Source organism: Enterobacter sp. RHBSTW-00994 (assembly GCF_013782625.1).
Lineage (GTDB): Bacteria > Pseudomonadota > Gammaproteobacteria > Enterobacterales > Enterobacteriaceae > Enterobacter.
Genome location: NZ_CP056199.1, coordinates 4,714,909 through 4,772,579 on the forward strand (window position 1 = coordinate 4,714,909; position 57,671 = coordinate 4,772,579).

General features: G+C 52.7%; 46 protein-coding genes, 3 tRNA genes, 3 rRNA genes and 1 riboswitch (2 of these 53 only partly in view). Of the genes, 24 read left to right on the forward strand and 28 right to left on the reverse strand.

All coding sequences use genetic code 11. From position 1 onward, the window contains the following. Window positions 1–84, forward strand: the end of a protein-coding gene (locus tag HV346_RS22495; RefSeq protein WP_181621438.1) for a YifB family Mg chelatase-like AAA ATPase. 1,437 nt of this gene lie to the left of the window's left edge; 84 of the gene's 1,521 nt are visible here — the last part of the coding sequence; its start codon lies beyond the left edge, outside the window; its stop codon occupies window positions 82–84. A gap of 39 nt (window positions 85–123) precedes the next feature. Here HV346_RS22495 and HV346_RS22500 read toward each other — a convergent pair whose 3' ends face one another. Next, complete coding sequence (locus HV346_RS22500; protein ID WP_181621439.1) at window positions 124–462, reverse strand: DUF413 domain-containing protein; 339 nt, start codon at window positions 460–462, stop codon at window positions 124–126. Between the two features lie 118 nt (window positions 463–580). On the opposite strand from HV346_RS22500, the gene hdfR reads away from it, so the two are divergent. Beyond that, window positions 581–1,402 (forward strand): HTH-type transcriptional regulator HdfR, encoded by an 822-nt coding sequence (gene hdfR / locus HV346_RS22505; protein ID WP_181621440.1) that lies wholly within the window; start codon window positions 581–583, stop codon window positions 1,400–1,402. Window positions 1,403–1,503: 101 nt separating this feature from the next. Here hdfR and HV346_RS22510 read toward each other — a convergent pair. The 8 genes from HV346_RS22510 to btuB form a co-directional block, all read right to left on the reverse strand. Further along, window positions 1,504–1,579 (reverse strand) — tRNA-Trp (locus HV346_RS22510). A 51-nt stretch (window positions 1,580–1,630) separates the two neighbouring features. Beyond that, window positions 1,631–1,707 (reverse strand) — tRNA-Asp (locus HV346_RS22515). Between the two features lie 55 nt (window positions 1,708–1,762). Continuing rightward, a 5S ribosomal RNA gene (rrf, locus tag HV346_RS22520) occupies window positions 1,763–1,878 on the reverse strand. 93 nt (window positions 1,879–1,971) lie between these two features. Next, window positions 1,972–4,875, reverse strand: a 23S ribosomal RNA gene (locus HV346_RS22525). A gap of 231 nt (window positions 4,876–5,106) precedes the next feature. After that, window positions 5,107–5,182, reverse strand: a tRNA-Glu gene (locus tag HV346_RS22530). Between the two features lie 85 nt (window positions 5,183–5,267). Then, window positions 5,268–6,807: ribosomal RNA gene (locus tag HV346_RS22535) — 16S ribosomal RNA — on the reverse strand. Together the 16S, 23S and 5S rRNA genes with 3 tRNA genes alongside form the textbook arrangement of a ribosomal RNA operon. Before the next feature lie 381 nt (window positions 6,808–7,188). After that, window positions 7,189–8,040, reverse strand: coding sequence for a glutamate racemase (murI, locus tag HV346_RS22540; protein ID WP_181621441.1), 852 nt, complete (start codon window positions 8,038–8,040; stop codon window positions 7,189–7,191). Next, on the reverse strand, window positions 7,985–9,817 hold the full coding sequence (btuB, locus tag HV346_RS22545; RefSeq protein WP_181621442.1) for a TonB-dependent vitamin B12 receptor BtuB: 1,833 nt from the start codon (window positions 9,815–9,817) through the stop codon (window positions 7,985–7,987). Before btuB ends, murI begins: the two co-directional genes overlap by 56 nt. Before the next feature lie 65 nt (window positions 9,818–9,882). Next, window positions 9,883–10,138: riboswitch (cobalamin riboswitch) on the reverse strand. 104 nt (window positions 10,139–10,242) lie between these two features. Here btuB and trmA point away from each other — a divergent pair. After that, entirely contained in the window at window positions 10,243–11,343 is a 1,101-nt protein-coding gene (gene trmA / locus HV346_RS22550; protein WP_181621443.1) for a tRNA (uridine(54)-C5)-methyltransferase TrmA, read from the forward strand. Window positions 11,344–11,394: 51 nt separating this feature from the next. Here the strand turns inward: trmA and HV346_RS22555 are convergent, their stop codons facing one another. Then, window positions 11,395–11,754, reverse strand: a complete 360-nt coding sequence (locus HV346_RS22555) for a YijD family membrane protein (protein ID WP_181621445.1) — start codon at window positions 11,752–11,754, stop codon at window positions 11,395–11,397. Between the two features lie 10 nt (window positions 11,755–11,764). Then, window positions 11,765–12,403 (reverse strand): HTH-type transcriptional repressor FabR, encoded by a 639-nt coding sequence (gene fabR / locus HV346_RS22560; RefSeq protein ID WP_181621446.1) that lies wholly within the window; start codon window positions 12,401–12,403, stop codon window positions 11,765–11,767. Between the two features lie 196 nt (window positions 12,404–12,599). Between fabR and sthA the strand changes: the two genes are divergently transcribed. Continuing rightward, window positions 12,600–14,000 carry a Si-specific NAD(P)(+) transhydrogenase gene (gene sthA, locus HV346_RS22565; protein ID WP_181621447.1) on the forward strand — a complete coding sequence of 467 codons (1,401 nt, stop codon included), beginning with the start codon at window positions 12,600–12,602 and terminating at the stop codon, window positions 13,998–14,000. On the opposite strand, the gene oxyR is transcribed toward sthA, so the two are convergent. The 4 genes from oxyR to argC form a co-directional block, all read right to left on the reverse strand. Then, window positions 13,974–14,900, reverse strand: a complete 927-nt coding sequence (gene oxyR / locus HV346_RS22570; protein WP_181621448.1) for a DNA-binding transcriptional regulator OxyR — start codon at window positions 14,898–14,900, stop codon at window positions 13,974–13,976. The two genes, sthA and oxyR, sit on opposite strands and share 27 nt — an antisense overlap. A gap of 322 nt (window positions 14,901–15,222) precedes the next feature. Further along, window positions 15,223–16,596 carry an argininosuccinate lyase gene (argH, locus tag HV346_RS22575; protein ID WP_181621449.1) on the reverse strand — a complete coding sequence of 458 codons (1,374 nt, stop codon included), beginning with the start codon at window positions 16,594–16,596 and terminating at the stop codon, window positions 15,223–15,225. A 77-nt stretch (window positions 16,597–16,673) separates the two neighbouring features. Then, on the reverse strand, window positions 16,674–17,450 hold the full coding sequence (gene argB / locus HV346_RS22580) for an acetylglutamate kinase (RefSeq protein ID WP_181621450.1): 777 nt from the start codon (window positions 17,448–17,450) through the stop codon (window positions 16,674–16,676). A gap of 6 nt (window positions 17,451–17,456) precedes the next feature. After that, entirely contained in the window at window positions 17,457–18,461 is a 1,005-nt protein-coding gene (gene argC, locus HV346_RS22585) for an N-acetyl-gamma-glutamyl-phosphate reductase (RefSeq protein WP_181621452.1), read from the reverse strand. 88 nt (window positions 18,462–18,549) lie between these two features. Here argC and argE point away from each other — a divergent pair, with 88 nt between their 5' ends. The 3 genes from argE (at window position 18,550) to HV346_RS22600 (ending at window position 23,557) form a co-directional block, all read left to right on the forward strand. After that, entirely contained in the window at window positions 18,550–19,701 is a 1,152-nt protein-coding gene (gene argE, locus HV346_RS22590; RefSeq protein WP_181621453.1) for an acetylornithine deacetylase, read from the forward strand. A 262-nt stretch (window positions 19,702–19,963) separates the two neighbouring features. Next, window positions 19,964–22,615 (forward strand): phosphoenolpyruvate carboxylase, encoded by a 2,652-nt coding sequence (gene ppc / locus HV346_RS22595; RefSeq protein WP_181621456.1) that lies wholly within the window; start codon window positions 19,964–19,966, stop codon window positions 22,613–22,615. A gap of 93 nt (window positions 22,616–22,708) precedes the next feature. Beyond that, window positions 22,709–23,557: an AraC family transcriptional regulator gene (locus HV346_RS22600; protein WP_181621458.1), complete on the forward strand. Its 849-nt coding sequence runs from the start codon at window positions 22,709–22,711 to the stop codon at window positions 23,555–23,557. Here HV346_RS22600 and HV346_RS22605 read toward each other — a convergent pair. The 5 genes from HV346_RS22605 to HV346_RS22625 are packed head-to-tail and all read right to left on the reverse strand — an operon-like array spanning window position 23,544 to window position 28,503. Continuing rightward, window positions 23,544–23,900, reverse strand: coding sequence for a PTS fructose-like transporter subunit IIB (locus HV346_RS22605; protein WP_181621459.1), 357 nt, complete (start codon window positions 23,898–23,900; stop codon window positions 23,544–23,546). The two genes, HV346_RS22600 and HV346_RS22605, sit on opposite strands and share 14 nt — an antisense overlap. Window positions 23,901–23,902: 2 nt before the next feature. Continuing rightward, entirely contained in the window at window positions 23,903–24,778 is an 876-nt protein-coding gene (locus HV346_RS22610) for a [formate-C-acetyltransferase]-activating enzyme (RefSeq protein WP_181621461.1), read from the reverse strand. Beyond that, window positions 24,744–27,038, reverse strand: a complete 2,295-nt coding sequence (locus tag HV346_RS22615) for a formate C-acetyltransferase (protein ID WP_181621462.1) — start codon at window positions 27,036–27,038, stop codon at window positions 24,744–24,746. Before HV346_RS22615 ends, HV346_RS22610 begins: the two co-directional genes overlap by 35 nt. 50 nt (window positions 27,039–27,088) lie before the next feature. Further along, entirely contained in the window at window positions 27,089–27,409 is a 321-nt protein-coding gene (locus HV346_RS22620) for a PTS fructose-like transporter subunit IIB (RefSeq protein ID WP_181621464.1), read from the reverse strand. 14 nt (window positions 27,410–27,423) lie between these two features. Continuing rightward, the gene (locus tag HV346_RS22625; RefSeq protein ID WP_181621465.1) at window positions 27,424–28,503 is read right to left on the reverse strand and encodes a PTS fructose transporter subunit EIIC; all 1,080 of its coding nucleotides are present in this window, start codon (window positions 28,501–28,503) and stop codon (window positions 27,424–27,426) included. Between the two features lie 304 nt (window positions 28,504–28,807). On the opposite strand from HV346_RS22625, the gene ptsP reads away from it, so the two are divergent. Genes ptsP through HV346_RS22640 form a run of 3 tightly spaced genes read left to right on the forward strand, consistent with a single transcriptional unit; the run spans window position 28,808 to window position 33,102 of the window. Continuing rightward, window positions 28,808–31,309 (forward strand): phosphoenolpyruvate--protein phosphotransferase, encoded by a 2,502-nt coding sequence (gene ptsP / locus HV346_RS22630; protein WP_181621466.1) that lies wholly within the window; start codon window positions 28,808–28,810, stop codon window positions 31,307–31,309. Between the two features lie 14 nt (window positions 31,310–31,323). Continuing rightward, window positions 31,324–31,986 carry a fructose-6-phosphate aldolase gene (fsa, locus tag HV346_RS22635; RefSeq protein WP_181621467.1) on the forward strand — a complete coding sequence of 221 codons (663 nt, stop codon included), beginning with the start codon at window positions 31,324–31,326 and terminating at the stop codon, window positions 31,984–31,986. A 12-nt stretch (window positions 31,987–31,998) separates the two neighbouring features. Further along, window positions 31,999–33,102 carry a glycerol dehydrogenase gene (locus HV346_RS22640; protein ID WP_181621468.1) on the forward strand — a complete coding sequence of 368 codons (1,104 nt, stop codon included), beginning with the start codon at window positions 31,999–32,001 and terminating at the stop codon, window positions 33,100–33,102. 52 nt (window positions 33,103–33,154) lie between these two features. On the opposite strand, the gene katG is transcribed toward HV346_RS22640, so the two are convergent. From katG to metB, 4 genes are all read right to left on the reverse strand, one after another. Further along, entirely contained in the window at window positions 33,155–35,329 is a 2,175-nt protein-coding gene (gene katG, locus HV346_RS22645; protein WP_181621469.1) for a catalase/peroxidase HPI, read from the reverse strand. 208 nt (window positions 35,330–35,537) lie between these two features. Continuing rightward, complete coding sequence (metF, locus tag HV346_RS22650; protein ID WP_181621470.1) at window positions 35,538–36,428, reverse strand: methylenetetrahydrofolate reductase; 891 nt, start codon at window positions 36,426–36,428, stop codon at window positions 35,538–35,540. 259 nt (window positions 36,429–36,687) lie between these two features. Further along, entirely contained in the window at window positions 36,688–39,120 is a 2,433-nt protein-coding gene (locus HV346_RS22655) for a bifunctional aspartate kinase/homoserine dehydrogenase II (protein ID WP_181621471.1), read from the reverse strand. 2 nt (window positions 39,121–39,122) lie between these two features. After that, the gene (metB, locus tag HV346_RS22660) at window positions 39,123–40,283 is read right to left on the reverse strand and encodes a cystathionine gamma-synthase (RefSeq protein ID WP_181621473.1); all 1,161 of its coding nucleotides are present in this window, start codon (window positions 40,281–40,283) and stop codon (window positions 39,123–39,125) included. A 279-nt stretch (window positions 40,284–40,562) separates the two neighbouring features. Between metB and metJ the strand changes: the two genes are divergently transcribed. Beyond that, window positions 40,563–40,880 (forward strand): met regulon transcriptional regulator MetJ, encoded by a 318-nt coding sequence (gene metJ, locus HV346_RS22665; RefSeq protein ID WP_007369220.1) that lies wholly within the window; start codon window positions 40,563–40,565, stop codon window positions 40,878–40,880. 48 nt (window positions 40,881–40,928) lie between these two features. Here metJ and rpmE read toward each other — a convergent pair whose 3' ends face one another. Further along, the gene (rpmE, locus tag HV346_RS22670; protein ID WP_181621474.1) at window positions 40,929–41,141 is read right to left on the reverse strand and encodes a 50S ribosomal protein L31; all 213 of its coding nucleotides are present in this window, start codon (window positions 41,139–41,141) and stop codon (window positions 40,929–40,931) included. Window positions 41,142–41,347: 206 nt separating this feature from the next. Between rpmE and priA the strand changes: the two genes are divergently transcribed. From priA to rraA, 7 genes are all read left to right on the forward strand, one after another. After that, entirely contained in the window at window positions 41,348–43,543 is a 2,196-nt protein-coding gene (gene priA, locus HV346_RS22675; protein WP_181621475.1) for a primosomal protein N', read from the forward strand. 131 nt (window positions 43,544–43,674) lie between these two features. Beyond that, window positions 43,675–44,700: a DNA-binding transcriptional regulator CytR gene (cytR, locus tag HV346_RS22680; protein WP_181621476.1), complete on the forward strand. Its 1,026-nt coding sequence runs from the start codon at window positions 43,675–43,677 to the stop codon at window positions 44,698–44,700. Between the two features lie 93 nt (window positions 44,701–44,793). After that, a complete protein-coding gene (ftsN, locus tag HV346_RS22685; protein WP_181621477.1) occupies window positions 44,794–45,798 on the forward strand; it encodes a cell division protein FtsN in 1,005 nt (334 codons plus the stop codon). A 92-nt stretch (window positions 45,799–45,890) separates the two neighbouring features. After that, window positions 45,891–46,421, forward strand: a complete 531-nt coding sequence (gene hslV, locus HV346_RS22690) for an ATP-dependent protease subunit HslV (protein ID WP_014072345.1) — start codon at window positions 45,891–45,893, stop codon at window positions 46,419–46,421. A 9-nt stretch (window positions 46,422–46,430) separates the two neighbouring features. Continuing rightward, a complete protein-coding gene (gene hslU / locus HV346_RS22695; protein ID WP_181621478.1) occupies window positions 46,431–47,762 on the forward strand; it encodes an HslU--HslV peptidase ATPase subunit in 1,332 nt (443 codons plus the stop codon). Window positions 47,763–47,824: 62 nt separating this feature from the next. Next, window positions 47,825–48,751, forward strand: coding sequence for a 1,4-dihydroxy-2-naphthoate polyprenyltransferase (gene menA / locus HV346_RS22700; RefSeq protein WP_181623859.1), 927 nt, complete (start codon window positions 47,825–47,827; stop codon window positions 48,749–48,751). A 92-nt stretch (window positions 48,752–48,843) separates the two neighbouring features. Beyond that, complete coding sequence (gene rraA, locus HV346_RS22705; RefSeq protein WP_181621479.1) at window positions 48,844–49,329, forward strand: ribonuclease E activity regulator RraA; 486 nt, start codon at window positions 48,844–48,846, stop codon at window positions 49,327–49,329. A gap of 96 nt (window positions 49,330–49,425) precedes the next feature. Here the strand turns inward: rraA and zapB are convergent, their stop codons facing one another. Further along, window positions 49,426–49,665 (reverse strand): septal ring assembly protein ZapB, encoded by a 240-nt coding sequence (zapB, locus tag HV346_RS22710; protein WP_181621481.1) that lies wholly within the window; start codon window positions 49,663–49,665, stop codon window positions 49,426–49,428. A 398-nt stretch (window positions 49,666–50,063) separates the two neighbouring features. On the opposite strand from zapB, the gene HV346_RS22715 reads away from it, so the two are divergent. The 4 genes from HV346_RS22715 to fpr all read left to right on the forward strand — a co-directional run bounded on the left by HV346_RS22715 (window position 50,064) and on the right by fpr (window position 54,402). Beyond that, a complete protein-coding gene (locus HV346_RS22715) occupies window positions 50,064–50,909 on the forward strand; it encodes an MIP/aquaporin family protein (RefSeq protein WP_181621482.1) in 846 nt (281 codons plus the stop codon). Window positions 50,910–50,930: 21 nt separating this feature from the next. Beyond that, window positions 50,931–52,439 (forward strand): glycerol kinase GlpK, encoded by a 1,509-nt coding sequence (glpK, locus tag HV346_RS22720; protein ID WP_181621484.1) that lies wholly within the window; start codon window positions 50,931–50,933, stop codon window positions 52,437–52,439. A gap of 109 nt (window positions 52,440–52,548) precedes the next feature. Then, the gene (gene glpX, locus HV346_RS22725; RefSeq protein WP_181621486.1) at window positions 52,549–53,559 is read left to right on the forward strand and encodes a class II fructose-bisphosphatase; all 1,011 of its coding nucleotides are present in this window, start codon (window positions 52,549–52,551) and stop codon (window positions 53,557–53,559) included. Window positions 53,560–53,655: 96 nt separating this feature from the next. Further along, a complete protein-coding gene (gene fpr / locus HV346_RS22730; RefSeq protein ID WP_181621488.1) occupies window positions 53,656–54,402 on the forward strand; it encodes a ferredoxin--NADP(+) reductase in 747 nt (248 codons plus the stop codon). On the opposite strand, the gene HV346_RS22735 is transcribed toward fpr, so the two are convergent. After that, complete coding sequence (locus HV346_RS22735) at window positions 54,403–54,822, reverse strand: DUF805 domain-containing protein (RefSeq protein ID WP_181621489.1); 420 nt, start codon at window positions 54,820–54,822, stop codon at window positions 54,403–54,405. It lies immediately after the preceding gene. 112 nt (window positions 54,823–54,934) lie between these two features. Between HV346_RS22735 and HV346_RS22740 the strand changes: the two genes are divergently transcribed. Next, window positions 54,935–55,531: a DUF1454 family protein gene (locus HV346_RS22740; RefSeq protein WP_181621491.1), complete on the forward strand. Its 597-nt coding sequence runs from the start codon at window positions 54,935–54,937 to the stop codon at window positions 55,529–55,531. A 111-nt stretch (window positions 55,532–55,642) separates the two neighbouring features. Continuing rightward, window positions 55,643–56,410 (forward strand): triose-phosphate isomerase, encoded by a 768-nt coding sequence (tpiA, locus tag HV346_RS22745; protein WP_010436926.1) that lies wholly within the window; start codon window positions 55,643–55,645, stop codon window positions 56,408–56,410. Between the two features lie 80 nt (window positions 56,411–56,490). On the opposite strand, the gene HV346_RS22750 is transcribed toward tpiA, so the two are convergent. Further along, window positions 56,491–57,671, reverse strand: the 3' portion of a protein-coding gene (locus HV346_RS22750) for an SLC13 family permease (protein WP_181621492.1). The gene runs 124 nt beyond the window's last position; the window shows 1,181 of its 1,305 coding nt (coding positions 125–1,305); its start codon lies off the right edge, out of view — the gene reads right to left on this strand; its stop codon occupies window positions 56,491–56,493.

A 57,671-nucleotide genomic window follows, 5' to 3' on the forward strand; every position in this document is an offset into this window, starting at 1 on the left:
ATTAAAAGACAGCATCTTCAGGAAGCATTGAGCTATAGAGCAATTGATCGTTTACTGCTGCATCTGCAAAAGATACTGGCGTAAAAAAGGGGCCGTAGCCCCTCTTTTCATTTCATCGCAGCATTAATCATCTGACTCGGTATAATCTTCAGCACCTTCCATCTGCGGCTTACCACCAGACAGGGTATGGAAGCGCTTAGGACGCTTGATACGTGCCATGTATTTGATCCACACACGTTCCGCTTCAGATTCCGGCTCGCGTTCGCCACGGCAAACGGCAACAAACTGTTTTTCGTCTTCCGTTTCAGGTTCGCGTTTTCCCAGATCTAACTCGTTAAAGGCATAACCATGACGCTCAAGCAGTTGTGCCTCTTTGATGGTGAAATCACCATGGCGAGAGAACCCGCGCGGATAATTTTTATTGTCGAAAAAACGATTAATTGTCGTAAAGCTTTCCGCCATCCTACACGCTCCTAATTCTTTGGCCGAGCTATTTATGGCGCGGAGTATTAGTTACGCTTGACAGAGCGTCAAACAAAACATTTAAATCATAACGACAAATAATTTTGCGGAGAAAGATGTGGATACGGAATTGCTAAAAACTTTCCTGGAAGTGAGCAGAACACGTCACTTTGGACGAGCAGCTGAAGCACTCTACCTGACACAGTCAGCGGTCAGTTTTCGTATTCGCCAGTTGGAAAATCAACTGGGGGTGAATCTTTTTACCCGCCATCGCAACAATATCCGCCTAACACCTGCGGGTGAGAAACTCTTGCCTTATGCAGAAACGTTGATGAACACCTGGCAAGCGGCACGAAAAGAGGTTGCACATACCTCACAGCACAATGAGTTTTCGATTGGGGCGAGTGCCTCACTATGGGAATGCATGCTCAGTCAATGGCTTACACGATTATATCAAACGCACAATCATCTACAGTTTGAGGCTCGAATTGCCCAGCGTCAGTCCCTTGTTAAACAATTGCATGAGCGTCAGCTGGATCTTCTGATCACTACAGAAGCCCCCAAAATGGACGAATTTAGTAGCCAAATTGCTGGTCAATTTAGCCTGGCGCTTTATGCCTCTGAGCCCTCAACGATGAAGGCAGATCGCAATTATCTACGCATGGAATGGGGGCCAGATTTCCAGCAACATGAGACTGGATTGATTGCCAGCGATGATGTGCCAAAACTGACAACCAGTTCTGCTGAGATAGCTTGTCAGCAACTTGGTCTGCTGAACGGTTGCACCTGGTTGCCGACGCGTTGGGCCGAAAAGAAACCTGAGTTGCATGCTGTCATCGATTCCTCGACACTTTCAAGACCGCTTTATGCGGTATGGCTACAGAACAGTGACAAGCAATCTCAGATAAAAGATCTGCTAAAAATCAACATACTGGATTAATGTCACGGAGCTGCAAGGACGCAGACAGTAAATAAGGAAAGGGTAGCTTTCATCATTTTTTAGGCAAAAAAAATCCTTTGCCTAAGCAAAGGATTATTATGTGGCAGGGGCGGAGAGACTCGAACTCGCGACACCCGGTTTTGGAGACCGGTGCTCTACCAACTGAGCTACGCCCCTAAATCTTCTTACCATTAAGCCTGCTATTCAGCAGGCTTAATTTTTAATAAGTGGCGGAACGGACGGGACTCGAACCCGCGACCCCCTGCGTGACAGGCAGGTATTCTAACCGACTGAACTACCGCTCCACCGAAGACTTCTGTAACCACCGGTTTAGTGCACCGGCTTACTACTTAATTTGATGCCTGGCAGTTCCCTACTCTCACATGGGGAGACCCCACACTACCATCGGCGCTACGGCGTTTCACTTCTGAGTTCGGCATGGGGTCAGGTGGGACCACCGCGCTAAAGCCGCCAGGCAAATTCTGTTCATTAACCCGCTTTCGCCGGCTAATATTATCTGTATCAGGCTGATTATCATGTCTCTTTCGCCAAAACATCTTCGGCGTTGTAAGGTTAAGCCTCACGGTTCATTAGTATCGGTTAGCTCAACGTATCGCTACGCTTACACACCCGACCTATCAACGTCGTAGTCTTCAACGTTCCTTCAGGACCCTTAAAGGGTCAGGGAGAACTCATCTCGGGGCAAGTTTCGTGCTTAGATGCTTTCAGCACTTATCTCTTCCGCATTTAGCTACCGGGCAATGCCATTGGCATGACAACCCGAACACCAGTGATGCGTCCACTCCGGTCCTCTCGTACTAGGAGCAGCCCCCCTCAATTCTCCAGCGCCCACGGCAGATAGGGACCGAACTGTCTCACGACGTTCTAAACCCAGCTCGCGTACCACTTTAAACGGCGAACAGCCGTACCCTTGGGACCTACTTCAGCCCCAGGATGTGATGAGCCGACATCGAGGTGCCAAACACCGCCGTCGATATGAACTCTTGGGCGGTATCAGCCTGTTATCCCCGGAGTACCTTTTATCCGTTGAGCGATGGCCCTTCCATTCAGAACCACCGGATCACTATGACCTGCTTTCGCACCTGCTCGAGCCGTCACTCTCGCAGTCAAGCTAGCTTATGCCATTGCACTAACCTCCTGATGTCCGACCAGGATTAGCTAACCTTCGTGCTCCTCCGTTACTCTTTGGGAGGAGACCGCCCCAGTCAAACTACCCACCAGACACTGTCCGCAACCCGGATCACGGGTCCACGTTAGAACACCAGCCATTAAAGGGTGGTATTTCAAGGGCGGCTCCACGCAGACTGGCGTCCACGCTTCAAAGCCTCCCACCTATCCTACACATCAAGGACCAGTGTTCAGTGTCAAGCTATAGTAAAGGTTCACGGGGTCTTTCCGTCTTGCCGCGGGTACACTGCATCTTCACAGCGAGTTCAATTTCACTGAGTCTCGGGTGGAGACAGCCTGGCCATCATTACGCCATTCGTGCAGGTCGGAACTTACCCGACAAGGAATTTCGCTACCTTAGGACCGTTATAGTTACGGCCGCCGTTTACCGGGGCTTCGATCAAGAGCTTCGCGTTGCCGCTGACCCCATCAATTAACCTTCCGGCACCGGGCAGGCGTCACACCGTATACGTCCACTTTCGTGTTTGCACAGTGCTGTGTTTTTAATAAACAGTTGCAGCCAGCTGGTATCTTCGACTGATTTCAGCTCCACCCGCAGGGGCTTCACCTACATATCAGCGTGCCTTCTCCCGAAGTTACGGCACCATTTTGCCTAGTTCCTTCACCCGAGTTCTCTCAAGCGCCTTGGTATTCTCTACCTGACCACCTGTGTCGGTTTGGGGTACGATTTCGTGTTACCTGATGCTTAGAGGCTTTTCCTGGAAGCAGGGCATTTGTTACTTCAGCACCGTAGTGCCTCGTCATCACACCTCAGCGTTAAAAGAGTCCGGATTTACCTAAACTCTCCGCCTACATGCTTAAACCGGGACAACCGTCGCCCGGCTAACATAGCCTTCTCCGTCCCCCCTTCGCAGTAACACCAAGTACAGGAATATTAACCTGTTTCCCATCGACTACGCCTTTCGGCCTCGCCTTAGGGGTCGACTCACCCTGCCCCGATTAACGTTGGACAGGAACCCTTGGTCTTCCGGCGTGCGGGCTTTTCACCCGCATTATCGTTACTTATGTCAGCATTCGCACTTCTGATACCTCCAGCATCCCTCACAGGACACCTTCAACGGCTTACAGAACGCTCCCCTACCCAACAACACATAGTGTCGCTGCCGCAGCTTCGGTGCATGGTTTAGCCCCGTTACATCTTCCGCGCAGGCCGACTCGACCAGTGAGCTATTACGCTTTCTTTAAATGATGGCTGCTTCTAAGCCAACATCCTGGCTGTCTGTGCCTTCCCACATCGTTTCCCACTTAACCATGACTTTGGGACCTTAGCTGGCGGTCTGGGTTGTTTCCCTCTTCACGACGGACGTTAGCACCCGCCGTGTGTCTCCCGTGATAACATTCTTCGGTATTCGTAGTTTGCATCGGGTTGGTAAGCCGGGATGGCCCCCTAGCCGAAACAGTGCTCTACCCCCGAAGATGAGTTCACGAGGCGCTACCTAAATAGCTTTCGGGGAGAACCAGCTATCTCCCGGTTTGATTGGCCTTTCACCCCCAGCCACAAGTCATCCGCTAATTTTTCAACATTAGTCGGTTCGGTCCTCCAGTTAGTGTTACCCAACCTTCAACCTGCCCATGGCTAGATCACCGGGTTTCGGGTCTATACCCTGCAACTTAACGCCCAGTTAAGACTCGGTTTCCCTTCGGCTCCCCTATTCGGTTAACCTTGCTACAGAATATAAGTCGCTGACCCATTATACAAAAGGTACGCAGTCACCCCATAAAGAGGCTCCCACTGCTTGTACGTACACGGTTTCAGGTTCTTTTTCACTCCCCTCGCCGGGGTTCTTTTCGCCTTTCCCTCACGGTACTGGTTCACTATCGGTCAGTCAGGAGTATTTAGCCTTGGAGGATGGTCCCCCCATATTCAGACAGGATACCACGTGTCCCGCCCTACTCTTCGAGTTCACACCAGATGCGTTTTTGTGTACGGGACTATCACCCTGTACCGCCGGACTTTCCAGACCGTTCCACTAACACACCTGCTGATTCAGACTCTGGGCTGCTCCCCGTTCGCTCGCCGCTACTGGGGGAATCTCGGTTGATTTCTTTTCCTCGGGGTACTTAGATGTTTCAGTTCCCCCGGTTCGCCTCGTTAACCTATGTATTCAGTTAACGATAGTGCAACGAATTGCACTGGGTTTCCCCATTCGGACATCGCCGGGTCAAAGGTTCATATCACCTCGCCGACGCTTTTCGCAGATTAGCACGTCCTTCATCGCCTCTGACTGCCAGGGCATCCACCGTGTACGCTTAGTCGCTTAACCTCACAACCCGAAGATGTTTCTTTCGATTCATCATCAAATTGCGAAAATTTGAGAGACTCGAACACACCTTCATCTGTTCTTATTACGGAGAACAGACACAGTGTGTCGTTTCAATTTTCAGCTTGATCCAGATTTTTAAAGAGCAAATATCTCAAACGTGACTCGCTGCTCACGCAACGGAATCAGTTTTGAGATATATCGGCAGGTGACTTTCACTCACAAACCAGCAAGTGGCGTCCCCTAGGGGATTCGAACCCCTGTTACCGCCGTGAAAGGGCGGTGTCCTGGGCCTCTAGACGAAGGGGACACTGAAGTCTCAATCGCAAGACGCCTTGCTATTTACTTTTCATCAGACAATCTGTGTGGACACTACAAAGGCAGGTTCTTTAAGGTAAGGAGGTGATCCAACCGCAGGTTCCCCTACGGTTACCTTGTTACGACTTCACCCCAGTCATGAATCACAAAGTGGTAAGCGCCCTCCCGAAGGTTAAGCTACCTACTTCTTTTGCAACCCACTCCCATGGTGTGACGGGCGGTGTGTACAAGGCCCGGGAACGTATTCACCGTAGCATTCTGATCTACGATTACTAGCGATTCCGACTTCATGGAGTCGAGTTGCAGACTCCAATCCGGACTACGACATACTTTATGAGGTCCGCTTGCTCTCGCGAGGTCGCTTCTCTTTGTATATGCCATTGTAGCACGTGTGTAGCCCTACTCGTAAGGGCCATGATGACTTGACGTCATCCCCACCTTCCTCCAGTTTATCACTGGCAGTCTCCTTTGAGTTCCCGGCCTAGCCGCTGGCAACAAAGGATAAGGGTTGCGCTCGTTGCGGGACTTAACCCAACATTTCACAACACGAGCTGACGACAGCCATGCAGCACCTGTCTCACGGTTCCCGAAGGCACTAAAGCATCTCTGCTAAATTCCGTGGATGTCAAGAGTAGGTAAGGTTCTTCGCGTTGCATCGAATTAAACCACATGCTCCACCGCTTGTGCGGGCCCCCGTCAATTCATTTGAGTTTTAACCTTGCGGCCGTACTCCCCAGGCGGTCGACTTAACGCGTTAGCTCCGGAAGCCACTCCTCAAGGGAACAACCTCCAAGTCGACATCGTTTACGGCGTGGACTACCAGGGTATCTAATCCTGTTTGCTCCCCACGCTTTCGCACCTGAGCGTCAGTCTTTGTCCAGGGGGCCGCCTTCGCCACCGGTATTCCTCCAGATCTCTACGCATTTCACCGCTACACCTGGAATTCTACCCCCCTCTACAAGACTCTAGCCTGCCAGTTTCGAATGCAGTTCCCAGGTTGAGCCCGGGGATTTCACATCCGACTTGACAGACCGCCTGCGTGCGCTTTACGCCCAGTAATTCCGATTAACGCTTGCACCCTCCGTATTACCGCGGCTGCTGGCACGGAGTTAGCCGGTGCTTCTTCTGCGGGTAACGTCAATCGCTGTGGTTATTAACCACAACGCCTTCCTCCCCGCTGAAAGTACTTTACAACCCGAAGGCCTTCTTCATACACGCGGCATGGCTGCATCAGGCTTGCGCCCATTGTGCAATATTCCCCACTGCTGCCTCCCGTAGGAGTCTGGACCGTGTCTCAGTTCCAGTGTGGCTGGTCATCCTCTCAGACCAGCTAGGGATCGTCGCCTAGGTGAGCCATTACCCCACCTACTAGCTAATCCCATCTGGGCACATCTGATGGCAAGAGGCCCGAAGGTCCCCCTCTTTGGTCTTGCGACATTATGCGGTATTAGCTACCGTTTCCAGTAGTTATCCCCCTCCATCAGGCAGTTTCCCAGACATTACTCACCCGTCCGCCGCTCGTCACCCGGGAGCAAGCTCCCTGTGTTACCGCCCGACTTGCATGTGTTAGGCCTGCCGCCAGCGTTCAATCTGAGCCATGATCAAACTCTTCAATTTAAGTTTGATGCTCGTGAATTAAACTTCGTAATGAATTACGTATGTTCACTCAGAGACTTGGTATTCATTTTTCGTCTTGCGACGTCAAGAATCCATGTCACTTTGAGTGCCCACACAGATTGTCTGATAAATTGTTAAAGAGCAGTGCAACGCGGCTTTCGCTCACCGTTGCGAGGTCCCGTATAATACGTTTTCCTCATTCAGAGTCAAGCGTTTATTTTCGCTTTTCTCTGCCGGCGTTCATCTCTGAACCCCGCTAACCCGGCGGCCTGTAAGCCGTTGTTCCGTGTCAGTGGAGGCGCATTATAGGGAGTTCTCAGACGTTGACAACCCCTCTTTGAAAAAAAACGTTCAACCGTCTCTTTTTTGCTCAAAACCGTGCTATAGCGCGAGTTTTTCGAGCGTTTCGAAGCCGTAGCGACGCAAAACGGGTAAAAGTTGTTCAGTCTCTTTCGTCAGCGCCATAGCAAAAGCAATGTTCGCATCGGAAGACTTAGCATCTGGCGCTTCGTGTTCAAGCAACCAGGAAGTTCGCCGCGCAATGGCCGCGCCAGAATCCACCAGCCGAGTCCCTTCTGGCAGAACCTGTAAAAGCTCTTCCTGTAATAGAGGGAAATGCGTGCATCCCAGCACAACGGTATCCGGTGGTTCCGGCATACGCAGCCAGGGGCGAAGGATACGACGCAGCTCTTCCAGGGGAACGACGTGTCCATGGAGTTTCGCTTCAGCCATCTCAACCAGCTCAGCCGAACCCAGCATCGCAATCTGGCATTCATTAGCAAAACGGTCGATCAGTTCACGCGTATAAGGCCGTTTTACTGTTCCACGTGTCGCCAGTAAACCGACGATACCGTTCGCCGTCAAACGAGCCGCAGGCTTAATCGCAGGGACGACGCCCACGACCGGAAACTGGAACTTTTCACGTAATGCTGGAAGGGATACCGTACTCGCCGTGTTACAGGCTATAACTGCCAGCGCCAGGGGATAACGCTTTTGCACAGCAGTCACAATTTCAACCACACGCTCGACAATAAAGTCTTCGCTCTTTTCCCCATAAGGAAACGCGACGTTATCGAAAGCGTAGATATAGTGGAGATTCGGCAGGAGATGCCGAATCTCATCATAGACCGAAAGCCCACCGACGCCGGAATCAAACACCAGCACGGTGGGACGCGGATCAGAAGGTGTAGCTGCCAGACAAGGTGTATTCCCGTCCTGCAGTTTGGTAGCCATAAACTGTCTCGTAATCTTTATCGAACAGGTTGGCTATTTTACCACGAACTGTAAGGTGTGAGGTGACAGGATATGAAACTGCGACATCCCACAGGCTGACTCCCCCCAGTTTAACTTCACGAGACGGGTATGAACTGAAGTCGTCGTCATAGCGAGTCCCCAGATAGCGGTATGCGAGATCCCAGTCAAGATCCCAAACCTGCCAGTCCAGTTGGTACTTCACCTGCTGTTTAGAGCGACGCTTAAGCACTTCGTTGGTTTTCGCATTACGCGGATCAACATAATCGTAAGAGATCTGGTGCGCCAATGGGCCTGTATCGAATTGAGCAGTAGCTTCAATCCCTTCAATGCGCGCTTTATCGACGTTGTAGTAGCGATAATTGGCATCATATCCAATCAGGTTATCGACATCATTACGATACGCGGAGACACGCCAGTTTACGGGTCCCGTCAGGCCCTCAAAGCCTCCTTCCCACTGTTTACTCTCTTCTGGTTTAAGATCCGGGTTACCATAGGTTGCGCTGTGGATCTGGCTCATTGTGGGTGCTTTGTACGCCGTTCCGTAAGAACCGACGATGCGATAACCCTCAACGAATTCCCAGGCGGCGCTGGTTTGCCAGGTACTATGGTCACCGAAGTTAGAGTTATCATCATGACGGGCGGCCGCTTCCAGCGTGACGCTATCAAACTGTTGCATCGCCGATAAGAAAACACCGGTGTTACGCTGTTCGTAGCCCTGGTCCAGGTAACCTGTACCTGCCTGTGTTTTTTGTTTCTGCCAGTCGATACCCGCACCGATATTACCGTGGCCTACCTCGAAGTTGTTCAGCCACTGCGTGGTATATTGCTTCACATCATCCATCGTTGCAGATGCTGCGTAGCGGCCTTTGCTTGGGTCGTAGTTGATATCCTTACTGCGGCCATAACCAGCTACCAGTTGAGACTGATAAATACCCTGCTTAAATCGCAGCCCGGTATCCCAGTTTTGGCTATAAAGCTGGCGCGTATCCGGCGTACCATCCGCAGTAAATGAAGCATAACCGTCATAGGCTGTGCGGTTATCATAGCCAAACCCACGCACAAAGCCGCTCAGGCTATCAGTCAGTTGCTGCTCAACGGAACCAAACAGCGACTTACTCATAAAACCATCGCGATCCGGTTGACGCGGAGCATCATTTGCCCCGATATCAAAACCTCGGGTGTAGGTATAGTTCCCGCCCATCGTGATTTTGGTTTTATCCAAGACCTGCTGGAAGGAGCCGTCATAAGACTGGTAGCCTTTGGAGCCAACGCCCGCAGAAATTTCCGCCCCTGGCTTATCACGTCCGGTAATAATGTTAATTACACCGCCGATAGCGTCAGAGCCATACAGCGCCGAACGCGGCCCACGAATGTATTCAATACGCTGAATAAGAGAGGTCGGAATCTGGCTGAGATCGGCGGCATTACTGATACCGGCATTGTTTAACGGGATGCCATCAATCAGAACCAAAACATGCCGAGATTCAGTGCCGCGAATAAAGGTAGACGCGTTCGCCCCCATACCACCGCTTTGCGCGATATCCACACCCGGTAAACGAGACATCACCTCAACAACACTTTTTGCCTGCCAGCGTTCAATATCTTCACGCGTCACAACGGACGTTGGGGCCAGAACGGTGTTGATTGGTTGTTCAAAACGGTTTGCTGTCACCACCATCGAGTCCGCGCTATCCTGCGCCCAGCCCGAAAATGCTGTGACGGAAAGCGCCGTCAGCAGCGATACTTTTTTAATCATTGTTAAAGCATCCACAATATAAGAAGGATGCCGCAGGCCTCATCTATAGCACGCGATGATGAAACCAAGTGCGACGTGATCCCGGCAGGTCTTCGGGCTAGGTGGCGTATTGTGGATGAAGACTTCCCGCTCACGTCACCCTTCAAGCTGCTTCTGCGGCGGCTGAACTCGCTGGCCACCTTGATGCAACTTGAATAATGTTGTGTATACAAAGCAGTGTCTACAACTCTCATCCCGCCAGTCTTTACCGCTGCGCGTCAGCTCCAGATTTACACTGGATTCCCTTTTCACTCACAGGAGACCGGAAACAGAATGCTACAATTAGAAACGTATGGATGTCCAGACAGCTAAGCATCATTAAATGTGGACATCCCCTGTACAGTGCTTACAATCCCCGCGAAATTCTTTATTACTCAGGACGCATCATGACCCCCGAACACCTCCCGACAGAACAATACGACGCGCAGCTGGCAGAGAAAGTTGTCCGCCTGCAAAGTATGATGACGCCTTTCAACGCGCCCGTTCCCGAGGTGTTCCGCTCACCGGTCAGCCATTACCGTATGCGTGCCGAGTTCCGTATCTGGCATGATGGTGACGACCTGTATCACATCATCTTTGATCAACAGACGAAATCACGAATTCGTGTAGACAGCTTCCCTGCCGCCAGCGAATTAATTAATCAGTTGATGACGTTGATGATCGACGGAGTCCGCAACAACCCGGTGTTGCGACACAAGCTGTTCCAGATTGATTACCTGACGACCCAAAGCAACCAGGCCATTGTGTCGCTGCTGTATCACAAAAAGCTGGACGATGAGTGGCGTGCACAAGCAGAAACCCTGCGTGATGCCCTGCGAGCACAGAACATCAATGTCCACCTGATTGGCCGCGCCACAAAAACCAAAATCATGCTGGATCAGGACTATATCGACGAGCGCCTGCCGGTGGCCGGAAAAGAGATGATCTACCGCCAGGTAGAAAACAGCTTTACCCAGCCAAACGCCGCCATGAACGTACAGATGCTGGAGTGGGCGCTGAGTGCCACCGAGGGCTCAACGGGTGATTTGCTGGAGCTTTACTGTGGTAACGGCAACTTCTCGCTGGCGCTGGCGCGCAATTTTGAACGCGTGCTGGCAACGGAAATCGCCAAACCATCCGTTGCCGCTGCACAATACAATATTGCAGCCAACCACATCGACAACGTCCAGATTATTCGTATGGCGGCAGAAGAGTTTACTCAGGCGATGAACGGTGTACGTGAATTCAATCGATTGCAGGGAATTGACCTGAAGAGCTACCAGTGCGAGACGATTTTTGTCGATCCACCGCGTAGTGGGCTCGACAGTGAAACCGAGAAAATGGTGCAGGCGTACCCGCGTATTTTGTACATCTCCTGTAACCCGGAGACATTGTGTAAAAATCTGGAAACCTTGAGCCAGACGCATAAGGTTGAACGCCTGGCCCTGTTCGATCAGTTCCCGTACACGCACCACATGGAGTGCGGCGTACTGCTCACGGCGAAGTAATCTGTTTGCCGGATGGCGTTTCGCTGATCCGGCAAACAACATCCATCCACGTTATTCCGTCAATTGATTCTTGCGGCTACGTATGCGCGAGCCAATCCAGAACACCAGCGCCACAGACAGGACCGCAGGCAGGAAATTAGAGCCAATATCCGGATACTCTGCGCGCACAACAGTGCTATACAACAACACGCCCAAAATAAAGCAGGCGGCGGCAAGCCCCGGCAGCCCCACTGGCATTGTTCGATTCTGGTAACGTTGATGCAGGCAATAAACCGTCAGCACCAGCGCGATTAGCGGGAAAATAGAGAATGGTACGATAGAGCTGAAAATAGCCGAAAACGTGCCATTAATTGATAAGCCAGCGATCAATGCCAGCAACAACGTACCTTTATCCTGACCTGACTGTTTCATTACTCACCCTTCACTCATCGGTTTGATGTGCCATCTTTTCTTGTTCACGGCGATACCAGTAATACGCACCTTTGGAAATCATCCGCAGTTGTAATACCAGTCTCTCTTCAAGCTGTTTCCGTTGTTCAATGCCAACATCCAGTGCCTCCGCGCCTGCACTGAAAACAATGGTCACCATCGCTTCGGCCTGTGCTTCTGTGAAGGCTCGCGGCATATGGTTTTCGAGTTCAAGATAGTCGGCAAGTTCCGCAATAAAATGCTGAATCTCGCGCGCGACAGCGGCACGAAACGCGGAGGATGTTCCGGAACGCTCACGCAATAACAGACGAAACGCGTTCGGATTATTACCAATAAACTCCATAAAGGTGGAGACAGAGGTGCGGATCACGCTGCCACCTTTAGCAATACGCTGGCGCGCCTGACGCATCAGTTGGCGCAGCATCAGACCACTCTCGTCCACCATCGTCAGACCCAGTTCATCAACATCACGAAAATGACGATAGAAGGACGTTGGCGCAATCCCTGCCTCACGCGCCACTTCGCGCAGGCTCAGGCTGGCAAAACTTCGCTCAGCACTCAATTGACTGAATGCGGCTTCCACCAGCGAACGCCGGGTTTTCTCTTTTTGTTGTGCTCTTACGCCCATCACAATAGTTGAATCCTTCCAAAGGCCTGATGGCACTATACCAGAGAATAAAATTAATCTGTTTGCCCTGCTTTGTGAAAGATTGTTTACGTGAGGTTTGTGCTCCACTGCGCGAAAAGAGCACAACGATAATTGGGTTATCCGCGCATTGATGTTATGATTCTGTTGCTTTTATGTATAAGAACAGGTAAGCCTTACCATGCCACACACCTACGATTACGATGCAATAGTTATTGGTTCCGGCCCAGGCGGCGAAGGTGCTGCTATGGGGCTGGTGAAGCAGGGAGCCAGGGTAGCGGTAATAGAGCGCTACCATAATGTTGGTGGCGGTTGTACCCACTGGGGCACAATCCCTTCTAAAGCCCTCCGCCACGCCGTCAGCCGCATTATCGAATTTAACCAAAACCCCCTTTACAGCGATCACTCCCGACTTCTGCGTTCCTCATTTGCCGACATACTGAATCATGCTGACACAGTAATTAACCAGCAAACACGGATGCGTCAGGGATTTTATGAGCGTAACCATTGTGAAATCCTGCAAGGTAACGCCCATTTCGTCGACGAACACACGCTGGCGCTGGAGTGTCACGACGGCTCTGTAGAGACAATTACCGCAGAGAAATTCGTTATTGCCTGTGGTTCACGCCCTTATCACCCGGCAGATGTTGATTTCTCTCACCCACGCATTTACGACAGCGATTCCATTTTGAGCCTGCACCATGAACCCCGCCATGTACTCATCTATGGTGCAGGGGTTATCGGCTGTGAATACGCGTCGATTTTCCGTGGAATGGAGGTGAAAGTTGACCTTATCAACACCCGCGACCGTCTGCTGGCATTTCTCGATCAGGAGATGTCAGATTCTCTCTCCTATCACTTCTGGAACAGTGGCGTCGTCATTCGCCATAACGAAGAATATGAGAAAATCGAAGGCTGTGATGACGGCGTAATCATGCACCTGAAGTCCGGCAAGAAACTCAAAGCCGACTGCCTGCTGTATGCCAATGGACGTACGGGTAACACCGATTCGCTGGCGCTGGAAAACATCGGCCTCGAAACCGATAGCCGTGGGCAACTGAAGGTCAACAGCATGTACCAGACGGCGCTGCCAAATATCTATGCTGTGGGTGACGTCATTGGTTATCCGAGTCTGGCATCTGCTGCTTACGATCAAGGACGCATTGCCGCACAGGCGCTGGTGAAAGGTGAGGCAACCGCCCATCTTATCGAAGATATTCCGACCGGGATTTACACCATTCCGGAAATTAGCTCCGTCGGAAAAACAGAGCAGCAACTGACGGCAATGAAAGTGCCTTACGAGGTAGGTCGTGCGCAGTTTAAGCATCTGGCTCGCGCACAAATCGTGGGGATGAGTGTGGGAACACTGAAGATTTTGTTCCATCGCGAAACGAAAGAGATCCTCGGTATTCACTGTTTCGGTGAACGCGCCGCGGAGATCATTCATATCGGCCAGGCGATAATGGAGCAAAAAGGTGGTGGTAACACGATTGAGTACTTTGTTAACACCACCTTTAACTACCCGACAATGGCGGAAGCCTATCGGGTAGCGGCATTAAACGGTCTGAACCGCCTGTTTTAACGCGCTGTCAAAGTGGCCATCCATTGAACTACGGATGGCCTCTGCCAGCTGTTCATAGCGGCTACGCAGCGGCGAACCAGGGCGATAGACCAGCCCGATGGTACGGCGTGGTTCCGGTTTAATACACGGCAGATACACCACACCATCTCGCTTGCGTTCATGCGGAACGGCCAGCGCAGGCAACAATGTGATACCACTTCCTGCCGCGACCATATTACGCAGCGTTTCCAGGCTGGTTGCACGGAAATGGGTATCTTCATCCGCACCCGCTTCAAAGCAGAAGCCCATTGCCTGATCGCGCAAGCAGTGACCATCTTCCAGCATCAGCAGTTTTTCGCCCGCCAGATCGGCCATTGGAACCCGCTCACGATTCGCCCACGGGTGATCCTCATAGATCGCCAGCATCATCGGCTCATCAAACAGCGGCACTTCGATGAAGGCCTCACTCTCTTTGACCAGCGCCAGAATCGCACAATCGAGCTTACCGCTGTCTAACTGCGCCAGCAGCTGATGGGTTTGCGCTTCATGCAGGTACATTTCGAGTTTCGGGAAGGTCTGGTGCAACATCGGAATGATGTGCGGTAACAGGTACGGGCCAACGGTTGGGATCAGGCCAATATGCAGTGGGCCAGACATCGCCTCCCCCTGCTGGCTTGCCATTTCCTTGAGCACTTTGACCTCGCGCAGCACAGTGCGCGCCTGATCCACCAGCAACAAACCGGCCTGGGTGAACAGCACTTTACGACTGGTGCGCTCCAGCAGCATTACGCCCAGTTCATCCTCCAGCTTACGGATTTGACCGCTAAGCGTAGGCTGACTGACGTGGCAGGAATCTGCCGCGCGGCGAAAATGACGATGCTCGGCTAACGCTACCAGGTATTCAAGATCACGAATATTCATTATTCATCCTCCGTCGCCACGATAGTTCATGGCGATAGATAGCATAGCAACGAACGATTATCCCTATCAAGCATTCTGTTGAATAATACGCCACATAGACAAGACGGCACGTGTTTGACCCTTGGCGTGCCGAACTGTCAAACGAGTTTCTCTCAAAACTCGAACAACTAAAGCCAACGTGAACTTTTGCGGACCCCGTGGTCCGCATTTTTTTGCGTAAAAATCCGGGGTAAACGCAAAATGGCAACCGAAGTTGCCATTTTTAGTGTTTGCCTCCTCTCCCGCCGGGAGAGGTCGGGGTGAGGGCATCAACCCACACGGATCAAACTAACCGGTTTTTCGCATCCGCAATGGCCTGTGCAACCTGCTTAGGCGACACCCCACCTTTCGCGGCGCGCTTATCCAGGCACGACTGCAACGCCAGAATCGGATAAACATCATCCCCAATAACCGCACTAAATTTCTGCAGATCGGCCAGCGTTAACTCTTCCAGCGGCTTCGCCTGGCGAATGGCCTCAACCACCGCCTCACCCACAATATGGTGTGCTTCACGGAACGGCACGCCTTTGGCTACCAGGTAATCCGCCAACTCAGTAGAATTCGCGTACCCCTGCTGCGCCGCTTCCTGACAACGTGGACGTTTCACCTGAATACCATCCAACACCAGCGCGCCCATGTGCAGACAATCCAGCCAGGTGTCGAGTGCGTCGAATAACCCTTCTTTGTCTTCCTGCATGTCTTTGTTGTACGCCAGTGGCAAGCCTTTCAGGGTCATCATCATGCCCGTCAGCGCGCCCTGCACACGACCACACTTACCGCGGATCAGCTCCAGCGCATCCGGGTTTTTCTTCTGTGGCATCAGGGAAGAACCTGATGTCACGCGATCTGACAACTCAACAAAACCTGCTTCACCAGAGTTGAAGAAGATCAGGTCTTCAGCGAAACGCGACAAGTGCACCATACCGATGGAAGCATTCGAGAGCAGCTCCAGAACATGGTCACGGTCGGATACGCTGTCCAGACTGTTGCGTGTAGCGGATGCAAAACCCAGCCAGCCTGCCAGCTGTTCACGGTCGATCTCATACGCCGTACCCGCCAGCGCACCGCTGCCCAATGGACTAACGTCCAGACGTTTCAGGGTATCCTGCAAACGGCTTTCATCACGTGCCAGCATCTCAACATATGCCAGGCTCCAGTGAGCAAACGTCACCGGCTGAGCACGCTGCAGGTGGGTATACCCTGGCATCACCGCATCCTGATTGTTCTGCGCGGTCTCGACCAGAGCACTCTGTAATTGACGATTCGCTGCCAGCAGCTCCACCACCGTATCTTTACACCACAGTTTCAGGTCGGTCGCGACCTGATCGTTACGGCTACGCCCGGTGTGCAGTTTCTTACCCAGTTGGCCGACTTTGTCGATCAGTTTGCCTTCCACCCAGCTGTGAATGTCTTCGGCATCACTTTTCAGGATCTGCTGCGGGTCCAGACGCACCTCTTCCAGCAGGTTGTTCAGCGCCTCTTCCAGCTGCAGTTGTTCATCCGCAGTCAAGACGCCCACAGTGACCAGCGCTTTGGACCAGGCCACAGAGCCGACGATATCCTGTTCGGCCAGGCGGTAGTCGAAGCGCAAAGAGTCGTTGAACTGTTTGAACCGCTGATCCGCTGCCTGTGTAAAACGCCCACCCCAAAGTGCCATAACATGCTTCCTTAATATCTTTGAATGACTTTGCCCGGTGGCACTGCGCTTACCGGGCCTACAAAACAATAAATCGATTACGCCAGAATACGCGTGCCAATCGGCGTGCCGTTAAACAACGCCGGAAGTTGCTCCGCATGACGCCACGAGGCGATATCCACCGGACGGCCGAGCGTACGCGCAGCATCCAACGCCGCATTCACTTTTACAATCATGCCATCGGTAATAATGCCCTGAGCAATCAGTTGCTCTGCTTTTGCGGCAGTCATTTCCGCAATACGCTGGCCTTTGCCGTCCAGAATGCCGCTCACATCGGAGAGCAGGATCAGGTCTGCACCCAGCGTCGCCGCCAGTGCCGTAGCAGCCTGATCGGCATTCACGTTCATCAGTTGACCTTCTTCTGTCACACCGATGGAGCTAACCACTGGCAAGAAACCGCCTTCCAGTAAGGTGTTAATCAGATTAGGCGAACCCGGCTGCGCCAGTCCAACGTGGCCGAGGTCTTCGTCGAGCTGGGTCACTTTTACGCTATCGCCATCGCCCAGATAGAGGCCGACAGAAGCGATATGGTGTTTCTTCGCCCACGCCAGCAACGTTTTGTTTGCCGTCCCTGCCAGTGCACCGGTAATGATGTCAATCTGATCGGCTGGCGTTACACGCAGGCCATTTTTCTTTTTCACTGGCAGGTTAAGCCCTTTCATCAGCTCATCCACCACACAACCGCCGCCATGAACAATCACCAGAGGACGTTGGTGTGATTCGCGATAGTTAACCAGCGCGGTAAACAGACGCTCCAGCGCTTCTTCGCTGTCCAGCAGTACACCACCGAGTTTGATAATTAATGGGTTCATCATCACACCTTAAATAAGAGCCTGCGTTTCAGCGAAGCCAAAACGAATATTTGCACACTGCATTGCCTGTGCGGCAGCGCCTTTGAGTAAGTTATCTTCTGCGGCGACCACAATCAGGTGCTCGCCCTGAACAGCAAAGCCGATATCACAGAATGGCAGACCGACCACATTTTTCAGGGCTGGCACACCTTTGTCATACAGACGCACCAGCGGTTTATCCGCATACGCCTGAGTAAAGACGTCACTCACCTGTTCTTTTGTCACACCCGGTTTCAGGCGGCAGGTAATGGTTTCCAGAATCCCACGCGGGAAATTACCCAGATGCGGTGTGAAAATAACCTCTGCACCCAGGTGGGTCGTGATTTCAGGGTGATGGCGATGGTTGAACACCCCATACGGCTGAAGGCTGACTTCACAGAAACTGTTTGATATTGCCGCCTTACGGCCCGCACCGCTCACACCACTGGTGGCGTTGATCACTGGCCACTGGTTCAGATCCAGCAGGCCTGCATCGATCAACGGCTTCAGGGAAAGCTGTGCCGCCGTCGGGTAGCAACCCGGTACGGCAATCAGGTTCGCCTCTTTCAGTTTGTCTGCGCTCCACTCCGCCAGCCCGTACACCGCTTTCTCAAGCAAATCGGGATACTGATGGGTGAAACCATAATATTTTTCATAGAACGCACCGTCGTTTACACGGAACGCACCAGAGAGGTCGAACACCACACAACCTGCCGCCAGAAACTGCGGAGCCAGGTCATGGCTGACTTCGTGAGCAGTGGCTAAAAACACCACGTCCACGCCATCTGTGAACTCGCTGATATCGGACATCGGCTGCAACGGCAGGTCGACGATCCCCTTAAGTTGTGGATGCAAATCGGAAATTAACTTTCCTGCATCATTGCTTTGCGCTGACACGGTCAAAGCGGTTATGGTCATATGAGGATGGCGATTCACGTAGCTTACAAGCTCTGCGCCCGCATAACCGCTAGCGCCTACAATCAGCGTATTCAACATCAGGTTCCTTTACGCTCAACGTTAATGTATTTTTATTCACATTTATTGCATGAATATTGATACTATCACGACCTAAGGTGTGTCAACAATGAAAATGAACTTACCGCCATTTATCGAGATTTACCGCGCCCTGATTGCCACGCCGTCCATCAGCGCAACCGAGGAAGCGTTGGATCAGAGTAATGAGTCTTTAATCAATCTGCTGGCGGGTTGGTTTAGCGATCTTGGGTTTAACGTTGAGGTTCAACCCGTACCTGGAACCCGTCACAAATTCAACCTGCTCGCCAGTACCGGACAGGGCGCAGGCGGCTTGTTGCTGGCCGGCCATACCGATACCGTCCCCTTTGATGATGGTCGCTGGACGCGCGATCCCTTCACCCTGACCGAGCACGACAACAAGCTCTATGGCCTGGGTACGGCCGATATGAAAGGCTTCTTCGCCTTTATCCTCGATGCACTGCGTGACGTCGACGTGACGACGCTGAAAAAACCGCTCTACATTCTGGCGACTGCTGACGAAGAAACGAGCATGGCGGGCGCTCGTTACTTCTCTGAAAACACCGCAATCCGTCCAGATTGCGCCATCATTGGTGAACCAACCTCCCTGCAACCGATTCGCGCGCACAAAGGCCATATCTCAACCGCTGTGCGGGTAATGGGCCAGTCAGGCCACTCCAGCGATCCGGCGCGCGGGGTTAACGCCATTGAACTGATGCACGACGCGATTGGCCGCATTATGCAGTTGCGTGACTCACTGAAAGAACGCTATCACCATGATTCATTCACTGTTCCGTATCCAACACTGAACCTCGGTAGCCTGCACGGTGGGGACGCATCAAACCGTATTTGTGCCTGCTGCGAACTGCACATGGATATTCGCCCACTGCCTGGTATGACGCTGAGCGATCTGGATGGTCTGTTGAATGAGGCTCTGGCTCCTGTAAGCGAGCGCTGGCCAGGACGGCTGACGGTCTCTGAGCTGCATCCACCGATCCCAGGTTATGAATGCCCACCAGACCATCAACTCGTTGAAGTGGTCGAAAAGCTGCTTGGCGAAAAAACTGACGTGGTGAACTACTGCACCGAAGCGCCGTTTATTCAGACGCTGTGCCCAACGCTGGTTCTTGGTCCTGGTTCCATCAACCAGGCTCACCAGCCAGATGAATATCTGGAAACTCGCTTTATTAAACCCACGCGTGAACTGATTACCCAGGTTGTGCATCATTTCTGCTGGCACTAAAACTGCCCCCTCACCTCAACCCGATGGGCAGAGCGTGAGGGGTAAAAATCCCGCGATCTTCGTCACATTCTCATAAGCATCGCTTATCTGACGCAAAGCGAATTAAATTTCGTAAATTACCCACATTTATTCGTTTGCTGAACCGTTTTCGCAGCAATTGACGACGGGGGTTTTACGTGGCTTTATAAAGGGAGATGACAAAATAATGTCCAAAAGATTGTCGACTGGGCATAAACAAAAATGATGGGGTGACTGGGTTTTTATGAACGAACAATATTCCGCGTTGCGTAGTAATGTCAGTATGCTCGGCAAAGTGCTGGGAGATACCATCAAGGATGCGCTGGGAGAGAATATTCTCGACCGCGTTGAAACCATCCGTAAGCTGTCTAAATCCTCCCGAGCAGGAAACGAGGCCAATCGTCAGGAACTGCTTACCACCTTACAGAACCTGTCAAATGATGAGCTGCTGCCTGTTGCCCGAGCCTTCAGTCAGTTTCTGAACCTGGCAAATACCGCCGAGCAATATCACAGCATTTCGCCAAAAGGCGAAGCTGCCAGCAACCCGGAAGTCATTGCCCACACGCTCAGAAAACTCAAAGACCAGCCAGACCTCAACGAAGCGACGATCAAAAAAGCGGTTGAATCTCTTTCTCTGGAGCTGGTTTTGACCGCCCACCCAACTGAAATCACCCGCCGCACGCTGATCCACAAAATGGTGGAAGTGAACAACTGCCTGAAGCAGTTGGATAACAAAGACATTGCGGACTATGAACGTAACCAGCTGATGCGCCGTCTGCGTCAGCTCATTGCCCAGTCCTGGCACACCGACGAAATTCGTAAGCATCGCCCTAGCCCGGTTGATGAAGCGAAATGGGGCTTTGCGGTGGTGGAAAACAGCCTGTGGGAAGGTGTACCTAACTACCTGCGCGAACTGAATGAACAGTTGGAAGAAAACCTCGGCTACCGTCTGCCGGTAGACTTTGTTCCAGTCCGCTTCACCTCATGGATGGGAGGTGACCGCGACGGCAACCCGAATGTAACCGCTGAAATCACTCGCCACGTGTTACTGCTGAGTCGCTGGAAAGCGACGGACCTGTTCCTGAAAGATATTCAGGTGCTGATTTCCGAGTTGTCGATGGTGGAAGCAACGCCTGAACTACGCGAGCTGGCTGGCGAAGAAGGTGCGAGCGAGCCATACCGTTATCTGATGAAAAAACTGCGTGGTCAGTTAATGGCGACGCAGGCCTGGCTCGAAGCCCGTCTGAAAGGCCAGCGCCTGCCAAAACCAGAAGGTCTTCTGAGCCAAAACGAACAACTCTGGGATCCGCTTTACGCTTGTTATAAGTCTCTTCAGGCCTGCGGCATGGGCATCATCGCTAATGGTGAGCTGCTCGACACTCTGCGTCGCGTGAAGTGTTTTGGCGTACCACTGGTGCGCATTGATGTGCGTCAGGAAAGCACTCGCCACACCGAAGCGCTGGGCGAACTGACTCGCTACCTCGGCATCGGCGACTATGAAAGCTGGTCAGAAGCCGACAAACAAGCCTTCCTGATCCGCGAACTGAACTCCAAACGTCCTCTGCTCCCACGCAACTGGGAACCCAGCAATGAAACCCGCGAAGTGCTCAACACCTGTAAAGCGATCGTTGATGCACCGAAAGGATCGGTTGCCGCCTACGTGATCTCCATGGCGAAAACCCCTTCCGACGTGCTGGCCGTTCATCTGCTTCTGAAAGAAGCGGGTATTGGCTATGCCCTTCCAGTTGCTCCACTATTTGAAACCCTTGATGACCTGAACAACGCCAACGATGTGATGACGCAGTTGCTGAACATCGACTGGTATCGCGGCTTTATTCAGGGCAAACAGATGGTAATGATTGGCTATTCCGACTCCGCAAAAGATGCGGGCGTAATGGCAGCATCCTGGGCGCAATATCAGGCGCAAGACGCACTGATCAAAACCTGCGAGAAAGCCGGTATTGAACTGACGCTGTTCCACGGTCGCGGAGGCTCGATTGGTCGTGGCGGTGCGCCTGCTCACGCCGCACTGCTCTCCCAACCGCCGGGTAGCCTGAAAGGCGGGCTTCGCGTAACCGAACAAGGCGAGATGATCCGCTTTAAATACGGCTTGCCTGAAGTCACTATCAGCAGCCTGTCGCTGTACACCAGCGCGATTCTGGAAGCGAACCTGCTGCCGCCGCCTGAGCCGAAAGCATCCTGGTGTCATATCATGGATGAGCTGTCTGATATCTCCTGTGAACTGTACCGTGGCTACGTTCGCGAAAACAAAGATTTCGTGCCTTATTTCCGCTCGGCAACGCCTGAACAGGAACTGGGTAAACTGCCGCTAGGTTCACGCCCGGCCAAACGCCGCCCAACCGGTGGCGTCGAGTCTCTGCGTGCCATCCCGTGGATCTTCGCCTGGACGCAAAACCGTTTGATGCTGCCAGCCTGGCTGGGTGCTGGCGCTGCACTGCAAAAAGTGGTGGCGGATGGCAAACAGAGCGAACTGGAAACCATGTGTCGCGACTGGCCTTTCTTCTCCACACGTCTTGGCATGCTGGAGATGGTGTTCTCAAAAGCCGATCTGTGGCTGGCAGAGTACTACGATCAGCGCCTGGTAAAACCAGAGCTATGGGCGCTGGGGAAAGAGCTGCGTGAACTGCTGGAAGGTGACATTAAAGTGGTCCTGGATATCGCCAACGACTCACATCTGATGGAAGATTTACCGTGGATTGCCGAGTCCATCCAGTTACGTAACATCTATACCGACCCGCTGAACGTTTTGCAGGCTGAGTTGTTGCACCGCTCCCGTCTGGCAGAGGAAGAAGGCAAAGAGCCTGATCCTCGCGTAGAACAAGCGTTAATGGTGACGATTGCAGGTGTTGCCGCAGGTATGCGTAATACCGGCTAATCACTTTTCAGCGCTCATCAGGCCACACGATGTGTGGCCTTTTTTTATGCTTACAGGTAAGGTTTCTCTTTGGAAAACGTGGAAGGGAGCGCCATGCAGCAAGATATCAGCCAGATCCTGACAGACCTCATCAATGGGGCATTGCCCCTGCATCAGGTCTATTTTGCAAATGCCGCCACTCCTGCACCAGAGCTCGCGCTACAGGTCGATTTTCCCCGGCTGGAAATTGTGCTGGAAGGTGTTGTCGAAGACAGTGCCTCGTCGGCCTTACAAAAAAATGATGTTCTGTATGTTCCCGCCGGAGGCTGGAATCACCCTCAATGGAAAAACCCTGCAACGACGCTGAGTATTCTTTTTGGTAAACAACAGCTGGGCTTTAGCCTTCTGCACTGGGATGGCGTCGCTTTCCGCAATCTGGCGAAACAACACGTTGCACGACGTGGCCCCCGCATTGGCTCATTCCTGCTGCAAACTCTTCATGAAATGCAAATGCAGCCTCATGAACAGCAAACGGCGCGTCTTATCGTCGCCAGTTTAATCAGCCACTGCATCGATCTCCTTGGCAGCCAGATTCAGACCGCATCGCGCAGTCAGGCACTGTTTGAGGCTATTCGTGTCTATATTGATGAACATTATGCCGCCCCTCTCACCAGGGAATCTGTCGCCCAGGCGTTTTACATCTCACCGAATTATCTTTCGCACCTTTTCCAGAAAACTGGCGCTGTAGGTTTTAATGAATATCTGACCCACACCCGGCTGGAGCACGCGCGTCAGTTATTGAAAGGATATGATTTAAAAGTGAAAGAAGTGGCGCACGCCTGCGGATTTGTCGACAGTAACTATTTCTGCCGATTATTTCGTAAGAATACGGAGCGTTCACCGTCGGAATATCGCCGGCAGTATCACAGCCAGCTCACCGGAAAACCTGCTACTCCACAATGACGTGAGTGTGCTGCGGCGCGGTTAATACTTTGCGCACCGCACTCATCACCTTTTGCGGGTCGCGTAAAAAGGCGTTGATACCACACTTCACAGAGCGAGAATGTTCAAAGCGTTCACTTCCTGCCAGTTCAATGTCAGTGATAAGTAACACGACATCGGCGCGTCGAATGTCGCCATCAGTCAGCTCATTTTCGATACCTAACGCGCCCTGCGTTTCAATGTGAACGCTCCATTTCTCTTGCTGACAGAGCTTTTCAAGCCTTTCAGCGGCCATATAAGTATGCGCAACACCGCTTACACATGCGGTAACAGCCACCAGATGACGCCCTGTTATCACTGTCATTTTCACCCCCCTATGGTGACACTGAATCCTGCACGTTCAGCCATAAGACGCATCGCCGCAACATCATCTTCTGTTGGAGGAACAACCTGTTGCATCGTCCATTGCTGCCCCAGCAGGCGATACTTCGGCTCACCGTACTGATGAAAAGGTAATAAATGCAACTGCCTTATTCCGGTTGGTATCAGAAACGCCAGAACTTGCATCATATTTGCTTCACTCAGTGTATAGCCTGGTATCAGCGGCACACGCGGGATCACGTTCACGCCTTCAGCCACCAGTTGCCGCATATTCTCCAGCACTCTGGGTAAATTCATCGCGATGATCGAATTCGCCTGATCTGGGTCCATCATCTTAAGATCAAAAAGCACTTCATCACACTGGCGTGCCAAGGGTAATAAGCGGGACAAGGGCGCATCACCTGCAGTCTCTATCGCGGTATGCAGACCATAACGGCGCAATCGTTGTAGCAACCGCGTCGCAAATGGGGCTTGCATCAGCACTTCTCCCCCAGACAATGTCACTCCACCGCCCGATGAGCGGAAGAAAACATCGTCTTTCATCACTTCATATTCAAGCTCATCCAGAGTGATATCCCGCCCAATACGCTCAAATGCACCGGACGGGCACTCATCCGCATCGCGAAGGCATGTTGCACAATGCAGACATTTGCTTTCCCTGCGAACAGTCTCAATCTTAGGGGAGATCGATTCGGGATTAGCACACCATGGGCATTTGTGTGGACAGCCTTTAAAAAAAACCACCGTACGGATACCCTGTCCGTCGTTCAGGGAATAGCGCTGAATGTTGAAAATACGCGCCACATCGGCGCGTGTATCAATCACTTCACAGCTGATGCGCGGTGCGGCGAATAATGTCATCCTGGATCTCCTTTGACAGCTCAACAAAGAAGGCGCTGTACCCGGCAACACGGACCACCAGCCCGGCGAAATCCTGCGGACGCTGCTGTGCTTCTCGCAGCGTATCGGCATTCACTACGTTGAACTGGACATGCTGTAATTTGAGCTGAGTAAATGCACGCAGAAAATCGGCCAATTTCTGTAGCCCTGCATCACCTTCCAGCGTCGCAGGCGTGAATTTCACGTTCAATAATGTGCCATTGGACAAAAGATAGTTATCCAGTTTACTGACCGATTTCAGCACCGCCGTTGGCCCTTGCATGTCCTGTCCAAGCATCGGCGAAAGCCCACCATCAGCTAGCTGTTCGCCAGCAAACCGACCATCCGGTGTCGCACCGACAACCGCACCGAGCGGAACATGGGCCGACACGGTGTAAGATCCCGGCGTAAACTGTCCACCGCGCGGGTTACGATATTTCTCGACCTCTTTGCAGTAATGTCTCAGCAATTCAGCACTGATATTGTCAACATCGTCGATATCATTACCGTATTTTTCGAAGCGGTTGATCAATCGTGCACGCACTTTTTCACCTTCAGGAGTGGCAAAGTTTGCTTTTAACACTGCCAGTAACTCATCGAAACTTAAGCGCTGCTGCTCAAACACCAGCCCTTTTAAAGCGTGTAACGAGTCACTCAGGTTCGCAATCCCAATGCCCTGGACACCAGAGAAGTTGTAGCGCGCCCCACCTTCCGTGATGTCTTTCCCTTCTTCCAGACAATCGCTGATGAAGGAAGAGAGCAGTGGAACTGGAGCCCAGTCACGGTGGCCGATATCACAGATATTGCTGCCTTCAACCATCAACGCGATGTAATAATTAATTTTGTTGCGAATATGCTCAAGCAGTCCTTCATAATTAAGTTCAGAATTGCCTTCGTTCTCCTGCATGGCAATTTCCATCACTTTCAGCAGGTTGAACATGGCGATATCGTGAAGACCATAGGTTTTGCCTGGAATGGAGAGTTCAACGCAACCGACAACCGCGTAGTCGCGTGCGTCTTCCAGTGACACCCCACGGTTCAGAAACGCCGGAACAACCACCTCGTCGTTGAAAATCTGCGGAATGCCCGTTCCCAGACGAATGGTCTCTGCGGTCTTAAGCAGGAAAGGTCTATCAATAAGCTCATTTATCCGAACGCCAAGGTTGGGCTGCGGAAGTTGCACGTTTTGATAAGCGTCCAGACACAAGAATGAAAGCACGTTTACCGCACTACGCCCACTCTCTGTAAGCCCGCCCAACAAAGCCGTGTAACCGGTCGGGAAACCGGCAAAATAACGTGCGCTACTGGTAGAGCGCAACAGGACCACGTCGTTGCATTTCACCCATAACGACTCCAGTAACTCTTTCAGGAACCCGGCATCTTCTCCCTGAGTCAGAGACGCCTGATAAAACGGCAGCATATACTGATCAAACCGCCCAATAGAGAGCGAACTGGCATTGGATTCGTACTGCAAAATGACATTCATGTACCAGAAAAGCTGGCATGCCTGCCAGAACGTTTGTGGCTTATATTGCGCGTTATGGCGTGAGTTTTCTGCAATCTGGAGCAGTTCTTCGCGTCGGGATGAATTGCTCAGCACAGCCATCTCTTCCGCCAGCACCGCATAACGCAGAATGTGGCGCTGAGATGCCTCAAGCAGAAGCAGTGCTGCCGCGTAAAACATATTGTGTGGATCGCGTTCGCAGTGCTCACGCATTTCCGCCACCAGCCCACCCAAACCGTTGTTCAGGAGTCGCGGGTAATCGATGATGATATGCCCCTGCCCTTTATCCGTCTGGTTGACACTAAAAATTTGTGTCCCTACGGCGGCCTTCACATCGTCCGTCATCTGACTATTGATGAAATCCTTCATGGACCGCTTTTCCCAATAGGGATAAAGCACCTCGCGATACGTCCGCTTATCTTCTTCGCTGATCTCAAAACGGTCCTGTGGACGCGTGGAGAATTGATCCAGCTCTTTAAGCAACCAGTACGGATCCATTTCTGGGGACATGATTCCCGCACGTGGCTTAACGGTACGGTTTCCGGCAATCAGTTCCTCATCACGAATCGCAATATTGACATGGTCAAGAATGTACGCTGTGGCTTTTGCGCGGCGAAGAATAACAGGCTCACCTTCCGTCTGTTGATGGCTTGCCGTGTAAAGCAGTGCACGTTCAAGCGAGATGTCGCGCGGGTTTGCAAACAGTGCGTCTTTTAAACGCTGGGTACGATTCGTCATGGGGAACTCCTGTAACAGAAAACAAACCCGCCCCGAAGGGCGGGAGGACATCAGGCGGTTTGCGCCAGGTGGGCATCAATTTTGTTCATGATGGCGTCGGCACGTTTTACCGCATCGCTGATGTTGACGCGTACGATGGTTTTTCCGGTAAAGCGCTCTTCGAATTTAATGCCGATATCTTTGGTCAGAATAACCATATCCGCAGCGGCGATATCTTCAGCGGTCAGTTCGTTTTCAAGGCCAATCGACCCTTGCGTCTCCACTTTTACCTCCCAGCCTTTCGCTTTTGCGGCGCTTTCAAGCGCTTCGGCTGCCATATAGGTATGCGCAACACCTGACGGACATGCTGTTACAGCGATAATTCGGGCCATGTTCTCTTCCTCAATCAGTTAATTTCGAAATCCAGATCCAGGTCATCCTCTTTTTCCTCGACCTGTTTCGTATTCTTGCGAGCAATACTTTTCAGCACATTGACGCTAATCGCCGTCACCACCGCCCCCACGGCAACCGCGGCGAGATAACCCAACTTACCTTCTACAACAGGCAGAACAATCAGTCCTCCCCATCCGGCATAACACTGTGCACCCAGCATTGCCGCCGTTACCGCACCACAAGCCGATCCCAGCATGATGGAAGGAATGACGCGCAGAGGATCAGCAGCGGCAAACGGAATCGCCCCTTCAGTGACACCCACACACCCCATCACCAGCGCGGCTTTACCCGCTTCACGTTCTTCGCCAGTAAAATTCTTACGGTTAATCAGTGTGGCCAGGCCTAACCCCAGCGGCGGAACACAGATACCCACTGCGGCAATGGCCACAACGGTGTAGACGCCCTGAGCCACGCAGATCAGCATGAAGGCATAGGCAACTTTGTTAATTGGCCCCCCCATATCGAAGGCCAGCATGAGCCCCATAATGACTGCCAGCACCACAATGCTTCCCTGCTGCATCCCTTGCAGCCATTGGGTCAGCCCGGTGGTCAGCGCACCAACAGGTTCGCCTAATCCCCACATCATGATTCCGGCGGTGATGAAGGTCCCAATGATGGGAATGATGAAAATAGGCATGACAGAGCGAAGTACTTTGGGCACTGGCAATTTCTTCAGGTAATAAACAACGATTCCCCCCAGAATTCCGGCGATAATCGCTCCAAAGAAACCTGCGCCAAAGCTGTTCCCGACCCATGCGGCTATAGCACAAGGGGCCAACGCAGCACGTTCAGCAATCGAATACCCGATATAAGCAGCAAGGAAAGGAACCATCAGCGTTAACCCTGCGACACCGAGATCGAAGAGTTTTTTCAGATTAGGATCCGTTGCGGCATCCGGTACAGCACCCTTGCCGTACAACATGACCGATACCGCCAGCAAAATGCCACCCGCAACGACGAAAGGGATCATGTGCGACACCCCTGTCATCAGATGCTGCCGCGTGTTCTTGAGAATATGCACCAACTCTTTCATATGTCGCTCCCGGACAATATCCGTAAAGATGTTGTGGCAAACAATAGGCAATCAGACTCAAAGCTGACAGTGGATAAAAAGGCCATTTACTGGATTTTTGTAATGTACGAATGAAAATGCGATCCGCTTCGAAATTTCCCTACCGCTAGCCATTAAGCGAAGGATTACAACATGTGAGTGAAATCCCACTTTTCACCGAACATTACATTTATCCAGTTTTTGGCAGATTTATCACATAGCGCATTCCGTCACCACGCTCGTATGCTTTCCCCAATGAATGACTATTGGTTTCAGGAGTGTCGTTATGCCTCTGGTAGTGGAATTTATCTGTGAATTACCCAACGGTGTTCACGCTCGTCCGGCAAGTTACGTGGAAACGTTGTGCAATACGTTTGTCTCTCACATTGAGTGGCACAACCTGCGTACTGATCGCAAAGGCAACGCCAAGAGTGCACTTGCACTCATTGGTACAGATACGTTGGCCGGCGATACCTGCCGTCTTTTGATTCACGGTGAAGATGAACAGAGCGCACATGCGCAACTGGAACAGTGGCTTAAAGAAGAATTTCCACACTGTGATACACCGCTTACTGAGGTGATCAACAGCGAGCTTGACCCCCTTCCTGAATCCCTCACACGCCTCAACCCCACTCTGTTCCGCGCCCTACCCGTTTGCAGCGGAAGTGCTCAAGGCATACTGACGTTACTGACCTCACTGGATCTGAACGCACTGCCCAACTTACCTGAGGCGGGAAGTGCAGAAGAAGAGCAGTCGGCACTCGACAAGGGCTTAATCCTGCTGGTGAAAAACATTGAGTTACGCGCACTGGATAGCGACAGCACCGCCAGTGCCATCCTTGACGCGCACCGTTCACTGGCGACAGATACCTCTCTTCGCCAGCACCTTCTTTCCGGGGTAAACCAGGGGCTCAGTTGCGCGCAGGCCACTATTGCAACGGCCAACCATTTTTGCGACGAATTCTCCCGCTCAAGCAGCAGCTACTTACAGGAGCGCGTGTTAGATGTCCGCGATGTTTGCTATCAGCTTCTCCAGCAAATCTATGGCGAAGAGCGTTTCCCTGCTCCGGGCCAACTGACACAGCCAACCGTATGTCTGGCCGATGACCTTACGCCAGGCCAGTTCCTCGAGCTCGATAAAACCCTACTCAAAGGGTTGTTGTTAAAAAGCGGCGGCACAACTTCCCACACCGTTATTCTTGCTCGCTCTTTTAACATCCCAACGCTGGTCGGTGTTGACAGTGAAAGCCTGCTCCAGTGGCGCAATCAGCCCGTATTTGTCGATGGTAATGCCGGCGCAGTGGTGGTTAACGCCAGCGAAGCCGTAGGGCGTTACTACCAACAAGAAGCATGGGTTCAGGAAGCGATACGCCAGCAGCAAAGTATCTGGCTGGATCGCGAGGCTCGCACATCTGACGGGTTACGCATTGAGATTGCCGCAAACATTGCACATGCGGTAGAAGCACAAACAGCTTTCGGTAATGGCGCTGAAGGCGTTGGCCTGTTCCGTACCGAAATGCTCTATATGGACCGCGCCAGCGCACCTTGTGAAAATGAACTGTACAACATTTTCTGCCAGGCACTCGACTGCGCAAACGGGCACAGCATTATTGTTCGTACGATGGATATCGGCGGCGATAAACCTGTGGATTATCTGAATATCCCGGCAGAGAACAACCCATTTTTGGGCTACCGCGCGGTACGTATTTATGAAGAGTATTCTGCACTTTTCACCACTCAACTCAGAGCGATCCTTCGCGCATCAGCGCATGGTAGCCTGAAGATCATGATCCCAATGATCTCCTCAATGGAGGAGATTCTGTGGGTTAAAGAAAAACTCGCCGAGGCGAAGCAACAGCTGCGTGCCGAACATATTCCCTTCGAAGAGACCATCCCGCTCGGCATTATGCTGGAAGTACCTTCGGTGATGTTCATCATCGATCAGTGCTGCGAAGAGATTGATTTCTTTAGCATCGGCAGTAACGACCTGACGCAGTACCTGCTGGCAGTTGACCGTGATAACGCCAAGGTTACGCGCCACTACAACAGCCTGAACCCGGCATTTTTACGCGCACTGGACTATGCCGTACAAGCCGTACATCGCCAGGGAAAATGGATTGGTCTTTGTGGTGAACTGGGTGCGAAAGGTTCAGTACTGCCACTGCTGGTTGGTCTGGGGTTGGACGAACTGAGCATGGGGTCGCCTTCCATCCCGGCGACAAAAGCGCGCCTGGCACAGCTTGATAGCCGCGCCTGCCGCCAGTTGTTGAACCAGGCGATGGCGTGTCGCACTTCGCTTGAAGTGGAGCATCTGCTTGCACAATTCCGCATGAATCAGCAGGACACACCGCTGGTAACACCGAAGTGCATTTCGCTGGATAATGACTGGAACAGTAAAGAAGAGGTCATGAAAGGCATGACCGACAACCTGCTGCTGGCAGGTCGATGCCGTTATCCCCGCAAACTCGAAGCTGACCTCTGGGCACGCGAGGCCGTTTTCTCAACCGGCCTCGGCTTCAGTTTTGCCATCCCGCACAGCAAATCTGAACATATTGAACAGTCCACTATCAGCGTTGCGCGCCTGAAAGCCCCCGTCCAGTGGGGTGATGAAGAAGCGCAATTCATCATCATGCTCACGCTGAACAAGCATGCCGCAGGCGATCAACATATGCGTATTTTCTCTCGCCTGGCTCGCCGCATCATGCATGAAGATTTTCGCAGCACGCTGGTCAACGCTAGCTCTGCTGAGGCAATCGCCACCCTGCTGCAACGTGAATTAGAACTGTAAAACGAGGAAGAGTGATGGAATTGTATCTGGATACCGCCAACGTAGCAGAAGTCGAACGCCTGGCTCGCATTTTTCCGATTGCGGGTGTAACCACTAACCCAAGCATTGTGGCTGCCAGCCGAGAGTCCATCTGGGACGTATTACCACGCCTGCAAAAAGCCATTGGGCCTGAAGGCATTCTGTTTGCTCAAACCATGAGCCGCGACGCGGAAGGCATGGTGGCTGAAGCCAAACGCCTGAACAACGCCGTGCCGGATATTGTGGTTAAAATCCCGGTAACAGCTCAGGGGCTTATCGCGATTAAAACGCTGAAGAAAGAAGGTATTACCACACTGGGAACGGCTGTTTATAGCGCAGCACAAGGTTTGCTGGCTGCACTGGCAGGGGCAAAATATGTCGCGCCGTATGTTAATCGCGTCGATGCGCAAGGCGGTGACGGTATTCGTATGGTGCAAGAGCTGCAATCACTGCTGGAACTTCACGCGCCAGAAAGCAAGGTGTTGGCCGCCAGCTTCAAGACTCCCCGTCAGGCGCTTGACTGTCTGCTCGCTGGATGTGAGGCAATCACACTTCCTTTAGATGTAGCGCAACAAATGCTCGGGACTCCGGCGGTAGAGTCAGCAATAGAGAAGTTCGAGCAAGACTGGAAAAACGCGTTTGGTAACCTCAACCTCTAAGGGAGATATGTTATGGACCGTATCATTCAATCGCCAGGAAAATATATCCAGGGTGCTGATGCTCTCACTCGCCTCGGCGACTATCTGAAACCACTGGCAAAACGCTGGCTGGTTGTGGGCGATAAATTTGTTCTGGGCTTTGCAGAAGAGACATTACGGAAAAGTTTCAAGGAAGCAGATCTTCACGTTGAAATTGCACCCTTTGGGGGCGAATGTTCACAAAATGAAATCGATCGTCTGAGAAAACTGGCAGACAGTGCAGACTGCATGGCCGTGCTGGGAATTGGCGGCGGCAAAACGCTTGATACCGCAAAAGCACTGGCGCACTTTATGGACGTTCCCGTTGCCATTGCGCCGACGATTGCCTCAACCGACGCGCCATGCAGCGCCCTTTCCGTTATTTACACCGACAATGGCGAGTTTGATCGCTACCTGATGCTGCCGCATAACCCAAACATGGTGATTGTCGATACCAAAGTGGTTGCGGGTGCGCCAGCACGTCTGTTGGCTGCCGGGATTGGTGATGCACTGGCGACATGGTTCGAAGCCCGAGCCTGCTCGCGTAGCGGAGCGACCACGATGGCGGGTGGTAAATGCACCCAGGCTGCATTAGCCCTTGCTGAGCTGTGTTACAACACCCTGGTTGAAGAGGGTGAAAAAGCAATGCTGGCAGCGGAGCAGCACGTAGTCACTCCTGCGCTTGAACGCATAATCGAAGCCAATACGTATCTGAGCGGTGTAGGCTTTGAAAGTGGTGGCCTGGCTGCCGCACACGCTATTCATAACGGTATGACCGCCATCCCGGATGCACACCATTTCTATCATGGTGAGAAAGTCGCATTTGGCACGCTCACTCAGTTGGTTCTGGAAAATGCACCTGTTGAAGAGATAGAGACGGTTGCTGCACTTTGCCACAGCGTGGGCCTGCCTATTACTCTGGCACAGCTAAATATCAAAGAGGATATCCCGGCGAAAATGCGCCTGGTTGCAGAGGCTTCCTGCGCTGAAGGTGAAACCATTCACAATATGCCAGGTGGAGCATCAGCGGATCAGGTTTATGCCGCGTTACTGGTCGCTGATCAGTACGGCCAGCGTTTTTTGCATGAGTGGGAATAAGCTGCTCGATAATAAAAAACCCCGCATCGGCGGGGTTTTTTATGAGCATCAATTACTGCAGATCGAAACGGTCGAGGTTCATGACTTTCACCCATGCCGCGACGAAGTCTCTGACAAACTTCTCGCTGGCATCGCTGCTGGCATAAACTTCGGCCAGAGCACGCAGCACAGCGTTAGAACCAAACACCAGGTCAGCACGCGTTGCCGTGTGTTTCACTTCACCGCTCAGACGATCGCGCCCTTCGAACAGCTCTGCGGACTCATCCGTTGCTTTCCACTCGTTGCGCATATCCAGCAGATTCTCGAAGAAATCATTGCTGAGGACACCCACACGATCGGTAAAGACACCGTTCTGGCTACCGTCAAAGTTAGCGCCCAGAACACGTAACCCACCGACCAACACAGTCAGCTCTGGCGCGGTCAGGGTCAGTTGCTGCGCTTTATCAATCAACAGAGATTCTGTGGTTGATGCATCAACCTGCGCACGATAGTTACGGAAACCATCGGCAATCGGTTCAAGCAGGTTAAACATCTCGATATCCGTTTGATCCTGCCGTGCATCCACACGACCTGGCGTAAACGGTACGTTGACGTAAACACCAGCAGCTTTTGCCGCTTGCTCAACACCGACGACACCCGCCAGCACAATAATATCAGCCAGTGAGGCTTTATTGGTGGTGCGCTGAATAGCTTCCAGAGCCGGTAATGCACGAATCGCAGCCGCATTCACATCCCAGTCGCGTTGTGGAGCCAGGGCCAGACGCGCGCCGTTAGCGCCACCACGTTTATCACCGCCACGGAAAGTCGAAGCCGATGCCCAGGCCACAGAGACCAGTTCGCTCACTGACAAACCGGATGCAGCAATCTCCGCCTTCAGGTTATCGATATCCTCTTTTGAAGGATTGAACACAGCCTGCGGCAGCGGGTCCTGCCAAATCAGATCTTCTTTTGGAACTTCCGGGCCAATGTAACGTGCTTTTGGTCCCATATCGCGGTGCGTCAGCTTGAACCATGCACGGGCAAAGGCCTCGTTAAATGCTTGCGGATCGTTCAGGAAGCGACGGGAAATCTTCTCGAAATCAGGGTCAAAACGCAGCGTCAGGTCGGTAACCAGCATGGTCGGCTTGCGTTTTTTCGATGGATCGAACGGGTCAGGAATCAGGTCTGGTGCATCAATGGCTTCGAACTGGATAGCACCAGCCGGGCTGCGCGTTTGTACCCACTCATATTTGAACAGGTTTTCGAAGAAGTAGTTACTCCACTGGGTCGGGGTTTGCGTCCAGACCACTTCCAGACCAGAGGTAATGGCATCCGCGCCGACACCGCTGCCGTAAGTGCTTGCCCAGCCCAGGCCCTGAGACTCAATGGGTGCAGCTTCCGGGTCAGCGCCTACATGAGTCGCTTCGCCAGCACCGTGTGTTTTACCCAGTGTGTGACCGCCCGCAATCAACGCGACCGTCTCTTCATCGTCCATCCCCATATTGCCAAAGGTGGCACGGATAGCCGCCGCCGCAGACAGAGGTTCACCGCTGGCATTGGGTCCTTCCGGGTTGACGTAAATCAGGCCCATTTCGGTTGCGGCTAATGGTCGTTTGGCCAGAGCTTCAGGATCACGATGCGCCAGCCAGGCTTTTTCATCACCCCAGTTTACGTCCAGATCAGGTTCCCAGACGTCTTCACGCCCCGCGCCAAAGCCAAACGTACGGAAGCCTGAGTTTTCAAGCGCGACGTTGCCCGCCAGGATAAACAAATCAGCCCAGGAAATTTTCTGGCCATATTTCTGCTTGATAGGCCACAACAGACGGCGGGCTTTATCGAGGCTTACGTTATCCGGCCAGGAGTTCAGCGGCGCAAAACGCTGTTGACCGCGTCCTGCACCACCGCGCCCATCAATGGAGCGATAAGTACCAGCACCGTGCCAGGCCATGCGAATAAACAGGCCCGCATAGCTGCCCCAGTCGGCAGGCCACCACGGTTGAGAGTCGGTTAAGAGTGCTTTGAGATCGCCCTTCAGGGCAGAGTAATCGAGTTTGCTGAATTCTTTGCGATAGTCGAAGTCTTCACCCAATGGGTTAGAACGACTGGAATGCTGATTAAGAAGATCTACACGGAGTTGTTTTGGCCACCAGTCGCTGCTTGTTGTACCTGCTCCTGCGCTCTGATCGTGGCCGCCCTGATGAAAAGGACATTTGCCGGTAGATGACGTGTTGTTGGTATCGTCTGACATGCTCTTGTGCTCCCTTTACAGTGTTACCGTTACGATATATGCCCTTATTGATAAGGTATAGTTGAGATAACCCACAGATTCGATAGTTAATTCCGTTTAATTTCACATGGAAAATATGTGACTTTTGTACGTCAAAGGCAGCATCGCTGAAATGGCAGGAAAATAAAACCCTTATAAATCAAAAAACCCTCCGAAGAGGGCTTTATTCTTACACGCCAGGTCGAACGCCGAGCGTGTGGCAAATGGCGTAACTCATCTCCGCGCGGTTCAGTGTATAGAAGTGGAAATCCTTCACTCCTTCACGACTTAAAATCTTCACCATGTCCATCGCGATATTCGCCCCCACCAGCTTGCGTGTTTCTGGGTCATCCTCCAGCCCTTCGTACATTTTAGACATCCACAGAGGAATGCGCACGTTGGTCATATCGGCGAATTTTTTAGCCTGTTTAAAGTTAGAGACCGGCAGAATGCCTGGAATAATTTCAACATCGATACCGGCAGAGACACAGCGGTCACGAAAACGCAGATAACTTTCCACATCAAAGAAGAACTGCGTGATCGCGCGGTTTGCACCCGCATCCACTTTACGTCTCAGGTTGAGCAGATCCGCCTGCGCGCTTTTTGCTTCCGGGTGAACTTCAGGATATGCAGCGACCGAAATATCAAAATCGCCCACTTCTTTCAGCAACGCCACCAAATCCGTTGCGTACATCTCAGGCTTTCCGCTGCCAGGAGGCAGGTCACCGCGCAAGGCAACAATATGGCGAATGCCGCTGTCCCAGTAATCCTGAGCAATTGCCCGTAACTCGTCACGGGTTGCATCAATACAGGTCAGGTGAGGGGCAGCTTCAAGACCCGTACGATCTTTAATGCCTTTGATGATGCTGTGCGTACGGTCACGTTCACCCGAGTTGGCTCCGTAGGTTACGGAGACGAATTTAGGCTTCAGGCTGCTCAGGCGATCGATAGAGCTCCACAGGGTTTGCTCCATTTCACTGGTGCGCGGCGGGAAAAATTCAAAAGAGACGTTAATCTGGCCGTTTACTTCGGCCAGGCTCTGATTCAGGGCTTCCCGCTGGTTGGCGTGAAAAAAGCTCATACCTTACCTCATCAATCGCGTGTCATTGTTTGTTGTGTTTCGAACTTCTATACGTTTAGACGTCCAGATGTAAAAATGACGGAAAAGCGGGATGGCGTCAACAGAAATAATCACCAATAACAGTGAGGATTGCTCAGGGAAGATGAGGAACGTTCATGATGGTGGGTGGGTGCAGTCTGTCCACCCGCCCTCAAGTCCTCTCCCTCAGAAAGAGGGAGAAAACCATCCTATCTTCGTAAGGGAGAGGAAAAAGAAAGGGTTACAGCAGGTTAGCCAAACGGTTGATGTCGGACTGGATTGCACCAGCAGTAACATCACGCCCCGCCCCTGGGCCACGGATAACCAGCGGATTATCACGATACCAACGGCTTTCGATGGCGAAAACATTATCGCACGGGAGTAGCGCCGCTAACGGATGTTCCGGGCGGACCGCTTCCACACCAACTCGCGCCTTACCATTGGCATCAAAACGCGCGACATAGCGCAGCACCAGACCCATTTCACGCGCAGCTTCCAGGCGTTGTACCATCTGATCGTTCAGCTCTTCGCCATTTTCAAAGAAGTGATCAACCGACCCCTCCTCGCAACCGGCCGGAACCAGCGATTCAACACGCACCTGGCCGGGTTCAATGTCGTAGCCCGCCTCACGAGCCAGAATCACAAGCTTACGCATGACATCTTTACCGGAAAGGTCAACGCGTGGGTCTGGTTCAGTCAGCCCTTGCTGCCATGCCTGGTCCACCAGATCGGTGAACGGCACAGTACCGTCGAACTGCAGGAACAGCCAGGAAAGCGTACCAGAGAAGATACCGCTGATTGCCAGAATGCTGTCACCGCTATCAATCAAATCCCGTACGGTATGGTTGACCGGCAGCCCCGCACCGACCGTCGCGTTATAGAGCCAATGACGCCCGGTTTTTTCAAACGCGTCGTGGATCTGACGATATTTGTCCGTACTGCTGGCCCCAGCCAGTTTATTGGCGCTAATCACGTGGAAACCATGGCTGGCGAAGTCCAGGTACTGATCGGCAAGCTGTTCGCTGGCAGTAACATCAAGCACCACCAGATCATCGTACGGATGCGCACGCATCCACAGGAACAGTGACTCTTCATCCTGTTCAACCGCTTCATCATTAAAGAAGGCAAGCGCACGGCTGGCGTCCAATCCTTCGTAGTTCAGCAGGCTACGGCGGCTATCCACAACACCTGCCAGTACAAATTCAAAACCGGTACGTGCCGACAAAGTAATTTGCTCACGCGCAAACAGTTCCAGCCAGCGAGAGCCAATGTTACCTTTACCGAAAAGCACCAGCCCGATACGTTTTTCAGCACGGAACAGTGTGGTATGCAGACCCTGAATCAGGCTCTCCGTCGGACCTTTACGCAGAACAGCCACCAGGCTAATGCCCTCTTCCGACTGCCAGGTAAACTCCACCGGCTGGCCTTTCAACTGCTGCCAGAAACGGTGACAGTGCAGTGGGTTACGGGTGACACCTGCCCCCACCATCGCCACCAGCGCCAACCCCTGACGCAGACGAAGCTCACCCGGTAACCCCGCTTCATCCAGGATTTTCAGGGCGCTATCAGCCACTTCGGCGGTGTAGCAGAATTGCAGCAACTGGCGGTCATTGTGCACCCCGACAGCCAGCGGACGGACCTGAGCACGTTTCAGGATCGTGTCGACATCCTTATGCGCCAGTTTGAAATCCTGGCCCGCAGGCACGTGAAACTCAATCAGACAGATATCATCGTGGCTGGTGACAATGCGTGCGCCAGTACCGGAGGCCAGCACTCGCTCAATACGCGTGGAACCTTGATCCGGCGTGTAGCTACAGCGTAATTGCAGGTCGATATCACTGCCCGAAACAGGTTGCAGCGTACGGGCGTGCAGGACCGGCGCAGCCAGGCGCGCCAGTTCGCTGGCTTCGTCCAGACGCAGTAACGGCAGCAAGCAAGCATCTTTGACCTTGCGCGGGTCAGCGCTATAAACCCCCGCCACATCACTCCAGATGGTGACGCGTGAAACACCTGCCAGCGCACCAATTTGCGTTGCTGAGTAGTCAGAACCGTTACGCCCCAACAGCACCGTTTCACCGGCGTTACTGCGGCTAATAAATCCCGTGACCACAATGCGTTTACCCGGATGCTGAACCAGGAGTTGTTGCAGCAAGGGATAAGATAAGCCTTCATCCACCTGCGGTTGTGCGGCACGTTCAGCGCGCAGGAAATCACGCGCGTCCAGCCATGCAGCTTCCAGCCCTTGCTGTTGCAGGACAGCCGCCATCAGGCGTGCAGACCACACCTCACCATGCCCCACAACTTCGGCATAGACCGCATCGGTGATCCCGCTATCCAGCAGTGCTGCCAGACGCTCAAGATCGTGGATAAAAGCGCTGATCAGGCCGTCAGCTACATCGGCTGGTAGCAAACCGGCAATCAGTTCGCTCTGATAACGGCGTAATGACTGTTGAACCTGATGCGCAGAAAGGCGATCGGTCTGACTTAATTTCAGCCAGCTAATCAACTGGTTGGTGGTGCTGCCAGCCGCAGAGACAACCATCATGTCCCCCGGCTGAGAATACTCTGTCATGATCCCCGCGACACGCAGGTAACACTTCACATCAGCAAGACTACTACCACCAAACTTGTGCAGTTGGCGACCCTTCGCCCCTGCCTGCGCTATCACACTCATGATTACCCCTTGGCTGCGACCTGGAAGCCATTTTCCAGATCGGCAATTAAATCTTCAGAATCTTCAATACCGGTTGAGATACGCAGCAGCGTCTCAGAAATCCCGGCGGCGGCACGTGCTTCTGGTGCCATACCTGCGTGTGTCATGGTCGCGGCGTGGGAGATCAAGCTTTCGACCCCGCCTAACGATTCTGCCAGCGTAAACAATGACAACCCGCTCAGGAAACGACGTAGTGTTTGCTCATCGCCATCCAGTTCAAAACTTAACATTGCGCCAAAACCCTTTTGTTGACGCGCGGCAATCTCGTGCCCCTGATTCTCCGGCAACGACGGGTGATACAGCTTTTTCACCAGCGGCTGTGTTTGCAGGAAATCAACAATCGCCTGAGCATTGCGCTGTGCCACTTCCATACGAGGCGAAAGTGTACGAATTCCGCGTAACAGTAGATAGCTGTCGAACGCACTCGCGGTCACGCCAATGTTATTGGCCCACCATGCCAGTTCGGTGACAACATCCGGATCTTTCGCAATCACCACACCTGCGACCACATCAGAGTGACCGTTTAGATATTTAGTGCATGAATGCAATACCAGATCCGCACCCAGTGCCAGCGGGTTCTGAAGGGCCGGACTGAGGAACGTATTATCCACTACACTTATCGCTCCCGCATCCCTTGCGAGCTGACAAATTTTCGCAATATCGACAACGCGCAGCAACGGATTGCTTGGACTTTCCACTAAAACCAGCTTCGGTTTCTCTGCCAATGCCTGTTTCAGTGCCTGTTCGTCGTTTTGATCAACAAACAACACGCGATAACACCCGCGTTTTGCCAGGCTATCGAACAGACGGTAACTGCCGCCATAACAGTCGTGTGGCGCAACCAGCAAATCGCCAGGTTTCAGGAAGACCGTAGTCACCAGATGAATAGCCGACATCCCGGTGTTGGTTAGCACCGCACCCGCACCACCTTCCAGCTCAGCCAGCGCCCGCTGGGTGACATCACGCGTAGGGTTGCCACGACGCGAATAGTCATGTGCGCGGGGTTCATTAAATCCGGTGAAGTTATAGGTACTGGAAAGATGAATCGGCGGGACAACACAGCCGTATTGCTCGTCATCATTCAATCCGCTACGCACTGCGATGGTGGCCTGTTTACGCGTCATGGTGAAGGCTTCCTGGCTAATTAGGGGAAAAGTTAGCCATCAGAGTAAACATTGAAAGTATGGACGTCAATACATCTGGACATCTAAACTTCTTTGCGTATAGATTGAGCAATGCGCAAATAGCCGTTAAAATTATATGCTTTAGTGCACGCTGCAGCGGCAATATTCGTGCCACGGTATCGTCTCTACGGTAAACTACGTAAGATTACGGTTCAAAACCCCTGAGTACACGCGGCTTTGCACCTTTAGATTAATGACAGAGAGGATTAAAGGTATCTCATGGCTGAATGGAGCGGCGAATATATCAGCCCATACGCTGAGCACGGTAAGAAGAGTGAGCAAGTAAAGAAAATTACGGTATCCATTCCTCTGAAGGTGTTAAAGATCCTCACCGATGAACGTACGCGTCGTCAGGTGAACAACCTGCGCCACGCAACCAACAGCGAACTGCTGTGCGAAGCGTTTCTGCATGCGTTTACCGGTCAACCGTTGCCTAACGATGAAGATCTGCGCAAAGAGCGCAGTGATGAAATTCCGGAAGAGGCGAAGGTGATCATGCGTGAACTGGGTATCGACCCAGATACGTGGGAATACTGATGTGCAGATGCAAAAAAAGCGCCTTTCGGCGCTTTTTTTTCGGGGTGCTTATTTAGCGCCCGGGATGCTGAAACGCTTGTTGAAGCGGTCAACACGGCCACCGGTTGCAACATCACGCTGCTTACCAGTGTAGAACGGGTGGCACTGGCCGCACACGTCCAGGTTCAGATCGTGACCCACAGTAGAGCGGATTTGGATCGCGTTACCGCAAGAACAGTTTGCAGTAATCATTTCGTATTTCGGGTGAATATCTTTTTTCATGGGAGAACCTCAGTTAAGGCCGCGTCGCTCTTCCAGCCCTAACGCCAGACACCACGCGATGTTAATAGTATAGGCTTTGACACAGCATAAAGCGCATCAAAGGCGGCGAATCATACAGAATTTGACCACCGTATGCAAACTGATCCGCACGCCACCAGAGACTAATGTGTATACTAACGCGCCACTTTTCAAGTCAGGAAGATTCGATGCCCGTCGCCCACGTTGCCCTGCCCGTTCCGCTTCCGCGAACCTTTGACTACCTGCTGCCTGACAGCATGAATGCCAAAGCAGGCTGTCGCGTGACTGTGCCCTTTGGCAAACAGCAGCGCGTAGGGATCGTCGTGGCGGTGAGTGATAAAAGTGAACTGCCCCTCAACGAACTGAAATGTGTTGTCGACGTACTGGACAACGAACCGGTATTTTCGATGAGCGTCTGGCGGCTCCTGCTGTGGGCGGCAGATTACTACCATCACCCAATTGGCGATGTGCTCTTTCACGCGCTTCCGATTTTACTGCGTCAGGGCAAAGACGCCAGCCATGCACCAATGTGGTACTGGTTTGCCACCGAACAGGGGCAAGCGGTAGACATTAACAGCCTGAAACGTTCGCCAAAACAGCAACAGGCCCTGGCTGCACTTCGTCAGGGACGCGTATGGCGTCACCAGGTTGAAGCTCTGGACTTTAATGACGCAGCACTTCAGGCACTGCGTAAAAAAGGTCTGAGTGAACTGGCAAGCGAAGCACCGGCACTTCAGGACTGGCGCAACAGCTTTGCCGTGCCGGGTGAACGCCTGCGGCTTAACACTGAACAGGCCACCGCCGTGGGCGCAATCCATAGCGCATCGGATCATTTTTCCGCCTGGCTTCTGGCGGGAGTGACCGGTTCAGGTAAAACCGAAGTCTATCTTAGCGTTCTGGAAAATGTGCTCGCCCAGGGTAAACAAGCTCTGGTTATGGTTCCGGAAATCGGTCTGACACCGCAAACTATCGCCCGTTTTCGCGAACGCTTTAACGCGCCCGTTGAAGTACTGCACTCGGGTTTAAACGACAGCGAACGCCTCAGCGCCTGGCTCAAAGCTAAAAATGGCGAAGCGGCTATCGTGATAGGCACGCGTTCGTCGCTGTTTACGCCGTTCAAAAATCTGGGTGTCATCGTTATAGATGAAGAGCACGACAGCTCATATAAACAACAAGAAGGCTGGCGCTACCACGCACGTGATCTTGCCGTTTACCGCGCCCACAGTGAACAAATCCCGATTATCCTCGGTTCAGCCACACCAGCCCTGGAAACGCTGCACAATGTGCGCCAGCGGAAATACCACATGTTGCGCCTGACCCGCCGCGCCGGGAATGCACGCCCGGCCATTCAGCATGTGTTGGATCTGAAAGGTCAGCAGGTACAAGCCGGGCTAGCCCCTGCATTGATCGCCAGAATGCGCCAGCATTTGCAGGCGAATAACCAGGTAATTTTGTTCCTTAACCGACGCGGATTTGCACCGGCACTGCTGTGCCACGACTGTGGCTGGACAGCAGAATGCCCACGTTGCGACCATTACTATACGTTGCATCAGGCACAACGTCATTTGCGCTGCCACCACTGTGACAGCCAGCGCCCGGTTCCTCGCCAGTGTCCATCATGCGGATCAACGCATCTGGTTCCGGTCGGACTGGGTACTGAGCAACTGGAACAGTCCCTGGCGCCTTTTTTCCCCGACGTGCCAATCTCGCGTATCGACCGTGATACCACCAGCCGCAAAGGGGCACTGGAACAACAGCTGGCCGAAGTCCATCGCGGCGGAGCACGCATTCTGATTGGTACGCAGATGCTGGCAAAAGGACATCACTTCCCGGATGTTACTTTGGTGGCCCTGCTGGATGTTGATGGCGCATTATTCTCAGCCGATTTCCGTTCTGCAGAACGCTTTGCACAGCTTTATACTCAGGTCGCCGGACGTGCGGGACGAGCAGGAAAACAGGGCGAAGTGGTTCTGCAAACGCACCACCCGGAACATCCGTTGCTGCAAACCCTGTTGCATAAGGGCTATGACGAATTTGCTGAGCAGGCGCTCGCAGAACGCCAGACAATGCAACTGCCCCCCTGGACCAGCCACGTCATTATCCGCGCCGAAGATCATAACAATCAGCAAGCGCCGCTTTTTCTGCAACAGTTGCGTAATCTGCTACAAGCCAGCCCTCTGGTCGATAATCAGCTGTGGGTTTTGGGGCCAGTACCGGCACTCGCGCCAAAACGGGGTGGCCGTTTTCGCTGGCAAATTTTACTCCAGCATCCTTCCCGTATCCGTTTGCAACATATCGTCAGCGGAACGCTGGCATTGATCAATACGCTGCCAGAAGCACGCAAGGTAAAGTGGGTTCTCGACGTCGATCCGATTGAAGGCTAATGAGTGATGCGAGATGGATCGAAAAAATTTAACGAACCTCACACTTTTTATGAAAATTCTGTAACCGCTTCCATAAACTATCTGTAAAAATGAAGACGTCAGAAGTTCGGTGGTTAGGCGAGGAGAAGACGTTGAAGTCCAGGAAAGAGGTTGCGACAGCGACCATGAAAGACGTTGCCGAGAAAGCACAAGTTTCGACGGCAACCGTGTCCCGCGCATTAATGAATCCGGACAAAGTCTCCCAGGCAACCCGTAACCGGGTGGAACAGGCGGCGCTGGAAGTCGGTTATTTCCCTCAGGCTATGGGACGTAACGTGAAGCGCAATGAATCGCGAACGATTCTGGTGATTGTACCGGACATCTGCGATCCCTTTTTCAGCGAAATTATCCGTGGTATCGAAGTCACGGCGGCTGAACAAGGTTATCTGGTACTGATTGGTGATTGCGCTCACCAGAACCAGCAGGAAAAGACCTTTATCGATCTCATTATCACTAAACAGATCGACGGCATGCTGTTGCTCGGCTCTCGTCTGCCCTTTGATGCCAGCATTGAAGAACAACGCAATTTACCGCCGATGGTCATGGCCAACGAATTTGCCCCTGAACTGGAACTGCCCACCGTCCATATCGATAACCTGACGGCTGCATTTAACGCCGTAAACTATCTCCAGGAACTGGGACACAAACGTATCGGTTGTATTGCCGGGCCTGAAGAGATGCCCTTATGCCATTACCGCTTACAGGGGTATGTTCAGGCGTTGCGCCGCACCGGAGCAACCGTCAATCCGCACTATATCGCACGCGGTAATTTCACCTTCGAAGCAGGCGGACTGGCGCTGGAAAAATTGCTGGCATTACCCGAACCTCCTACCGCCGTGTTCTGCCACAGTGACGTGATGGCATTAGGAGCATTGTCCTATGCCAAACGTCGCGGACTGCGCGTACCAAAAGATTTGTCGATTATTGGTTTTGATAATATTTCATTATCGGAATTTTGCGATCCACCTCTCTCAACTGTCGCACAACCTCGCTATGACATTGGCCGTGAAGCTATGCTTTTGCTGCTGGATCAACTGCATGGTCAAACGGTTAGCAGCGGATCACGTCTGCTGGACTGCGAATTGATCGTTCGCGGTTCGACCCAGGCATTGACTTAAAGTAAATGTCTTTAGGACACCCTTATCTGGTCAAAGCCCCGCCGCTTAAGTAACATGGCGGGCTGACGAACGAATAAATACAGCGAAACGATAGTGGCACAACGAGATTATGTACGTCGCGGCCAGCCGGCACCTTCGCGACGCAAAAAGAGTAGTTCACGGAGCAAGCAACGTAGCCTGTCTGCTGTCTCACCAGCAATGGTCGCTATTGCCGCGGCTGTACTGGTGGCCTTTATTGGTGGGCTTTACTTTATCACCCATCATAAAAAAGAAGATTCTGAGGCGCTTCAGGGTAATAAAGTGGCCGGAAATGGCTTACCGCCAAAACCTGAAGAGCGCTGGCGTTATATTAAAGAGCTGGAAAGCCGACAGCCTGGCGTTCGCGCGCCGACTGAACCGTCTGCCGGTGGTGAAGTCGTAAACCCGAATCAGTTGACCGATGAGCAACGTCAGTTGCTGGCACAAATGCAGGCCGATATGCGCCAGCAACCCACGCAACTGAACGAAGTTCCGTGGAATGAACAAACGCCAGAGCAGCGCCAGCAAACGTTACAGCGTCGTCAGGCTCAGCAACAGATTCAACAGCAGCAATGGGCGCAAACCCAGCCGGTGCAGCAACCCCGTACGCAACCGCGCGTAACGGAACAGCCATACCAGCAGCCGCAACAGCAGCAAGTTCGTACAGCGCAGACCCAGCCTGTTTCGCAGCCGCCAAAAGCACAGCCGCAGAAACAAACTGCTCAGGCGCAGCCGTATCAGGATCTGTTGCAAACGCCTGCACACACCACCGCGCAGCAGCCAAAAACGCAACCTGCCGCACCGGTTACGCACGAGACAGAAGCACCGAAACAAACCGCAGAGAAAAAAGACGAACGTCGCTGGATGGTACAGTGTGGTTCGTTTAAAGGCGCTGACCAGGCAGAGACCGTACGTGCGCAATTAGCTTTCGAAGGGTTTGATTCACGCATTACCACCAATAACGGCTGGAATCGCGTCGTGATTGGTCCGGTCAAAGGCAAAGAAAATGCAGACGGCACAATATCCCGTCTGAAGATGGCAGGTCACACAAACTGCATTCGTCTCGCCTCTGGGGGTTGAAACCCCCAAAATCCCCCCCATCTATCATTCTATTCAGCCCTGAGCACTGGCTCAGGGCCCTTATTCCGAATATGTAACCAGGGGGTCTGCTCGTGACAACAATAGTAAGTGTACGCCGTAACGGCCAGGTGGTAATCGCCGGTGATGGCCAGGCCACGCTGGGTAATACCGTCATGAAAGGCAACGTGAAAAAAGTGCGTCGTCTGTATAACGACAAAGTGATCGCCGGTTTTGCGGGCGGTACAGCGGACGCCTTCACGCTGTTTGAACTGTTTGAACGTAAGCTGGAAATGCATCAGGGTCATCTGGTAAAGGCTGCCGTGGAACTGGCGAAAGACTGGCGTACCGACCGCATGCTGCGCAAGCTGGAAGCACTGCTGGCTGTGGCCGATGAGACTGCTTCGCTGATTATCACCGGTAATGGTGATGTCATTCAGCCAGAAAATGACCTGATTGCTATTGGCTCTGGTGGCCCGTACGCCCAGGCCGCAGCCCGCGCTCTGTTGGAAAACACGGACATGAACGCGCGTGATATTGCTGTGAAGGCGTTGGATATTGCAGGGGATATCTGCATCTATACCAACCACAACCACACCATCGAAGAATTGACCTCTAAAGCGTAAGGATCTCCCATGTCTGAAATGACCCCACGCGAAATTGTCAGCGAGCTGAATAAACACATTATCGGCCAGGACAACGCTAAGCGTTCTGTGGCGATCGCCCTGCGTAACCGCTGGCGTCGTATGCAGCTTGATGAAGAGCTGCGTCACGAAGTGACCCCAAAAAACATTCTGATGATTGGCCCTACCGGTGTCGGTAAAACCGAAATTGCCCGTCGTCTGGCGAAGCTGGCCAACGCGCCATTCATCAAAGTCGAAGCCACTAAGTTCACAGAAGTGGGCTATGTGGGGAAAGAAGTTGACTCCATCATCCGTGATCTGACCGACTCTGCCATCAAGATGGTGCGTGTTCAGGCCATCGAGAGAAACCGCTATCGTGCCGAAGAACTGGCCGAAGAGCGTATTCTGGACGTGTTGATCCCACCGGCTAAAAACAACTGGGGTCAATCCGAACAGCCTCAGGAACCGTCTGCTGCACGCCAGGCATTCCGCAAAAAACTGCGCGAAGGCCAGTTAGACGATAAAGAGATTGAGATCGACCTTGCCGCTGCACCGATGGGCGTTGAAATCATGGCGCCTCCGGGTATGGAAGAGATGACCAACCAGCTGCAGTCTATGTTCCAGAACCTGGGCGGCCAGAAGCAGAAACCGCGTAAGCTGAAAATCAAAGACGCGATGAAGCTGCTGATTGAAGAAGAAGCAGCGAAACTGGTGAACCCGGAAGAGCTGAAACAAGATGCTATTGATGCGGTTGAGCAACACGGCATCGTGTTTATCGACGAAATCGACAAAATCTGTAAACGCGGCAATGCATCCGGCCCGGACGTTTCCCGTGAAGGTGTACAGCGCGACCTGCTGCCACTGGTAGAAGGCTGCACCGTCTCCACTAAACACGGGATGGTCAAAACCGACCATATTCTGTTTATTGCTTCCGGCGCGTTCCAGATTGCCAGCCCGTCTGACCTGATCCCAGAGTTGCAGGGTCGTCTGCCGATTCGTGTCGAGCTTCAGGCGCTGACCACCGAAGATTTTGAACGTATTCTGACTGAACCGAATGCCTCCATCACTGTGCAATACAAAGCACTGATGGCGACTGAAGGTGTGAACATTGAGTTCACCGAAGACGGGATTAAACGCATCGCTCAGGCAGCATGGCAGGTAAATGAAACCACCGAAAACATCGGTGCTCGACGTCTGCATACCGTGTTGGAACGTCTGGTGGAAGATATCTCTTATGATGCCAGCGACCTGAGCGGTCAAAGCATTACCATTGACGCAGATTATGTGAGTAAGCATCTGGATGCGTTAGTGGCAGATGAAGATCTGAGCCGTTTTATCCTATAATCGCGGTTACTGCATTCTCATCACTGTTAATGGGGCTGAAAAGCCCCATTTTTATTGGCTAAATAACTATGACTGATATCAGCCGTACTCAGGCGTGGCTCGAAAGTCTTCGCCCTAAAACACTCCCTCTGGCATTTGCCGCGATTGTCGTAGGCTCCGCTCTCGCCTGGTGGCAAGGTTATTTCGACCCTCTGGTTGCCGGGCTGGCGCTTATCACAGCAGGCTTACTGCAAATCCTCTCGAACCTTGCCAATGACTATGGCGATGCCGTCAAAGGCAGCGACAAACCCGATCGTATTGGGCCGCTTCGTGGGATGCAAAAAGGGGTGATCACCCAGGCACAGATGAAACGCGCGCTGATTATCACCGTGGTATTAATTTGCCTCTCTGGGTTAGCACTGGTCTCGGTCGCCTGTAAAACGCCGGCTGATTTCATTGGCTTTATGGTGTTGGGTATCCTCGCCATCGTCGCGGCCATCACTTATACGGTGGGCACGCGACCCTATGGTTACATTGGTCTGGGTGATATTTCCGTATTAGTCTTTTTTGGCTGGCTAAGTGTCATGGGGAGTTGGTATTTACAGGCGCATACACTGATTCCCGCACTTTTCTTACCCGCAACGGCGTGTGGTCTTCTGGCAGCAGCCGTACTGAATATTAATAATCTGCGCGATATCGAGAGTGACCGTGAGAACGGTAAAAACACGCTGGCGGTACGTCTGGGCCCGGTAAATGCTCGCCGTTATCACGCCTGCCTGCTGACTGGCGCCCTGGTCTGTCTGGCACTGTTTAACCTGATTTCTCTGCACAGCATCTGGGGCTGGCTGTTTGTTTTGGCCGCGCCGTTACTCATTAAGCAGGCACGTTTTGTGCTGCGTGAACTTAACCCAGCGGCCATGCCTCCCATGCTGGAGCGTACAGTCAAAGGGGCATTACTGACTAACCTGTTGTTCGTAATAGGGATTATCTTAAGTCAGACGATCCGTTAACTGACAAATATCAATTAACAATTGATGATTTTGCCAACAATGCAATTCGCGCGATATACTGAAAACATTCGCAGCAACTGAACGTTAAGCCTATGAAATACGATACCTCCGAGCTTTGCGACATCTATCAGGAAGATGTCAACGTCGTAGAACCTCTGTTTTCCAACTTTGGGGGACGGTCGTCGTTTGGCGGACAAATCATCACGGTGAAATGTTTCGAGGATAATGGGTTGCTGTACGATCTCCTCGAACAAAATGGCCGTGGCCGCATTCTGCTGGTTGATGGTGGCGGCTCTGTGCGTCGTGCATTGATCGATGCAGACCTTGCCCGTCTTGCCGTGCAAAACGAGTGGGAAGGGATTGTGGTATATGGCTCAGTGCGCCAGGTGGATGACCTGGAAGAGCTGGACCTTGGTATTCAGGCCATCGCGGCCATCCCGGTTGGTGCAAGTGGTGAAGGCATCGGTGAAAGCGACGTGCGTGTCAATTTCGGCGGCGTAACCTTCTTCTCTGGCGACCACCTCTATGCCGATAATACCGGCATTATCCTTTCCGAAGATCCGCTGGATATCGAGTAACAAAGAGTTTCAACGCATTTCGCGTGAACCATAAAAAAAACCGGGTGGCGGCGACGCCTTACCCGGCTTATGTTCATCTGCATTTCCCGAAAGAAATTAGACCTCTTCCATACGTCCCAACAGCGCCTGCAGACGATCCTGCCAGCCGCTTTGCTGCTCACGCAGTTGACTGTTTTCGCGTTCAAGTTCTTCGCGACCATGCTGAGCAGACTGCACTTCCTGCGACAGCGTGTTGTTCTTCTCTTTCAGCTCTTCAATTTCCATTTGCAGCAGCGTGATGGTGTCAATCGCCTGCTGTACTTTCGATTCCAGTTTCTCAAACACTTCTAAAGACATGATCCTACCTCTCCTGAATTGCAAGGCGACGCTTTAACGTAAACGCGCATCATATATATGCCGATTGTATGAAGCCCCGCCTCCCCTGTCCAGCGGCACACCGCGTAGATCGCGGTTTGCAACACTTTTCGGCCTGGTCCTGGTGCGTTCGCACCATATACCCCTAAATTGTTAATAGATTCGTTAATGAAATGATTCAGCTCACATTCTTACTTTGATGCAAAAACGCGCTTTATGGCGCGAAAACGCTCATTTTATGACGCAGTACACACATTTTGATTTCGATATTTCTCGTTTTCGCTCGTTAACGATAAATTAACACCATGTCTACAGGACATCGTGGCTGTCACGGGCGGTCGCGCTAACAATAAACATTCATTTTTCTTCAGGATCCGATTATGAGTCAAACATCAACCTTAAAAGGCCAGTGCATCGCCGAGTTCCTTGGTACCGGGTTGTTGATTTTCTTCGGGGTAGGCTGTGTTGCTGCACTGAAAGTGGCCGGGGCCAGTTTCGGTCAGTGGGAAATCAGTATTATCTGGGGTCTGGGTGTGGCAATGGCCATTTACCTGACTGCAGGGGTTTCCGGTGCACATCTTAACCCGGCGGTGACCATCGCGTTGTGGCTGTTCGCGTGCTTCGACCGACGCAAAGTTGTACCTTACATCGTTTCACAATTTGCCGGCGCATTTTGCGCAGCAGCATTAGTTTACGGGCTTTATTACAATCTTTTCATCGACTTCGAACAGACGCATCATATGGTGCGCGGCAGTGTCGAAAGTCTTGATCTGGCAGGTATCTTCTCAACGTATCCGAACCCGCATATCAATTTTGTGCAGGCCTTCGCGGTTGAAATGGTGATTACCGCTATCCTGATGGGCGTCATTATGGCGCTGGGTGATGATGGTAACGGCATCCCACGTGGGCCACTGGCCCCGTTGTTGATTGGTCTGCTGATTGCGGTGATTGGTGCATCAATGGGCCCATTAACGGGCTTTGCGATGAACCCGGCACGTGATATTGGCCCAAAAACCTTCGCCTTCTTTGCAGGATGGGGTGACGTAGCCTTCACCGGCGGTAAAGATATTCCTTACTTCCTGGTGCCACTGTTTGGCCCAATCGTAGGGGCTGCGCTGGGTGCATTCGGCTATCGCAAATTAATTGGTCGCCACTTACCGTGCGACACCTGTGTGGAAGAGGAGAAGGACATGACTTCTGCCGCACAACCAAAAGCTTCGCTGTAATCTGACTACGGGACAAAAACCATGACCGAAAAAAAATATATCGTTGCGCTCGACCAGGGCACTACCAGCTCCCGCGCGGTCGTAATGGATCATGATGCGAATATCGTCAGCGTATCACAGCGCGAATTCGAGCAAATCTACCCGCGTCCAGGCTGGGTAGAGCACGACCCAATGGAAATCTGGGCAACGCAAAGCTCTACACTGGTAGAAGTCCTGGCGAAGGCCGATATCAGTTCAGACGAAATTGCGGCGATTGGTATTACCAACCAGCGTGAAACAACCGTTGTGTGGGAGCGTGAAACCGGTAAACCAATTTACAACGCTATCGTCTGGCAGTGCCGTCGTACCGCAGAAATCTGTGAGCAACTGAAGCGTGACGGCATGGAAGAGTATGTTCGTAGCGCAACCGGTCTGGTGGTTGACCCGTATTTTTCTGGCACAAAAGTGAAGTGGATTCTGGATCACGTGGAAGGCTCACGTGAACGTGCTAAACGCGGTGAATTGCTGTTCGGAACCGTGGACACCTGGCTTATCTGGAAGATGACCCAGGGACGCGTCCACGTTACCGATTACACCAACGCCTCGCGTACCATGCTGTTCAACATCAACACGCTCGAATGGGATGACAAAATGCTGGACGCGCTGGACATCCCGCGCGCCATGCTGCCAGACGTACGTAAGTCTTCCGAAGTCTATGGTCAGACCAACATCGGGGGTAAAGGCGGCACACGTATTCCTATCGCTGGTATTGCGGGTGACCAGCAGGCGGCCCTGTTTGGCCAACTGTGCGTCAAAGAAGGCATGGCGAAAAACACCTACGGAACGGGCTGCTTTATGCTGATGAATACCGGCGAGAAAGCGGTGAAATCAGAAAACGGCTTGCTGACCACTATCGCCTGCGGTCCACGTGGTGAAGTGAACTACGCGCTGGAAGGTGCAGTATTTATGGCTGGCGCATCCATTCAGTGGCTGCGCGATGAGATGAAACTCATCAGCGATGCATTTGATTCTGAGTACTTTGCCACCAAAGTGAAGGACACCAACGGCGTGTATGTCGTACCTGCTTTCACTGGCCTGGGCGCTCCGTACTGGGATCCGTATGCGCGTGGCGCGATTTTCGGCCTGACGCGTGGGGTGAACTCTAACCACATCATCCGCGCGACGCTGGAATCCATCGCTTATCAGACCCGCGATGTACTGGAAGCAATGCAGGCTGACTCCGGTATCCGTCTACACGCACTGCGCGTAGATGGCGGCGCTGTCGCTAACAACTTCCTGATGCAGTTCCAGTCCGACATTCTGGGTACTCGCGTAGAACGTCCAGAAGTGCGCGAAGTTACCGCGTTAGGTGCGGCCTATCTTGCTGGCCTGGCCGTCGGCTTCTGGCAGAATCTGGATGAATTGCAGGAAAAAGCGGTTATCGAACGCGAATTCCGTCCGGGGATCGAAACTACCGAGCGAAACGTCCGCTACAGCGGCTGGAAGAAAGCGGTGAAACGCGCTCTGGCGTGGGAAGACCACGAAGAGTAATTCCCCTCACCCTCACCTTCTCCCCTTTGGGGAGAGGGTTACCCAGACCGCGCCCCTCTCCACTCTGTGATAAACTTCGTGCAATTCCTTTTGACTGCACGAGTATCAAATGAGACGTGAACTTGCTATCGAATTTTCCCGCGTAACCGAAGCCGCCGCTCTGGCTGGCTATAAATGGTTGGGCCGTGGCGATAAAAATATCGCTGACGGTGCAGCCGTCCATGCCATGCGCATTATGCTTAATCAGGTCAACATTGATGGCACGATTGTCATTGGCGAAGGCGAAATTGACGAAGCCCCCATGCTCTACATCGGTGAAAAAGTCGGGACCGGCAAAGGAGATGCCGTTGATATCGCAGTCGACCCCATCGAAGGCACGCGAATGACCGCGATGGGCCAGGCCAATGCGCTGGCGGTACTGGCTGTGGGTGATAAAGGCTGCTTTCTCAATGCGCCCGATATGTACATGGAAAAGCTGATTGTCGGCCCGGGTGCAAAAGGCGCTATTGACCTCAGCCTTCCGCTGGAAGAGAACCTGCGCAATATCGCCGCTGCACTGAATAAACCGCTTAGCGAGCTCACCGTGACCATTCTGGCGAAACCGCGCCACGATGCCACCATCGCTCAGATGCAAACGCTCGGCGTGCGCGTGTTTGCGATCCCTGATGGCGACGTTGCCGCCTCAATTCTGACCTGTATGCCAGACAGTGAAGTGGATGTGCTTTACGGCATCGGCGGTGCGCCTGAAGGCGTCGTATCTGCCGCCGTTATCCGTGCGCTGGATGGTGATATGCAGGCTCGTCTATTGGCTCGTCATGATGTTAAAGGCGACAGCGAAGAAAACCGCCGTATTGGCGAACAAGAGCTGGCACGTTGCGAAGCAATGGGGATTGAAGCCAATAAAGTACTTTCACTGGATGAGATGGCCCGCAGTGATAATGTTATTTTCTCGGCGACCGGTATTACCAAAGGCGATCTGCTGGACGGCATTACCCGCAAGGGCAATATGGCAACAACTGAAACGCTGCTGATCCGCGGAAAATCACGCACTATCCGCCGTATTCAGTCTATCCATTATCTCGATCGCAAAGACCCTGACGTGCAGACCCACATTCTGTAAAACCGTTTGATCGATAGAGCTTTCCAGCCCAAATGGGCTGGAAATCTTCACCACAAGTACGGAAGATAGAACAGAGAAACAGCACAGGAGAAGATCATGGCGGACTGGGTAACAGGTAAAGTCACAAAGGTACAATTCTGGACCGATGCGCTCTTTAGCCTCACCGTGCATGCCCCCGTTCAGCCGTTTACGGCCGGGCAATTTGCCAAACTGGGTCTGGATGTCGACGGCGAGCGCGTGCAGCGCGCATATTCTTACGTCAACGCACCGGATAACCCGGACCTTGAGTTTTATCTTGTCACCGTCCCGGACGGCAAACTCAGCCCACGCCTCGCCGCGCTAAAACCTGGCGATGACGTGCAGATTGTGAGTGAAGCGGCTGGTTTCTTCGTGCTGGATGAAATTCCGGATTGTGAAACTCTCTGGATGTTGGCAACCGGTACAGCCATTGGCCCTTATCTTTCGATTCTGCAGTACGGAAACGATCTGGAACGGTTTAAAAATATCGTACTGGTTCACGCCGCACGCTATGCCGCAGACCTGAGCTATCTGCCATTGATGCAGGAACTGGAAAAACAGTATGGCGGGAAACTCAGGATCCAGACTGTTGTCAGCCGTGAAACCGCCGCAGGTTCACTGACCGGGCGCGTCCCGGCATTGATTGAGAGTGGTACGCTGGAAGAGGTTGTTGGTCTGCCGATGAATACCGAAACCAGCCACGTGATGCTGTGCGGAAATCCGCAGATGGTGCGAGACACACAACAACTCCTGAAAGAGACCCGACAAATGACGAAGCACCTTCGTCGTCGACCGGGCCACATGACCGCTGAACACTACTGGTGATCAGCGGTACTTCACCTCAAGCGTATCTTTACCGTACTTGTTTTCGTTCTGGGAGCCGACCATCGCGCCCAGATCGATAATCATCATCACAAAGATGATCGCCGGAACGAGTTTCCCCACGGCCCAGGGTAAAATTGATGGCAGCATTGACCAGTTACCTGCCACCAGCATCCACGCCAGCACAACCAGCAAAGCCCACAGCCCCGAACGTCCGCGATCGTGAAGGCGTTTCACGACAACCGCCGCCGTTGGCCAGAGCAGGCACACCAGTGCAAACGCCGCAGTTTGCGTGCTTAACCACGCATTATAGGCGACGAAAAACAGGAGCAGCATGGCAACAACCCACGTCACCATCCAGATCCAAAAATCACGGCGTCCAATACGCCCTTTGAATGAAAACAACCACTGCTGTATGGTCATGTAAGGTTCCTTATTATCGTATAACGCGCATTTTACCCTGGAGTTGTGACCTTTTGACAAGCCGAGCAGATATCGTTTTAATCATGGACAGTTACGACCAGGGACATTATTGATGAAAAGATGGGCTCACTCTCTTTTACTGTGTTTAACAGCGCTGAGCGCCAGCTTTTCTCTGCACGCCGCCGACACCACTACCCCGACAACTGCGCCTTATTTACTGGCGGGTGCGCCGTCATTTGATCAGTCCATTAGCCAGTTTCGGGAAACTTTCAATCGCGATAACCCGACGCTGCCACTGGATGAATTTCGCGCCATTGATAGCGCTCGCGACACGCCAACGCTGACCCGCGCTGCCAGCAAAATTAATGAAAATTTATACGCCTCCACGGCACTTGAGCGCGGCACGTTAAAAATTAAAAGCATGCAGATAACCTGGCTACCCATTCAAGGGCCAGAGCAAAAAGCGGCGAAGGCAAAAGCGCTTGAGTATATGAGCGCCATCCTGCGTGCTTTCACACCTGCACTCACCAAAGCGCAAAGCCAGCAAAAACTGCAAAAGCTCCTCACGTTGGGCAAAAACAAACGTTATTACGCGGATACGGAAGGTGCTGTTCGCTATGTTGTCGCAGATAACGGTGAAAAGGGACTGACCTTCGCTGTTGAACCGATTAAGCTGGCACTATCTGACGCACTCGGAGGGGCGAATTAATGACAAAAAGCAAAGCCTTTCGAGGGAAAATCTCTATACTGATTCACAGACCATGCTGCCCGACAGGGCGGCCATATTCCTTAATTCGCTGACAAAGCGTGGAGAATTGAAATGCGACATCCTTTAGTGATGGGTAACTGGAAACTGAACGGCAGCCGCCACATGGTAAACGAGCTGGTTGCGAACCTGCGTAAAGAGCTGGCTGGTGTCACTGGCTGTGCGGTTGCCATCGCTCCGCCGGATATGTACCTGGATCTGGCTAAACACGCCGCAGACGGCAGCCACATCGTGCTGGGCGCGCAGAACGTCGACGTTAACCTGTCTGGCGCATTCACCGGCGAAACATCTGCTGAAATGCTGAAAGATATCGGTGCTAAATACATCATCATCGGCCACTCTGAGCGTCGTACTTACCACAAAGAATCTGACGAGTTCATCGCGAAAAAATTTGCTGTGCTGAAAGAGCAGGGTCTGATCCCGGTACTGTGCATCGGTGAAACCGAAGCAGAAAACGAAGCAGGCAAAACCGAAGAAGTGTGTGCACGTCAGATCGATGCAGTGCTGAAAACTCAGGGCGCGGCAGCATTCGAAGGTGCAGTGATTGCGTACGAGCCAGTATGGGCTATCGGTACAGGCAAATCTGCAACCCCTGCTCAGGCTCAGGCTGTCCACAAATTTATCCGTGACCACATTGCTAAAGCAGACGCGAAAGTGGCTGAGCAAGTGATCATCCAGTACGGCGGTTCTGTAAACGCGGCTAACGCAGCAGAGCTGTTCACCCAGCCGGACATCGATGGCGCGCTGGTTGGCGGTGCATCCCTGAAAGCTGACGCTTTCGCGGTGATTGTTAAAGCAGCAGAAGCCGCTAAACAGGCGTAATGCTGTTGTGGCGGTCAGCACTTTGCTGACTCGCCCCGCCAAACAGAAGGCCCGGTAAGCGTTAGCGCTACCGGGCTTTTTTACAGTTTGCCCAGGAGGCTAAACCACACATAATCCAGCGGCAGCAGCACCAGATAAGTCGCGACCGCCAGCGCCAGACAAAGCAACATCCCTGCCCTTGCCGGCACTTTTCCTAGCCCCATAGCCACCACAATCGGTGATGCCTGATACGGCAGAAGCGGTGTGGAATAGCCCAACACCTGAATCATGATCACCGACAACAGCGGAAAGCCAGTTGCATCTGCAAAACTCTGCGCCAGCGTGGTATATAGCGCCGGGACGCCATTAGCAGTCATGATGAAGTTCAGCACCGTCGTGATACCAGTGAGCGCCAGGAAGCTGGTAAAGGGTTTATCCGCATCAAGCGGCATCACTTGCAGCAGAGCATCGCCAACCGCAGAGCCAATACCGGTTTGCGTCACGGTGATCGCCAGCCCAAGAATGCCTGCAACATAGATACAGGTGCGCATATTCACCCCCGTCGAAAACTCTTCCCCGGTAATAAAACCAATACGTGGCAGCAAAACAATCACCGAGGCCGCCAGACCGGTCCACGCAGGCCCCACTCCATGCCAGCTCTCCGTAACCCACATCACCAGCACCACCGCCAGCAGCCAGGCGAGACGTTTTTCATCACACCCCATTGGTTCCGGTGGCGTAAGATCCTGTGGCGGTTTTGGGCTACCAGGGAATAGCCAGCAGATCAGGCCAATCAGAATCAATCCTTTCAGGATCCCCAGTACAGGGGTATGCAGCAGCAGATACGGCACGTAGTTCAGGTGGATGCCATAAGAGCCTTCTGCCGCGCCGCTCATCACGAGGTTAGGCACGTTGGCGGGGAGAATCGTTGCGGAGAGCTGGAATGTACCAAAGCCCACAGCCAGTGCCAGGCCAAACCATGCCCGTGAACCGTCTGTAATACTGGCGCGTTTCGCCATCGCCGCCACAATCGGCATCAGCAACGCGATACGCCCCATGTTTGACGGCATCACAAACGCCAGCGCGTAACTCAGCAATACCACGCTTGCTACCATCAGCAGCCAGGAGTCGGTCAATTTGGCGGACAGCGCCCGCGCGGCCCTGTCCGCCAGACCCGTCTTACGAATGGCGACGCCGAGGACAAATCCGCTGAACACCAGCCAAAATGCCGACGACGCGAAACCGCCAAAAATCACATCAGCGGGCGCAATTTTTGCCATCA

What these genes read in the sequence shown, in the direction of transcription:
- HV346_RS22500 (WP_181621439.1), bottom strand. Translation starts at nt 462, where the DNA reads ATGGCGGAAAGCTTTACGACAATTAATCGTTTTTTCGACAATAAAAAT.
- murI (WP_181621441.1), bottom strand. Translation starts at nt 8,040, where the DNA reads ATGGCTACCAAACTGCAGGACGGGAATACACCTTGTCTGGCAGCTACA.
- btuB (WP_181621442.1), bottom strand. Translation starts at nt 9,817, where the DNA reads ATGATTAAAAAAGTATCGCTGCTGACGGCGCTTTCCGTCACAGCATTT.
- trmA (WP_181621443.1), top strand. Translation starts at nt 10,243, where the DNA reads ATGACCCCCGAACACCTCCCGACAGAACAATACGACGCGCAGCTGGCA.
- HV346_RS22555 (WP_181621445.1), bottom strand. Translation starts at nt 11,754, where the DNA reads ATGAAACAGTCAGGTCAGGATAAAGGTACGTTGTTGCTGGCATTGATC.
- sthA (WP_181621447.1), top strand. Translation starts at nt 12,600, where the DNA reads ATGCCACACACCTACGATTACGATGCAATAGTTATTGGTTCCGGCCCA.
- oxyR (WP_181621448.1), bottom strand. Translation starts at nt 14,900, where the DNA reads ATGAATATTCGTGATCTTGAATACCTGGTAGCGTTAGCCGAGCATCGT.
- argH (WP_181621449.1), bottom strand. Translation starts at nt 16,596, where the DNA reads ATGGCACTTTGGGGTGGGCGTTTTACACAGGCAGCGGATCAGCGGTTC.
- argB (WP_181621450.1), bottom strand. Translation starts at nt 17,450, where the DNA reads ATGATGAACCCATTAATTATCAAACTCGGTGGTGTACTGCTGGACAGC.
- argC (WP_181621452.1), bottom strand. Translation starts at nt 18,461, where the DNA reads ATGTTGAATACGCTGATTGTAGGCGCTAGCGGTTATGCGGGCGCAGAG.
- argE (WP_181621453.1), top strand. Translation starts at nt 18,550, where the DNA reads ATGAAAATGAACTTACCGCCATTTATCGAGATTTACCGCGCCCTGATT.
- ppc (WP_181621456.1), top strand. Translation starts at nt 19,964, where the DNA reads ATGAACGAACAATATTCCGCGTTGCGTAGTAATGTCAGTATGCTCGGC.
- HV346_RS22600 (WP_181621458.1), top strand. Translation starts at nt 22,709, where the DNA reads ATGCAGCAAGATATCAGCCAGATCCTGACAGACCTCATCAATGGGGCA.
- HV346_RS22605 (WP_181621459.1), bottom strand. Translation starts at nt 23,900, where the DNA reads ATGACAGTGATAACAGGGCGTCATCTGGTGGCTGTTACCGCATGTGTA.
- HV346_RS22610 (WP_181621461.1), bottom strand. Translation starts at nt 24,778, where the DNA reads ATGACATTATTCGCCGCACCGCGCATCAGCTGTGAAGTGATTGATACA.
- HV346_RS22615 (WP_181621462.1), bottom strand. Translation starts at nt 27,038, where the DNA reads ATGACGAATCGTACCCAGCGTTTAAAAGACGCACTGTTTGCAAACCCG.
- HV346_RS22620 (WP_181621464.1), bottom strand. Translation starts at nt 27,409, where the DNA reads ATGGCCCGAATTATCGCTGTAACAGCATGTCCGTCAGGTGTTGCGCAT.
- HV346_RS22625 (WP_181621465.1), bottom strand. Translation starts at nt 28,503, where the DNA reads ATGAAAGAGTTGGTGCATATTCTCAAGAACACGCGGCAGCATCTGATG.
- ptsP (WP_181621466.1), top strand. Translation starts at nt 28,808, where the DNA reads ATGCCTCTGGTAGTGGAATTTATCTGTGAATTACCCAACGGTGTTCAC.
- fsa (WP_181621467.1), top strand. Translation starts at nt 31,324, where the DNA reads ATGGAATTGTATCTGGATACCGCCAACGTAGCAGAAGTCGAACGCCTG.
- HV346_RS22640 (WP_181621468.1), top strand. Translation starts at nt 31,999, where the DNA reads ATGGACCGTATCATTCAATCGCCAGGAAAATATATCCAGGGTGCTGAT.
- katG (WP_181621469.1), bottom strand. Translation starts at nt 35,329, where the DNA reads ATGTCAGACGATACCAACAACACGTCATCTACCGGCAAATGTCCTTTT.
- metF (WP_181621470.1), bottom strand. Translation starts at nt 36,428, where the DNA reads ATGAGCTTTTTTCACGCCAACCAGCGGGAAGCCCTGAATCAGAGCCTG.
- HV346_RS22655 (WP_181621471.1), bottom strand. Translation starts at nt 39,120, where the DNA reads ATGAGTGTGATAGCGCAGGCAGGGGCGAAGGGTCGCCAACTGCACAAG.
- metB (WP_181621473.1), bottom strand. Translation starts at nt 40,283, where the DNA reads ATGACGCGTAAACAGGCCACCATCGCAGTGCGTAGCGGATTGAATGAT.
- metJ (WP_007369220.1), top strand. Translation starts at nt 40,563, where the DNA reads ATGGCTGAATGGAGCGGCGAATATATCAGCCCATACGCTGAGCACGGT.
- rpmE (WP_181621474.1), bottom strand. Translation starts at nt 41,141, where the DNA reads ATGAAAAAAGATATTCACCCGAAATACGAAATGATTACTGCAAACTGT.
- priA (WP_181621475.1), top strand. Translation starts at nt 41,348, where the DNA reads ATGCCCGTCGCCCACGTTGCCCTGCCCGTTCCGCTTCCGCGAACCTTT.
- hslU (WP_181621478.1), top strand. Translation starts at nt 46,431, where the DNA reads ATGTCTGAAATGACCCCACGCGAAATTGTCAGCGAGCTGAATAAACAC.
- rraA (WP_181621479.1), top strand. Translation starts at nt 48,844, where the DNA reads ATGAAATACGATACCTCCGAGCTTTGCGACATCTATCAGGAAGATGTC.
- zapB (WP_181621481.1), bottom strand. Translation starts at nt 49,665, where the DNA reads ATGTCTTTAGAAGTGTTTGAGAAACTGGAATCGAAAGTACAGCAGGCG.
- HV346_RS22715 (WP_181621482.1), top strand. Translation starts at nt 50,064, where the DNA reads ATGAGTCAAACATCAACCTTAAAAGGCCAGTGCATCGCCGAGTTCCTT.
- glpK (WP_181621484.1), top strand. Translation starts at nt 50,931, where the DNA reads ATGACCGAAAAAAAATATATCGTTGCGCTCGACCAGGGCACTACCAGC.
- glpX (WP_181621486.1), top strand. Translation starts at nt 52,549, where the DNA reads ATGAGACGTGAACTTGCTATCGAATTTTCCCGCGTAACCGAAGCCGCC.
- fpr (WP_181621488.1), top strand. Translation starts at nt 53,656, where the DNA reads ATGGCGGACTGGGTAACAGGTAAAGTCACAAAGGTACAATTCTGGACC.
- HV346_RS22735 (WP_181621489.1), bottom strand. Translation starts at nt 54,822, where the DNA reads ATGACCATACAGCAGTGGTTGTTTTCATTCAAAGGGCGTATTGGACGC.
- HV346_RS22740 (WP_181621491.1), top strand. Translation starts at nt 54,935, where the DNA reads ATGAAAAGATGGGCTCACTCTCTTTTACTGTGTTTAACAGCGCTGAGC.
- tpiA (WP_010436926.1), top strand. Translation starts at nt 55,643, where the DNA reads ATGCGACATCCTTTAGTGATGGGTAACTGGAAACTGAACGGCAGCCGC.